The following is a 47,755-nucleotide window of genomic DNA, read 5'->3' as shown; positions in this document are numbered from 1 at the left end:
GGCCGGACACATGACTTGCACCCGACCGCAAGCCGAACGCCAGATTCTTCTTGCAACGCGGGCGTCGTCCACACATGGCCCATAAGAGACATGCGGCGAACCGCCCTCTGGATCACCTAATCCGCGTGGGCAACCGCCTTGATCACTCCGGCAGCCCGGTTTTTCGGAGGCTATCGTCGAATTTCTTACTGAATAAGAGAAGACGCGCAAGGGGAAGCGGACTATAGGACGGAAATTGCTTTCCCACGACCCGAGCATACCATTGAGAAATGGTCCGGATAGGGGCTTTGTCGTTCGCCAAATAGCGCTGCATTGTTGCGCGCGCCTCGTCCTCTCGGCCCGCCAGGGCAAGCAGCGCAGATCGCGTAAATCCCATGAGTGGAATATCTGGAGCAGCAGTTTCAGCCCGCTCAATCCATAAAAGCGCCTCCTCATAGTCCTGCAACATGCCGAATGCGAGGGCCTTAGCGAGATAAAATGTTGGCCATATGGAAGCGGGACCATGCGGACTGAGCCGCAGCGCCCTGTCGGCATAGGCGATGGCTTGATCCGGCTCACCGACAAAAACGTAGGCCAAAGCCAATCCAGGCTGAATGGCGACGGGGACTGACATCTGGGCGCGCCGATAAGAATCAATCGCGTCCCGATAGCGTCCGGTTGACAGTAGAACATCGCCTTTGGCCGAGAGAGCCATGGAGAAGTCAGGGTCGATCTTTATGGCTAACGAGGCAAGTTCGTCCGCGCGGCGAAGATCAGCCTCACGATCGTGACCCGCAAAAAAGGCAGAGCGTTGGCTGAACTTGAATGACAGCAACGACAGTGCCCGAATGTTCTCAGGGTCGATCTGCAGCGCTTGCTCGCACAGGCGGTAGGCGGAATCGCGTTCGGGCGTCCAAGACACGCGCATTAAGGTTGCGTAGCAGCGCCAAGCAAGGTCCTCCGCATTGGGATTGGCAGCGCGGGTTTGTGCCCTCTGCGCTTTGTCAGTGAACATCTTCACACCGACCGCAAACGCGATGCGGTCAACAATGGCATCTTGCATCTGCAAGAGGTCGGACCGGTTCTCGTCAAACTGATCAGCCCAGAGATGCGCATTGCTCTCGGTATCGATGAGCTGGGCATTCACGCGCACCCGGTCGCCACTCGGCTGTACGCTGCCTTCCAGCGCATAGCGCACACCGAGATCCTTGCCGATCTGCTGCATGTTGATTGGCTTGCCCTTGTAAGTGAAGGCAGTTGACCGGGAGATCACGAAACTGTCCCGAAAACGCGAGAGCCCGGTGGTTAGCTCGTCGCTGATGACGTCAGCCAGATAGTCCTGATTCGCATCACCCGACAGGTTGGCAAAGGGCAGCACGACGATGGAGAAGCGCTCAGACGGCTTTGCCAGCTGGTCTGACAGCTGTACGGGGATACGGCCGAGGTGGAAGTATAATGCTGCGCCGACAGCGGCGGAAATCAGTACGGCTGCGCTCCCATCGCCGTGACGTGCGCGCTCCACCAAGCGCGATGCACAGCCGACGTCGCATTGTGCGGCTGCCAAATTGGCTTGGTGCGTCGCGCACCATCAAGAGCGACTTGGAAGACCCTCACTGGCCGTGCGATGTTCTTGAGTTGACGCTCGCCTACATCCTCGAAGGTGACATCGAATTTGCTCCGAACCTGCCGGTGCGCGTCATCGGAGATGCAAATGCCACCTGGCTTCGCCAATCCCTCCAGACGCGCCGCCACATTCACGCCGTCGCCAAAAATGTCGCCTCGATCGATGATGATGTCGCCGACATTGATGCCCATGCGAAACTCGATGCGCTTCTCATTTGGCACGCCGGCATTGCGCTCGGCCATCCCGTGCTGGACATCAAGGGCGCAGCGCACCGCGTCCACCACGCTACTAAACTCGGCCAACATCCCGTCGCCGGTGTTCTTGACGACCCGACCACGGTGTTCCGCAACCTTGGGATCGACAAGAGCGCGCAGATGGGCCTGAAGCTGGACATGCGTGCCCTCTTCGTCCACTCCGGTCAGCCGGCTGTAGCCAGCCACATCGGCTGCCAGTATGGCAGCAAGCCGGCGTTCGATGCGGTCCTGCCCCGACGCAGCCATGGCCCTAGTCTCCGCGGCTCGTTATACACCCTATTGCGGGCCTGTGGATCGCCTCGCCGATAGGGCCTCCCCGGGAGCTAGAACTGCAAGAGGCCCCAATCAGAGGAATTTCCGGTTCTGGCCCCTCGCGTCATTTGCCGCTTCTGCACAAATGCGGGCGCTATCGGGACCGAAGCGGACTTCGATTGGTAGCGAGCACTGCCCGGTTCAGTCGCGGATGACCCTGAGCCGACATTCGGATCGCGGGGTGCCGCCGCTAAATACAGTGCGGCTGATCGTCCCGACCAATGGCGACTACCTGTTCGCGCCAACTTTTTGTCCGGTTTAGCGAGGGATCGGCCAATGGGAAGCAAAGATCCTGCTAATGAAATTCAGCCTTCTTGAGACCCTCCAACATATGGTCGTGGGCTGTCTGCGTGCCGAATTGCGAGGCGAACTGCTCAGCATCTAGAAACGGCGCCATACGCATGACCGCGCTCCGCTCTCGTTCAGCGTCCGCTGCTCTATTCAACTCTGCGTAGGCGGCCGCCAAAACAGACCGTCCCGTAACCTGGGTGTTACGTCCGAGACTTCCGGCGAGGGCACGGTCCATGGCTTCGACGGACGCGCTGTAGCGGTCGAGGAAATAATAGGCCGTGGCAAGAAGAAAGGTCGCTCTGGCATTGACGTTATCAAGGCGAAGGGCGCCTTCAAGCCAGGGCAAAGCATCCGCGGCTCTGCCTGCCCACACCAAAATTGCACCCCGCATCGAAAAGCTCTCGGCATCGCTCGGATTGATCTCGAGGGCACGATCGATCTGTCCTAGGGCGAGGTCAAAACGTCGCCTCGCCAAATGTACCTCAGCGAGCAGGCGATAGGCAGTGGTCGATGCGGAATCCAGCGACAGGGCTTTCCGCGCCAGCGTTTCGGCACGAGCGAGGTCGTCGGCGATAAATTCTGTCCATCCCGACGCCACCGCCTCGATGAGCGTCAAACCTAGTTCCGCGTAAGCAGCGGCGTAGCTCGGGTCGAGATCGATGGCGCGCTGGAACATGTCCTGCGCATCGTCGTTGCTGTCACGGGTCGCGCGCGAGAAGTGCTCGCGCCCGCGCAGGACATATTCGTAAGCGGCGAGGTTTTCGGTAGGCTTGGCGAGAGCGCGGTCCCGCTCGAAGCGGGTGAGCTTCACTGCAGCCGCGCCGACCACGCGCCGTGCAATGTCCTGCTGCACATCAAAGATGTCCTTAACCTCGGCATCGTACGCTTCGGACCAGACGCTTCGCCCCGTCGCTGCCTCGGTCAATTCGACGTTGACGCGAAGACGATCGCCAGCACGGCGAACGGTGCCTTCAAGGAGGTAGCGAACGTTGAGCAGGCGCCCGATTTCGGCGGGCGCCAGGTTTCGGTCCTTCAACTGAAAACTCGCCGATTTGGCGACGACGAGTAGGTTCGAGAAGCGACCGAGCGCGGTGATGACGTCCTCGGTGATCCCGGCACAAAAGAAATCCTGGCCGGCGTCGGTCGACAGGTTCTTGAAGGGCAGGACTGCCACCGAGGGGCGTCCGGCGAGACGATGCGGCGCAGCAAGGTCAGCGACTTCGACCGGCTTGGGCGCTGGCAACCCCAGCAGATCTCGGCCCGCGCCCGTGTAAAGCGCCCATGCAACGAGGCCCGCCGCAGCGAGGCCGCATACCCCTGCTGCTGCAGCCAACGGCCTCCGCTGTTTTCCTGCCCGACCTGGGACGGCCGAGACGCCTACCAAGTAAGCGCGAACAGGCTCGGCGATATTCTTCACACGATGGCTGCCGAGCGGATAGTAATCGAGATCGAGCTTATTTCTAACCTGCTCGTAAACAGTGTGGGAGATGCAAACGGTGCCAGGCCGGGCGAGAGCCTGGAGACGGGCCGCGATGTTGACGCCATCGCCGAAGATGTCGCCGCCGTCGACGATCACGTCGCCAAGATTAACACCGATCCGGAGCTCGAGACGGCGGTCGGGCGGCATGGGGTCGTTGATGGCCCGAGACGCCAGCTGGATCTCGACGGCGCAGTTTAGCGCGTCGACGATACTCGAAAAGTCCGCAAGGAGGCTGTCCCCCGCTGTACCTACGATCCGCCCGCCGTGTGAGGTAATCAGCGGATCGACGGCGCGCCGAAGCTCACCGAGCACTCGATGTGTGCCCGCTTCGTCCAAGCCCATCAGGCGGCTGAAACCGACTACATCCGCGTGCAGAATGGCGGCGAGTTTCCGGTTCCGAGCGCCGAGGTCTAAAATCTGAGCCATCGGTCACCCGAAAATAAGGCAAGCCGTTGACCTAACCGCAAAGAAGGAACATTGTATCAGATGTACTATCGGGTAGCCACGGAAACGTGGAAGACGGTTGTCCGGAGGAAGACGTGCAGACGGCTTCTTTTCTTGGACTGAAGCGGAGCATAAAGCTGCTCGCGCTCCTGTTTTTGACCTTCCTCGCCCGCACGGCGTGGGGCGATGAACTGAGGCTCTCGATTAGCGGCTATGACCCGGTCGCTTATTTCACTGACGGAAAACCCGTTCAAGGCAAGCCCGAATTTGAGTATTCGTGGCACAGATTGCATTGGCGCTTTGTCAGCGGCGAGCACCGCGATCTCTTTGCGCGAGATCCGAAACATTACGAGCCGCAATACGATGGCTACTGTGCGATGGGAATGTCGGACGGCGAGGCGGCGCACAAGGATATAGTCGATCCTGAAGCTTGGGCCATCGTCGACGGTAAGCTCTATTTGGCGCGCAACCGCTATTGGATGCAGGTGTGGCGCGAAAGCGCGAAGGAGCGTATTCGGCACGCCGACCAAGATTGGGAAATCGTCAAAGATTTGCCAGCACCGGAGATCGTCGGGCCGCCGTGCGCCGCTTCTCCGCCCACGACCAAGGTCGCGTTGCGCGACGGCGGCCATTTGGTCCTCGTGGGGGGGCAGGTCGCGCGCAACGAGGACGGCAATATTGTGGGCAAAGGCGATCTGCAGGCGCAGATCGAACAAGTTGGCAAGAACGTCGGTGCCTGCCTCAATGGCGGCGGCGCGACGGTCAAGGACATTATTTTTACGGTCAGCCACGTTACAGAGCCCGTCGAATTCGATAAATACGCCGATTTGCGGCAGCGTTATTTCGGCCCGCCGTCGCCGAAGAGTGCGACAGTCCCCGTGCAGCAATTGGCTAGCCCGGATTTTCTTGTGCAGATCGAGGCCTTCGCCAAGGTTCGATAACGCGGGACGCGAGTATCTCTTCATCCCAGGGCAGCTAACGCACGGCGGCACAGGTTGGAACGGTGGGCGGGATAGTGCTGTGCCCTTTCGCTTGGAACGAGCTTTGAACGTGCGTCATTCGGACCGCTTGCCGAACTGTTGCACGCCTTTGTTGATGTCTGCACTTGGCCCTTCGCGTCATTTGCTGCTCCGGCACAAATGCGGGCGCTGTCGGGACCGAAGCGGACATCGATTGGAAGCGAGCATTGCCTAGCTTAGTCGCGAATGACCCTTTGCGGACATATCGAAATCAAAACAGACCGAAACGGCCGAGACGAGAAGCACTGCGCCTCTCGCGTCTTCTTCAACCAGAATAGACTTTGGGGCATCAGGGAGACCAGGTCGGGATCGAATACAAAATCGTGCCGTCATGCTCAATGGCAGTTGCCGGCCCCAAGCCGAACAGCGCTTAAGCCGTTGTGATGTCGGCTGTCGGCGGTAAACCGGACGACGGGGTGTGCTTGCCTCGACCGCCGCTTGTGACCCTTAGCGGCCCTCATTGATCTAGCTCAACATGGAAGCGTGACACTCTGTCTCCATCATGCCCGAGCACCATGATTTGATATCTTAAAGGTGCGGCATCTGCGGCCATGCTCTGCCTGCCGCTATCTCGATACTCTCGTTTTGGTGCTTTTAGGAGTTCTTTAGAGGCTTAGAGCGCGGGACGCTCGATTTTTCCTGAGAGTCCGCGCGCCAGGAATCGAAGACAGTTCGAGAAAACGAGGCTTGCATTGCCAAACGGATATTCTCGAACTGCGATTGCGGGAGCTGGCTATGAAGAACTCTCGGACGCGAAAAATCCTTGTCGCTGCTATCCTGGTGATTGCGTTGGCGGCGATGCTCGCCGTTGTCAACTCATTCGGGTTTACCCCAGATCCAAGTGACACCTCGACTTTCATGGCTCGAGCGCAGCAGAAGTCTGCCTCTGGAATCAAGGTGGATGCCAGCGCACTCGGCGAGAGCGAAAGTCGCCAGTTCTTTGGCGAAAATCTTGCCAGACGTAACATTCAACCCGTCTGGCTATCAATCGAGAACCAGACCGATGACCAACTCACCTTCATTCCCGTCGCGACGGACCCAGATTACTATTCACCATACGAGGTTGCTTATCGATTTCGCGGCCTGATGTCCTTTGCCGCCAATCGTGCGCGCAACGAGTTCTTTCTGAGCCACCAAATTGCAAACGTCCTCCCGGCCCACTCGAAAACGACCGGTTTTATGTATTGCATCCTGGACGCTGGCATCAAATATGCCCATATCGTCATAGCCGGGCCGAAACGTGTTGAGACCTTTGAGTTTGCGTTGCCCGTCCCGGGACCAAAGTTTGTCGGTACTGACATTGGCACTGATATCATCTATCCTGGCAAGAAGATCAACGATCTCGATCTTGAGTCATTGAGAACGACGTTTGCGAAGCAGGCCTGCTGCACAACCAACGCTGACGGCACGCGCAACGGCGATCCGCTCAATCTCGTCATTGTCGAAAACCGGCAAAGTCCGATTGTTCCTTTCATCTCCCGTGGCTGGCATCTCGCCAGGCAACTCGATTTCGCAAGTGACATGGAAACTGCGCGGGCCTTCATTTTCCGAGATCAGTTTCTGACTTCTCCAGTGAGTCCGCTGTACGTCTTCAATCGCAGGGAAGACTTCGTTCTGCAAAAGGCCCGATCGACAATAAATGAACGCGTTCATGCACGGTTTTGGCTTACGCCGTACACGTTTGAGGGACGAAGAGTATGGATCGGGCAGGTAAGCAGGGATATCGGAGTGCGCCTCACTACTCAGACATGGAATTTGACCACCCATAAAGTCGCGCCCGACGTCGATTTTGACCGCGCTTATATGCTGCAGGACATGTTGCTGTCCGGATTTGTCGAACGATACGGTTACGTCGATGGCGTTGGTGCAGCCCCGGCTTCCGCACCGCGCACGAACCTCACCGGCGATCCCTATTACACTGACGGATTGCGCGCTGTGATATTCCTCTCGAATCAAACTACACCGCTCGGAAATATCGAAAGACTTCCCTGGAACATTCCATTGGCGCCGCGTGAGGAAGCCGGTCGCGACGTTCAGTAGTCCGACCTGGGTCGTAGTTCGAACAATTTTCAATAGGCGACAGGATACATCGACCGCATCCTCCGGGGTGCCAATCTTGCCGATCTGCCGGTCCAACTGCCTGTCAAATTCAAAATGGCCAACGCGCTTGGCCTCCCGGTGGACACCGATGCTGCTCGCGCGCCCACGGGTGATCGAATGATGTCGCCTATTGGCCCTTCGCGTCATTTGCTGCGTCTGCTCAAAAGCGGTCGCTATCGAGACCGAAGCGGACATCGATTGGAAGCGAGCATTGCCTAGCTTAGTCGCGAATGACCCTTTGCGGACATATCGAAATCAAAACAGACCGAAACGGCCGGGACGAGAAGCACTGCGGCTCAACTACGGAAGTCCTTTTGTCAGCGTAAACGGATTGAACCCACGTTCCGCGAGGGCAGCCCACGAAGCTGCGCCAAGATGTGACAATCGGAAATAGAGTCGCGGCTTGGTCGGATCGGTGTCCAGCACGAACCCGGTCGGTAACTCGCGGACAGTTGTGGCATAGAACCCGCTATCCGGCGACCTCTGGGATTCGATGACAGCGATCAACGACTCTGCCCTCTCAGTCCTGCCGAGCAATTTCATCAAGAGGGCCACTTGGCTCGTCCCTTCGGTCCACACGCCGTCCCGGTCTTCACCGTAGGCAAAGCCCTCGCCGACACTCATTCGCCGTTCGGCGGTCGTCATTGCCGGTGCAAATTTCCCGGCCGCTCCGGGGAGCGCCGTTAAAGGCCAGACCTGGGCATCCAGAGCCAAAATCGGATTGTGCGTGACACCGTCTTCAGCGGTACCTGCGGCGAAACACGCGCATGCCGGATCCCACATCGTACTTACGAAGTACTCAGCAACCGTTGCCTTATCGCGCCAGCGCGAATCGCCTGTACGGATCGCAAGAAGGCCAAACGCGGCGGCGAGGTCAGTATTATGTTCAGTCGATTTCCACGTCCGCACTTCCGGCGTCGGTTCGTGCCCAAACGTACCACCCGTGAAACCGCCAGTACCGCGCGTATCGGCCCATTGCGCGACCCAGGCGCCAAGCCGTGCTGCACCATCGCGGAACCGAGAGCCGGTGTTCACATCATCAATCGACAGCAACGCCAACATGGCCCATGCCATGTTACCAACATCGCTGCCTACCTGATATCGATCCTCTAACCATTTGTTCTGAGTATTGTCCCACCACCCTGGAAGTTTGACGGGGCCATTCGCCACCACACCCGTGGCGTAAGCGTTCCTGAGCCGTCCATCGTGCCAGGTGCGGTCGTTGTCGATGGCCCAGAGAATCGCCGAGCCAATCCGATACGCTTTGTCTTGCTCACCGCAACCGACCAATGCGATGGCGGCTACCGCATTGTCGTAGAGGTAGGCGGCGCCATGCAGAGGTCCCGATTCGACGGTCGGATAGCTGGGCAGGAACAACGGCCCTGGCGGTGCCTTATCGATTAGATCAGCGAGATATCCGCACGCTGACACATTTGGTGTCGCTGAAGCCGGTAGTGGAGCGGCAACCATAGCGATTGTGAAAGTCGCGACGATCCAAGTGTGACGGAAGAGCCCGCGATAACGGTAGAAACAATAAGCAATTGGTTCCGATAGCATTTCGCTGCCTCACGCGTCTTCTTCAACCAGAATAGACTTTGGGGCATCAGGAAGAGACCAGGTCGGGATCGAATACAAAATCGTGCCGTCATGTTTCAATGGCAGTTGCTGGCCCCAAGCCGAACAGCGCTTAAGCCGTTGTGGTGTCGGCTGTCGGCGGTAAACCGGACGACGGGGTGTGCTTGCCTCGACCGCCGCTTGTGACCCAAAGCGGACCTCTCCCCCCGCCCCATGCCGGCTAGAACAGCAGAAATCTTGCAACGACGCTGTGCGGTGACGGCGATCCCGCCGCGGCGCTATGGAGTCAATCGACGACTGTTTTAGTGAACCACGAAAGCGTGCGAAGCGCCAAATCGTCTAGGGCGGTTGGGCCTTGAGACGCACCAAGGCCTTGATCGATATTGATGCTGAGCAATTCGTGCTTGCCGGAGTGATATCGAAGGAGGCTTTGCCCGAGTTCAAGTGGAGCATCCCTATAACGACTGCTCATCACCACGAGCATGGCACCTTTGTAGGGCACTATTTCCGCGGCCGGGCTCAGCGTCCAGACGTCTTTGTAGAAGGCCTGTTTCAAGGGCCTGATTGCGCCAGAATGCGTTTTGACCTCGACAAGTTCGCCGCCATGCCTTTCTAGCCCGGTTTCGAACTTTTCCGTGCCGGCGCGTGCTGTGTATTGGTAGATCGGATTGGCGATTGGTAGCCAAAGGACGATTGATTTTACCTGGCCTGTCGCGCTGAGGCGGCCGGCCGCAGCCGTGGCCATGATCGCTCCTTGATTGTAACCAACGATTCCGATGCGGTCGTGATCAATATCGGGTTGCTCCGCGAGCCATCGCAAGGCCGCGAGCGTTTCCGCGATGCGGCCCTCAAGCGTCATATCTTCAAGTTTTCCATCCGATCCACCTGCCCCACGCGTGCTGATCCGCAGGCTTGCGTATCCACGCTCCGCCCACAGGCGTGCCGGGCGAGAGAAAAAGCCTTCCTGAGTGCCGCTAACCGGGAGTCCATCGCGCAGAGGCGCAAAGCCGTGCAATATCAGGATCGTCGGCGGAGACTTGACGTCAGTCGGCAGTGTCAGCGTACCAACTACCTTCTGCCCGTCCACGTCGAAATGAACGCTTTGTTCCGAGACCTTGCTCAGGATCGGCGGAGCGCTTTCGGCGACGCTAATGGCTTCTGCGGCGTTGAGTGGATCGTGTAGGATGGCGCTGATCAAGAGCATCAATGTGACTGCGACCAAGACCCGGGCGAGGCTCACCAATGAGTTACTCAACATGATGTGTCGCATCTCCGATTTTGCTACCGAGCGGCTTGTCGGCTTAATGTGGATCTTGGGCGAAACGGCCTTCGACTTCAACGTATGGCTTAACAGGTTTCCCGCCTCAGTTGGCTGCCTCCCCATCAAGCCAAGCCTACGATTTCGCCTTTTGGCCCCTCGCGTCATTTGCTGCTTCTGCACAAATCCGGGCACTATCGGGACCGAAGCGGACATCGATTAGTAGCGAGCACCGCCCGGCTCAGTCGCGAATGCCCCTGAACGGACATGCGCAGAAGAAGCCTCTTGCATTCGAAACATCGGGGTGTGATTTTGGTTCGCCCACGCACACATCAGAGATGTGCTATGCTTGACGCTGTGCGAAGCTGCTGGCTATGAGACGGCGCGAGTTCATCGCTGCCTTCCTGGGTGTGGCATGCCCCTTAGCTGGGTACGCACAGCAGCCCAAAAAGATCCCGCGGCTGTGCTTCCTTACATTCGATCCTGACGCATCGCGGTCGACACGATTTGGTGCGTTTTTTCAGGGTCTGCGCGACTTGGGTTATGTTGACGGGCGGACAATCGCAATTGACTATCTCTCTGCCGATGACCGCGGCGATCGGTTCCCCATTCTCGCTGCAGAGTGTCTGCGCCTCAAGGCGGATATCATCGTCGCGAGCACCACCCCAGCCACTCAGGTCGCCATGAACGCGACCCACACGATCCCAATCGTCATGCTCGCACTCGCTGATCCGGTAGCGGCCGGTCTTGTAGACAGCGTCGCCCGCCCCGGGGCAAACGTCACCGGAAGTTCAATGATGGTTTCCGAGCTTTCGGCCAAGCGTCTTGCCTTGTTGAAGGAGGCCGCGCCCAAAATCTCGCGGGTACTCGTACTGACCTACTCCGCCGACCCGATTGCAGCCTTACAGGTGAAGGCACTGAAGGAAGCAGCCCCCTTGTTGGGCTTGACGCTGCACGTTCATGACATCCAGACCGCCGACGACCTTCCAGCCGCGTTCGACGCGGGAGCCAAAGAAAGTGCCGAAGGGCTCATCGTCGGTGCCGAGAGCATATTCCTTGTTCACCGTGCGCGAGTTAGTGAACTCGCGGCCCGCTACAGATTGCCCGCGATATATCCTTTTTCGATGCAAGTCACGAACGGCGGTGGACTAATGGCCTATGATCCAAACATTCCTAATCTCCAAAGGCACGCAGCCAATTACGTTGACCGCATCCTCAAAGGCGAAAAGCCGGCCGACCTGCCCATAGAGCAGCCGACTGAGTTCTCATTCGTGATCAATCTCAAGACCGCCAAGGGGCTCGGACTCACTATTCCAGAGTCGATTCTGCAGCGGGCCGACAGGGTGATCGAATGATCGCTTATGGCCCTTGGCGACATATTGCGCTGCCGCACGAACTTGGTGCTAACCGGGCAGTAGCCTTCGCCGCCGACGGTTATGGGTACACGGCCTAGGCTTTATTTGTTGAGTATGATCTCCGCGCAAACGCGTTCCGCGTTTGTCGCGAGGGAAAGCCGCTGCACACTTTTCCGGATCATGCTTTACGAAGCGTATTTCTGATACATCGTGCTGGTGAAGAGACCGGCCGGATCGTACTTGCGCTTGGCCGCGAAGAAGTCATCGATCTGCGGGTACGATTTCTCGAACTGGTCGCGCGAGTAATAGAGCTGGTACGGCAGGAAGAAGCGCCCCTGGTTGGCGATGGTGAGATCGATCAGCTCTTCCGTCACCTTCTTCATGCGGCGGTTGCCCTCATCGTCCGTCGGCTGGTTGATGTAGAGCACCAATGAGAACGCAGGCTCCGGCGAATAGGTCAGGAAATTCTCTTCCTTGTGCACGACGCGGACCGACGCATTCAGGAGATTGGTCTTGTTGTCGAGCATGATCCTGCGCATGCCATCGACGAAGGCGACGAAGTTTCTGCGCGGGATGAAGTATTCGTGGAGGATGTCGGTCTCGTCCTGCAAGGCGTTGCGCAAGTACGGCACGGAATCGTGCATGGGATTGTTGCGGCTGACGAGGCAGGCTTCGCCCGAGGCGATCGCTTTGGCGCGGGTGACCGTGCAGGTCTCCATCCGGTGCTCGATGTGCTTCTCCGACAGCCACTTCAGCTCCTGGAAGAATGGCCCCTGCTTGGAGAGGTTGATCGTGAGCCGCCTGAGCTTCGTGCTGCTGACCTCGCCGAGCTCCTCGATCGCGAAATCGGTGCCGTCGACCTTGGTGTAGGTGTAGAGCAGCATTTCCTGCAAGAAGCTGCTCGGCGCGGTCGAAAGATGGCCGTACATCAGGCCGATATTGGTGTCCTTCTCGATCTCGCCTGCGAACAGCGCCGGGAAGGCCTTGTAGTCGAGCACGCGCCGTCCGGTCTGGTAGACCGTGTTGTCGGCGATATCGAGCTCGGCCTCGACGATCACGCCGAACAGGCCGTAGCCGCCGACCACGAGGTTGAACAGCTCCTGGTTCTCGGTCGGCGAGACGCTTTGGAGCGAGCCGTCTGCCAGCATCACCTTCATCGTCTTGATCGAGCGGGCCAGCGCGCCGGCCTGGTGGTCCATGCCGTGGGCATTGACCGAGATCGAACCGCCGACGCTGAAGATATCGGTCGACTGCATGGCGCGCACCGCAAAGCGCGGATGCAGCGCGATCTGGATGTCATGCCATGTCGCACCCGGCTGTACGGTGACGCTGCGCGCCGCCTCGTTGAGCGTGATACGGTTGAAGTTGCGCATGTCCAGCACGATACCGCCCTTGCGGAAGGCCTGGCCGCCCATGGAGTGGCGCACGCCGGCCGTCGTCACCGGCAGCTTGTTGGCGCGGGCGAATGCCAGCGTCCTGGCGATATCATCGACGCTATGCACCTCGACCACGCCAAAAATCTCGGTGCGGTTGAGACAGCTCGCATCATTGATGCTGCCGCCGAGCTGTGACCACTTCACGCCCTGAAGCGGCGCAATCGCCCTCACCTTATCGAGATCGATCTTGCCCTGCTCGCCGATGTCGTCCGCAGCCCGGCAGTCCTTCGGACCGGTCGGATCGGCCGCCAGGGCCTGGAGCTTGCGGAAGCCATAAACACCGAACAGCGCAACGAGGACCGCGGCGGCCGAGACGCCTGCTTTGAATTTGCCAAAAGATTTTTGCATAAAGTGATTCCGGTGGGAGGGCGATGATCCGGGAGCGCGGATCATTAGTCAAACCGGCGGCCGGTCGGTTCAAGCCATCAGCCAGTTTCCAGGGACGACCATGAAAAGCTGCCGCATTCATCTGACGGGAGCATCAGGCTCCGGAGTGACGACGCTCGGCCGCGCACTGGCGGACCGGCTTGCGCTGCCGCATCACGACAGCGACGACTATTTCTGGCTGCCGACGGCACCGCCCTACCAGACGCTTCGTCCCATCCCCGAGCGCCTGCGCCTCATGCGCGAAATGTTCCTGCCGCGCCGCGATTGGGTGCTGAGCGGATCGGTCACCGGCTGGGGCGACGAGCTCGTCGCGCATTTCGATCTCGTCGTCTTCGTGATCACGCCGCGCGAGGTGCGGCTGACGCGTCTGCGCGCCCGCGAGGCCACGCATTTCGGCATGGATGCCGTCGCGCCGGGCGGCTGGCGCCATGAGGAGACCGAAGCCTTCATCGAATGGGCCGCGCATTACGAGGCCGGCGGCCGCGAAGGCCGCAATCTCGCAAAGCATGAGGCGTGGCTTGCGGGCCTGCCCTGCCCGGTCGTGCGCGTCGATGGCGCGCGGCCGGTTGCAGAACTCGTCGAACAGCTATGCGGCGACGTGCGGCGACTGCCAGACTGATGTGATATCGTCGTCCCAGCCGCCGGAGTCACCATGACCAGCAAAGCCCACGCTGGGGCGTCGCAGCCGTCGACGCCCGTCAATTTCGACGTCCCTGCCCAAGCCTGCGACTGCCACACCCACATCCACGGCGATCCCGAGAAATTCCCCTTCTTCGCGGGCCGCGTCTATACGCCGGAGCCGGCGTCGCCGGAAGAGATGGCGGCGCTGCACAAGGCGCTGCATATCGAGCGCGTGGTAATCGTGACGCCGAGCGTCTACGGCACCGACAACTCGTCCACCCTGTTCGGTATGAAGGCCCGCGGCGCGACCGCACGCGGGGTGGCCGTAATCGACGACAAGACGACGGAAGCCCAGCTCGATGCAATGGGAGAGGATGGCTTCCGCGGCATCCGCATTAATCTGGCAACCGGCGGCATCAGCGATCCCAATGTCGGGCGCGCACGCTTCACGGCCGCCGTCGAACGCATGAAGTCGCGCGGCTGGCATGTGCAGCTCTACACCACACTGCCGATGATCTCCGCGATCAAGGACCTCGTGCTGTCCGCGCCCATGCCGGCGGTGTTCGATCATTTCGGCGGCCTGGAAGCACCGCTTGGACTGGAGCAGCCGGGATTCTCCGACCTCCTCGAACTCGTGAAATCGGGCAAGGCCTATGTGAAAATCTCGGGCGCCTATCGCTCGTCAAAACTCGCGCCCGATTACCAGGACATGGTGCCGTTCGCCCGCGCGCTGATCGCGGCGAATGCCGACCGCATCGTCTGGGGCACCGACTGGCCGCATCCGGACTCAGGCCATGTCGAGGGACGAAAGGCCACCGACATCGCTCCGCTCCATCAGATCGAGGACGGGCGCCTGCTCAACCAGCTCCCGGTCTGGGCACCGGATGCAGCCATCCGCAAGAGGATCCTGGTCGACAATCCGGCACGGCTCTACGGTTTTTGACGAGCGCTCGCGTGCTCCTTCAGCCAGCGCGCGGATTTGCGAAGACCGCCGAACGGGAACAAATGGAAGCCGCTGATCGGCGAGCTCGCAGCCTTCGCTGCGGTCTCGAGCCCGCGCACCACCTCGTCCGGCCCGGTCTCGGTGAGTAGCCGGCCGTAACGGCCGATCTGGTTGCGCACTGCGCGGATCGAATTGCCGACGCCGCAGCGAAGCGCGAACTTCATCAGCGTGGCCGGACTTGCGGGACCCGCGAGGCCGATGACCACAGGAAGATCGATAGCCGCGATGCGAAGCTCGCCCAGCCAGTTCACGATCGGTACGGCCTCGAAGCAGAACTGCGTGACGATATCGAGCGCGAACTGCCGCTCCCTGCCCCAGTCGCGCCACGCCGCAAGCGACTTCATCGCCTGTACCGTGTCCAGGTAAGGATGCCCTTCGGGGTGGCCGGCGATGCTGACGTGCGAGAAGCCGTGCGTCTCGATCAGGCCGCTTGCGGCCACATCGCGGCTCGACTTGAACGGCCCTTTGGCGATGGCGAGGTCGCCGGCAATCAGGAGGATGCGGTGGACGTTCGCCTCGCCGCGCAGCCGGCGGAAGAAATCGTCCAGCGCTTCGCGCGAGGCGATCTCGCGCGCCGCGATGTGGGGAACCGGGTTGAAGCCGGCGCAGCGCAGCGCTGCCGCGGTTTCGACATTGTGCTGGTAGTGGTCCCCGGGGAGGAAGGTGATGCTGACATCGATATCAGTCGCAAAATGCTCGTGCAGCTCGTCGATCTGATGCCCGCGCGAGGAGATTTCCACCGACGCCTTCGGCAGCAATGCGGCGAGATCGCCGGAGAGGGACTGTTCGAGCGTCATCGTCATCGCGCGCTCCGATCGTTTACGCCGGCGCCCGGCGACGCGAGATCACATAGGTCTCGTCGTTGAACCAGAGCCCGCCATGCTTGCGCACCACGCGATCGGTCGCCTCGAGATAGCGGCCGTCGCGCACCACCTCGGACAGCCTGTCGTCCTCGATCTGCGCGACATAGATCGCCGCGTTCCAGGCCGCGAACAGCGTCGAGGTGCCGATCGGGCCGGACACCTCATCCGGCAGGGTGTGCATGCGGTAGCGGAAGATCGCGCGTGCATCCGACGACGCATTGAAATTGTAGTGCCGCGCCGCCGAGCCGAGCTCGCGCTTGACCTCGCGCAGGATTGCGTAACGATCGGTGCCAAAGGGATCATCGCCTGGCCAGACCTGGTCGATGATCTCCATGCCGGGATCGCGGCCGTGGGAATGGATGCCGATCAGCCGGCCGCCGGGACGCAACGACCGCACCAGCGGCGTCACCACCTTCGAGGCCTTGAATTCAACGCTGGCTTGCGCCCGGTAGGGCTGTGAGGCGATGACGAGATCATAGTCCGCCATCACGCGACCCGGACGCGGCATGATCGGATCGAGCAGGAAGGAATGGTCCTCGCGCCTGAGCGTCAGGATCACCGGCCGCATATACACCGGATTGCCGGTCTTCGTGCTGATGCCGGCGCGCCAGTTCTCGGCGAGGAACGGCTCGAGTTCGCCGATCTGCTCGGCAAAGCCGTGCGCGGTGTTGCCGGAGAGCGCGACGTCCTTCCAGAGCAAGCCTTGCGCCGCGGTCGCCGAGCGCGGGGTCAGCCAGGGCGCCTCGCCGTAATAGAGGTTGGTCACGACGAGCACGGTTGCGGGATGCTCGAACAGGCGGTCTGCCATCTTCTCCAGCATCATGCGGACGTCTTCGTAGGAGATCTCCTTGGCCACGACATAAAGCGGCATTGCCGGGAAGCGCGCATGCAGCGCGCGCATCACCCGCGACAGCACGGTGCCGTCGCCGGAGCCGGCGTCGAACAGCCTGAGTGCCGGCGGAGCCGGCTGGAGATTGGAGATCTCCAGCGAGATGCGGTTGGCGACCTCGGTCTTCTCGCTACAGGTCGAGACGAACAGGAGATATTTCTGCCGGTTGTCGAAGAAGCGGAAGCCGGCCGGCGCGGCCTCGACCACGGGAGCCACGCCATTGGCCGCTTTCACCGCGACGGTCGCGGAGCTGCCTGATGGCTCCGGCCGGTGCTCGCTGAGATAGGCGCGCACCTTGTCGAGCGTGCCCGTCGTGATTCTGGCGCCGTCGCGCAGGCGCGACACCAGCTTGCCGTCGTTGACGACGAGCCGGCCGAAGGTCGATTCCGCCGTCCGGGTCGCACGGCAGTAATCCCGGATTTCACCCAGGATCTGCTCCGCCGTGGCGACCCCCCTGCCCGCCTGTTCCTCCATCCGCATGGCTGGTCTCTCCCGCGGGTACCCTTGCCTCTAATCAAGGAACGCCGGGGGAGTTCGTCAACCACAAATCGAGTGGGCAGGATGTGTGGGCGTGTGCCCACAGGGGATCAGCGGGCGCGGCGCGAGAAGAAGGAGATCAGGACCGGCAGCGTTACAAGGATCACCACAGGCGCCAGCATCATGCCGGTGACGACGACGATCGCGAGCGGTTTTTGCACCTGCGAGCCGATGCCCTGCGACATCGCAGCCGGCAACAGACCGACGCCGGCGACCACGCAGGTCATCAGCACCGGGCGGAGCTGCAACTCGCCCGTACGCACCACGGCGGTCATCCGGTCGAGGCCTTCCTCGATGAGCTGGTTGAACTGCGAGATGATGATGATGCCGTCCATCACGGCGATGCCGAACAGTGCGATGAAACCGATCGCAGCGGAGACGCTGAAGGGAATGCCGGTGATGACGAGCCCGAGCACGCCGCCAAAGATCGCCATTGGGATCACGCTCATGGCGAGCATCGTGTCGGTCATCGAGCCGAAATTGAACCAGAGCAGGATGCCGATCAGCGCCAGCGAAATCGGCACCACGATCGACAAGCGCCGGATCGCGTCCTGGAGGTTGCCGTACTCGCCGACCCATTCCATGTGCGAGCCCGGCGGCAGCTGCACCTGCTCGGCGATCTTCTGCTGCGCCTCGCGGATCGCGCTGCCGAGGTCGCGCTCGCGCACCGAGAACTTGATCGGCAAATAGCGCTCCTGCTGCTCGCGATAGATATAGGCAGCACCCGAGACGAGGCTGATCGTGGCAACCTCGCTCAAGGGAATCTGCGTGATGTTGCCGTTCGGTCCGGTCGCGCCGATGCGCAGATTCTGGATCGCCTCGGCGCTCTTGCGGTATTCCGGCGCCAGGCGGACGATGATCGGGAAATGGCGGTCGGAGCCCGGCTCATAGAGATCGCCCGCAGTGTCGCCGCCGATCGCGACCTTGATGGTGGCATTGATATCGCCGGGCGCAAGGCCATAGCGCGCGGCCTTGGCGCGGTCGATATCGATCTGGATCGTCGGCTGTCCGAGCGAGGTGAACACCGCAAGGTCGGTGACGCCCTGCACCGTCGACAGCACCGACTTGATCTTGTTGGCCGTGTCGGTCAGCGCCTTGAGGTCGCTGCCGAACAGCTTGATCGAGTTCTCGCCCTTCACGCCCGAGACGGCTTCGGAGACGTTGTCCTGGAGATATTGCGAGAAGTTGAACTCGACGCCCGGGAAGTGGTCGTCGAGTTCCTTGAGGAGTTGCGCGGTCAGCTCTTCCTTGTCGTGAGTACCCGGCCACTCGCTCGCGGGCTTGAGCGGCGCGAAGAACTCGGCGTTGAAGAAGCCGGCGGCGTCGGTGCCGTCGTCGGGGCGGCCATGCTGCGACACGACGGACTCGACCTCCGGCCGGGCGCGGATCAGCTTGCGCATCTCGTTGACGTAGGTGTTGCCCTCCTGGAGGGAGATGGTCGGCGGCAGCGTCGCGCGGATCCAGAGATTGCCCTCTTCCAGCTTGGGCAGGAATTCGAGACCGAGCAGCCGGCCGAGCGCCAGCGTCATGACGACGAGGCCGATGGCGCCGCCCAGCACGATTTTGCGGTTGCTGACCGCCCAATGCAGCACCGGCGTATAGATCCGGTGCAGGAGCAGCATGACCCTGGTCTCGGTCTCCTCGACGTGCGCAGGCAGAATGATCGCCGACAACGCTGGCGTTACCGTAAAGGTCGCAAGCAGGCCGCCGGCGAGCGCATAGGCATAGGTACGTGCCATCGGGCCGAAAATGTTGCCTTCGACGCCAGACAGCGTGAACAGCGGCAGGAACGCCGCGATGATGATGGCGGCGGCAAAGAAGATCGAGCGCGACACGTCGGCCGCGGCCGACAGGATGGCATGGCTCTTCATGCCAAACAGCGTCTCGGGCGAAGCGTGCTCGAGCTCGGAGAGCGGCGTCGTCTGCGTCAGGCGGCGGAAGATCGCCTCCACCATGATGACGGTGGCGTCCACGATCAGGCCGAAATCGATGGCGCCGACCGACAGCAGATTGGCGGACTCCCCGCGCAGCACCAGGATGATCACGGCAAAGAACAGCGCAAACGGAATCGTGGCGCCGACGATCAATGCGCTGCGTAAATCCCCCAGGAATATCCACTGCAACAGCACGATCAGCAAAATGCCGACCACCATGTTGTGAAGCACGGTGTGGGTGGTGAGGTCGATCAGGTCCTTGCGGTCGTAGATGCGCTCGATCCGCACGCCGGGCGGCAGGATGGTCGAGTTGTTGATCTGGGCGACGAGCTGCTCGACGCGCTTGATGGTCGGCGTGCTCTGCTCGCCGCGGCGCATCAGCACGATGCCCTGCACGATGTCGTCGCTATCGTCGAGGCCGGCGATGCCGAGCCGCGGCTTCTCGCCGACGGTGACGGTCGCGACGTCCTTGACCAGCACCGGATTGCCGCCGGTCTGCGCCACCATGGTGTTGGCGAGGTCGTCGATCGAGCGGATCAGGCCGACGCCGCGCACCACGGCGGATTGCGAGCCGATATTGACGGTGTTGCCGCCGACATTGACGTTGGAATTGCTCACCGCCTGGAGCAATTGCGGCAGCGTCAGGCCATTGGCCATCAGCTTGTTGAAGTCGACCTGGAGCTCGTAGGTCTTGGTCTTGCCACCCCAGCCCGTGACGTCGATCACGCCGGGCACGGAGCGGAAGCGGCGCTGGAGGATCCAGTCCTGGATCGTCTTCAGGTCGAGCACGCTGTAGTTCGGCGGGCCGACCAGGCGGTAGCGGAAGATTTCGCCGATCGGGCTGAGCGGCGAAATCTGCGGCTGCACGTTGCCGGGGAGCGGCGCGAGCTGCGCCAGGCGGTTCAAGACCTGCTGGAGCGCCTCGTCATAGGTGTAGGCGAAGGAGAACTGGAGTTTGACGTCGGAGAGGCCGTAGAGCGAGATGGTGCGGATCGTCGTCAGGTTCTTCAGGCCTGCGACCTGGGTCTCGATCGGGATCGTGATGTAGCGCTCGATCTCCTCCGCCGACAGGCCCGGACTCTGTGTCACGATGTCGACCATCGGCGGGGTCGGGTCGGGATAGGCCTCGATGTTGAGCTGGTTGAATGCGATCAGGCCGCCGATCAGCACGGCGACGAACATGCCGACCATCAGGTAGCGGCGATTAACGGCAAGGGCGACGAGACGATCCATTACAGGTCAGTTTTTTTAACGGCAGTTTTGATGGCGCATGAGCATGCGCTAGCTGCCAGAGGCCGCGCGATCGATGAACAGGCTGCCCTTGGTTACAATCTGCTCGCCCGGTTTCAGATTGCTTGTGACTTCGACGAGATCGCCGTTGACGAGCCCGATCTTGATCTGGCGCAGCTCGACCGACTTGTCCTCGCGCGCGACCCAGATGCGGACCTGGTCGCCTTCATAGATCAGCGCCTGCTTCGGTACCCCCGGTGCAGCAGCGCGGTCGCCGGCCGAATAGATCGTCACGTTGGCGAACATCTCCGGCTTCAGCAGGCCTTCCTTGTTGTCGATGGTGGCGCGGACCAGGAGACGGCGGGTGTTGGGATCGATCGCGGCGGCGACGTAGTTGATCTTGGCGGTGAAGGGGCGGCCCGGCAGCGCCATCACGTTGACGGTGATGTCCTGCCCGACGGAGACGGACGCGGCATCGCTTTCGCGCACGAACGCCGTGAGCCACACGGTCGAGAGATCGCCGATCACGAACACCGGATCGCTGGCGCCGGCGCTGACATACTGCCCGGGGCCGATCTTGCGCTGCACGACCGTGCCGGCGATCGGCGCGTAGATCGTGATCTCCGGATTGATGCTGCCCTTATCCTGAAACGCCTTGATCGATTCGTCGGTGAAGCCGAGGATGTGCAGCTTGTTGCGCGCGGCTTCCAGCGCCGTCACCGATGAGCGCATGTCGTTCTGCGCCTGCACTTGCGTCGCTTCCGCCTGCTGATAGTCCTTCAGCGGAACGGCGTGGCCTTCATAGAGATCCTTGGCGCGCTTGAACTGGATGTCGGCGAGTTCGAGCGCCGACTTTGCCTTGTTCTGCGACGTGATCGCCGTGATGAAATCGTTCTGGGCCTGCACGGTGTCGGCGGCCTCGATCAGGAATAGCGGCTGGCCCTGCTTGACGCTCTCGCCGGGCTTCACGAGCAGCTTGGTGACCCGGCCCGCATAGGGCGAGAACACCGGCGTCGAACGGTCCTCGTCGACCGCGACCTTACCTTCAGTGACATATTCGGCGCGGAAGGTCTTCTGCTTCACCGGCTCGATCGACAGCGTCGCCCATTCGGACGGCGTCGGCGTGAAGTTCTGCGCGTTCTTGCGCGACTGGCTGGAGACCTCCGAATGGTTCTTTTCCTTGCCCCCGGCGTAGAGGTAAGCATAGGCGCCACCGCCGGCGAGCACCAGTAAAACTACGGATGCAATCAGCCGTTGCTTGGTAAATACCTGCGATTGCTTGGTATTTTTGACTAACATGGGGCCTGGTCATTCTCGCGATGATTTCAGCAAAATGACTGCCTCATCGATCGCGCTAATAGTGCCGAATTGAGATTTCAGACAACCTAAAAAACGCAGGTCGCCTTTCGGTTTGCGTTAAAATTTTGCGACGTCAGTTCTATGTCAGCTTCGTGTCAGGCACGGCTCGGCCATACCGGCGGGTGGCTGCCGAGCGGCATCGCCGGACGCAGCCAATCGGCCGGGGTTTTCGACAGCATCGCCGAATGGCTGACCGCTTTCAACGTTCCGAAACCCGATGGCATGGCCTTTATGAACCCAGGATGTACAGCCGCCCCCGGAATATCCGGGGTCTTCAGGCCGTCCGCGAGCCGGCCGAGATTCCACAACCAGCGCCCGGTTTGTGCCAGCGACACGCGCACGTGCCAGCTGCCGCCCTCGCGGGCCTGACGCGCCTTCGCCATCATCGCGCCGAAGGCCATGAGGTAGCCCGTGGCGTGGTCGAGCATCTGCGCCGGCAATTCCTTCGGTCCTTCGACGCCCGCGGCCTGCCCCTCCGCGTGGTTGAAGCCGGTCGCAGTCTGCACCAGCGAATCGAAGCCGCGCCGCTCCGCCCAGGGACCGGCATGGCCATAGGCCGACAGCGTGACGTAGACGATGCCGGGATTGATCTGTGCGGCATCTTCCGGTGCGAAGCCGAGCGCGGCGAGCGAGCGCGGACGATAGCCTTGCGAGAAGATGTCGGCTTCCTTGAGCAGAGCGCGAAGCTGCTTGCGGCCCGCATCGCTCTTCAGCTCGATAAAGGTCGTGAGCTTGCCGCGTCCGGTGTCGATGGTGAGCCAGGGAATGGCGGGAAGCTCGGGACCGGAGATGAGCAGCACATCGGCGCCGTGGACGGCGAGCGTACGGCCAGCAACGGGCCCTGCGATGACGCGAGACAGATCAAGCACGCGCAGGCCTGAGAGCGGACGACCGCCTTTTGGCCATGGCTTGGGCGGCGCCTCACCGATCTTCTCGATCGAAACGAGCGGCAGTTCGGCCAACGCACGCGCCTGCGATAGCGCCATCCATTCGTCATAAGAGCGCATCAAGGCAACGACGCCGCCCACCGCATAGGCCGCGGTCTCGAAGTCCTCACCTTTCCACTGCATCAATGCGGCCTGCACCTTTTCGCGCTCCGGCTCGCAGCTAAGCACCTTGCAGACGGCGTCGCGATGGTGAGGGAAATTGGTGTGGCAGCGGACGAAGCGGCCGTCGCCGGTCTTGTAGACACCTGCGATCGCGTCCCAGGCCGGTGGCGGCGGCTTGTCGTCGACACGCAAGTAACGTTCGGAGCGGCATTCGACGACCGCATGGCGCATGTCCACGGCGACATCCTGCGCTTCGCCCGTGCGCTGCCGCCAGATTTCGGCTGCCGCAAGGCCTGCCGCGGCGATGCTGACCTGGCCTGCCGCCGCGACGCGGAATGAAGACGGGATTTGCGGCTCCGCGCCGCTCAGCCGCACGCGCTCGAGCGCGGCGGCATCGCCGCCCGCTGAGGTCCAGATGTCCCTGAGAATGTCAGCGGGGCTTTGCATGGCCATTGCTCTCCCGATAATTTCAGCAGCATCGCATTAGCACGGAAAGGACTGCAATGGCTGCCATCGATCCCCTGACCGCGGGTGCCGTGTTGCTCGCGACCGCCGCTACCGACGCGGTCTACGTGATGTTCACCTCGGCGGTCGTGGCGCGCAAGCGCGTGCCGGCGGCGACCTGGAGCGCGATCTGGTACCTGCTCTCCTCCTACGCCGTGATCAGCTACACCGAGAACGCCACTTACGTCGCCTTCGCCGCGATCGGCTCCTGGATCGGCGCCTATGCGTCGCTGACCTTCCTGCACCGCCCGCCCGGCGGCCCGCCAGTGGGCGCGGCGCCGGAGTGAGGGCAGAAGCCGCAGCGCGTGAATGTGTTGGCCATCTCACGAGCTGTCATCATCCGCGAAAGCGGATGATCCAGTATTCCAGAGACAGTAGTGATAGAGCCGAGAGGCCGGGGCGTACTGGATACCCCGTTTTCGCGGGGTATGACTTCGAGTGTGTTGATGCCCCACGGCTACCTCAATGAAAATCCCGTGACGGTGGCAGAATCCTCACGTCGCGCGGGTGGCGGAGTTTTTGCGCCGGGCTGTCGACGTGATCGCGGCGGTCGTCGTTGAGGGGCTCGATCAGGGCAGCGCCTGCTGGCACCGGGTGCTTGCGGCTCAGCGCGTCATTGGCAAGCCCGACCAGATCGTGCGAGCGGTCGACCATGCGCTGGGCGATGAGGTGCGTCACCTTCTCGGGGCTGCTCTGGATATAGCCCTCGACCAGGATGAGGCGCGCGCCCATCACCTCCTTGCGGTATTGCTCCATGATCTTGGGCCACACCACGACATTGGCGATGCCGGTTTCGTCCTCCAGCGTCATGAACACCACGCCGCTGGCGCTGCCCGGCCGCTGCCGGACCAGCACCACGCCGGCACAACGGACGCGGCGCCGCTCGTTCTCATGACAGACGTCCTTGCAGGCGATGACGCGCTCGCGCGTGAACATCTCGCGCAGGAACTCCATCGGATGCCCCTTCAGCGACAGGCGGATGGTCTGATAGTCGGCGACGACCTGCTCGGGACGCGGCATCACCGGCAACGGCTTGGCGTCCTCGTCCGGCTGCTCGCGCGCGGTCGCCGCCTCGAACAGCGGCAGCGGCACGTCGTCGGGCAGGCGCCGCACCTGCCACAGCGCCTCGCGGCGATCGAGCCCGAGCGAGCGGAACGCGTCCGCATCGGCGAGCAGGATCAGCGCGCGCTTGGGCAGACCGGTGTCACGGGCGAAGTCCTCGAGCGAAGTGAAGGACCGGCGGTTGCGCGCGGCGACGATGCGGTCGGCCCAGTCTTGAACTCTCTCCACGTTGTCATTCCGGGGCACGCGAAGCGTGAACCCGGAATCTCGAGATTCCGGGTCTGGTACTAACGCACCATCCCGGAATGACGATGTTGTGGACGCGCCCCCATTGCGCACTTGCGCAATGTGGAATGACGACTGAATTCGTTTCAGCCTCTCCTCATCCTCATCCAGCCAATGAAATCCGTCGATCTGGCGGAAGCCCAAGCGCACGGCGCAATATTTGCCGTCGGTGTTCTCCAGCGTGTTCTGCGCGAAGCTGTAGGACACGTCGATCTCGCGCACCTCGACTCCGTTCTTGCGGGCATCGCCGACGATTTGCGCAGGGGCATAAAAGCCCATCGGCTGCGAATTCAATAGCGCGCAGCAGAACGCATCGGGGTGATAATGCTTCAGCCAGGACGAGATATAGACGAGCTGGGCGAAGCTCGCGGCATGGCTCTCCGGAAAGCCATAGGAGCCAAAACCCTTGATCTGGTCGAAGCAGCTCCGGGCGAAGTCGGGGTCATAGCCGCGCGCGACCATGTTGCCGATCAGCTTGTCCTCGTACTTGCCGATGGTGCCGACATTGCGGAAGGTTGCCATCGAGCGGCGCAGGCCGTTCGCTTCCTCGGAGGTGAATTTTGCCGCCTCGATCGCGATGCGCATCGCCTGTTCCTGGAACAGGGGCACGCCCATCGTCTTGTGCAGCACCTTGTAGAGCTCATCCTTGTCGCCATGTTCCGGTGATGGCGAGGGATAGCTCACTTTTTCCTGGCCGTTCCGCCGCCGCAAGTAAGGATGCACCATATCGCCCTGGATCGGCCCCGGACGCACGATCGCGACCTCGATGACGAGATCGTAGAAGGTCCGCGGCCTCAGGCGCGGCAGCATGTTCATCTGCGCACGGCTCTCGACCTGGAACACGCCGAGCGATTCTCCGAGGCACAGCATGTCGTAGACTTTGGGATCGTCCTGCGGGACGCTCGCCAGCACGAAGCGTTTTCCCTTGTGCTGGTCGATCAGATCGAAGCTCTTGCGGATACAGGTCAGCATGCCCAGCGCCAGCACGTCGACCTTCATCATGTTGAGCGCATCGACGTCGTCCTTGTCCCATTCGATGAAGGTGCGGTCGTCCATCGCGGCATTGCCGATCGGCACATAGGTGTCGAGCCGGTCCTGGGTCAGCACATAGCCGCCGACATGCTGCGAGAGATGACGCGGGAATTCGATCAGCTCGGTCGCAAGCTCGACCGCGAGGCTGATCATGGGGTTTTGGGGATCAAGCCCGGCCTGCTTGACCTGCATGTCGTTGAGGCCCTTGCCCCAGCTCCCCCATACGGTGTCGGCGAGCGCCGCGGTGACGTCCTCCGTCAGGCCCAGCGCCTTGCCGACATCGCGGATGGCGCTGCGTGGACGGTAGTGGATGACGGTCGCGATGATCGCGGCGCGATGACGGCCGTAGCGGCGGTAGACATATTGCATCACCTCCTCGCGCCGCGAATGTTCGAAATCGACGTCGATATCAGGCGGCTCCAGCCGCTCCTTGGAGATGAAGCGCTCGAACAACAGATCGACCTTGGTCGGATCGACCGAGGTGATGCCGAGCACGTAGCACACGGCCGAATTCGCCGCTGAGCCGCGGCCCTGGCACAGAATGTTCTGGCTGCGCGCATAGTGGACGATGTCGTGCACGGTGAGAAAATAATGCGCGTATTTCAGTTCGGCGATCAGCGTGAGCTCCTTGTGCAGGGTGGCGCGCAGCTTGTCGTCGATCTTGCCGCCGAAATAAGTCTGCACGCCGGCCCAGGTCAGATCCTCCAGGTGCCCTTGCGCGGTCTTGCCCGGCGGCACCGGCTCGTCCGGATATTGGTATTTGAGCTGGTCGAGCGAGAAGTCGATAGCGCCTGCAAAGCGCATGGTCTCCGCGATCGCCGCGGGGAAGTCGCGGAATAGCCGTGCCATTTCTCGGGGCGTCTTCAAAAAGCGTTCGGCATTGGCCTCGAGCTTCTTCCCGATTGCCTCGATCGTGGTCTTTTCCCGGATGCAGGTCAGCACGTCCTGCAAGGGGCGGCGCGCGGGATGGTGATAGAGCACCTCGTTGGTTGCAAGCAGCGGCACCTTTGCCTTTACCGCGAGATCATCGAGCCGCGCGAGGCGGCGCCGGTCGTCGCCGCGGTAGAGCAGGCTCGCCGCCAGCCACACGCCCTCGGCACGGCTTGCCTTCAGTTTTCCGAGAACATCCAGCGCTCGTCCCGGCTCGAAGCGATGCGGCAGTATCAGGACCAGAAGCTGGCCTTCGGCAAACTCCAGGAGATCAGCGAAGCTGAGATGGCATTCGCCCTTCTCGATCCGCGTGATGTCGTCGCCGCGCTTGCCCCGGGTGAGGAGCTGACAGAGCCGGCCATAGGCCGCGCGGTCACTCGGATAGACCAGGATGTCGGGCGTATCATCGATGAAGACGATGCGCGCGCCGATCAGGAGCTTTGGCTTGTGCAGCACCTCGGCATTATCGAGCTCCTTATAGGCGCGCACCACGCCGGCAAGCGTGTTGTGATCGGCAATGCCGATGGCGGGAACGCCCAAAATGCTGGCCTGATGCACATAGGCGCGCGGATCCGAGCCGCCGCGCAGGAAGGAGAAATTGGTGGTGATGCCGATCTCGGCATAGGCTGGCGTATTCATGCGAAGAGACCGTGCACATACCAGTTGGCAGGAACGGACGTGCCCTCCTCGTCCACGAGCTCGCCATCGTAGAGACCATCGCGAAAGATCCAGAACCGCAGGCCTTCGGCATCCTCGACACGAAAGTAGTCCCGCGTGAGCTGCTTGCCGTCCTGCCGCCACCATTCCATCGCGATGCGCTCGGGCCCTTCCACCCGCACCACCGCATGCAGCGCGCGCCGCCAGGTAAATTGATGGGGCGGCCCGTCCGGCACGGTCGCGAACGGCACCTTGATCGGTTCCGGCTTATCGAACAGCCGCAAGGGACGCAGCGGCGGCTCGCTTGCGACACGTGCGGGCCATTCAGCCTGCGCGGCAGCAGCGAGATGATGCTGCGCGGGCGCGGCCAGCACGGCGCATTCCGGGATATGCGTATCCTGCGGCAGGTGCACGACGATGCGCTTGCCGCCGATCCTCGCGGCGATGCGGTCGATCAGCGCGCCGAGCTCGTCATTATCATGGACGTGCGCATCGAGATCGCGCTGCTCCTGCACCACGATCTCGGTGCGGCTCGCCGAGAGACGGACCATGTCGAAGCCGAAACCGGGATCGAGTGGATCGGCGAGCGCATCCAGCCGCTCGCGAAAGAGACGATCGACGACTGCGCTTCGCGTCACCGGACGTCCCGTTTCGACCATGATCGCGCGCACTGCGCCGTCGGTGCGGAAGAAGGAAGCCTCCAGCCGCCGCGCGCCCTTGCCTTGCTTCTCCATTGAGGTAACAAGCGTATCCGCAAGCCGCGACAGCGTCATCGCGATCATGGTGTCGGTCGCGATCGGATCGGCGAAGCGTTTTTCCACGATGTAGTCAGGCAGCGGTTTTCGCGGGCTGATCGGCGCATCGCCCTGCCCCAACGCATGCGCAAGCAGCGTCGAGAAGCGCGCACCGAAGCGCGCAGTGATCTCGTGGGGGCTGCGCGAAGCAACATCGCCGATGGTTTTCAGGCCGGCGCGACGCAGACCCGTGGTGATGGCGTCATCCGCACCGAGCGCCGGGACCGGGAAGCGGTTGATCGCTTCCGCTTCCGCGCCATCGGCAACGATGGTGCCAGGTGCCTGCCGCGTCAGCGTACGCGCGCAGACCGAGGTCGAGGCGATCGCCGCGCTGACCGCAAAACCCTGCCGCACCAGCGCACGGACGAGCGTCTGCAACAGATTGGCCTCGCCGCCGAACAGATGCGCGCAGCCTGTGATGTCGAGGAAGAGGCCATGTGGGGGATCGAGCGCCACCAGCGGCGTGAAGCGGTCGCACCAGTCGGCGATGTCCTCGAGCGTCTTGGCATCCGCCACGAGATCGGCGTCGAACACCTTTAATTCCGGACAGATCGCGCGGGCATTCGCCAGCGGCTGGCCGATATGCAGGCCGAGGCGCCCGGCCGCTTCATCGAGCGCGTAGATCGAAAGCGCGTTGTTTTCCTTGGCGACGACGATACTCGGCTCGTCTTTACCCAGCGCGACGTTGCTCACCGAAAGCACCCGCTTGATGCGATCGATGGGCAGGCGCGGCAGCCACAGGCTGAGGATACGCCGACGATTCACTGAACAGGCACTCATCACATTTCCATTCCATGATCCACCGGCCGACCGGGCCATGACGATTGCGAACGAGCTCGGCATCGAAGCAAGGCGCGCCCCAGGCGCTCCACACAGGTCCAGGCGGCGAATGCGCCGCCCGCAACATCCATCTGGTTTCCGCGGTCGACGGCAGAGGGTTTGCAGCCATCCGCAGCAGCAGCCCGGTCACGCCGAAAGCCTGGGCTGCAAGCGTCAGCTTGCGGCTTGCCACGAGATCGAACTGTTTCGTCTCGCCCCAGAGCTCGAGCACGACGGCGCCCAGCGCGTCGCAGGCAAGCGCATCGGCTGACGTCCGCAACGCGCTCTCGACATCGGCAGCGCGCACCATCACCACACGGCGCGGATCGAGACCGAACTCGGCAAGCCCGCTCATCGACAGCGCACCAGCCTCGACCTCCGAAAAATCCTGCTGCACCCACAGCAGCGGCCGGCGCGCGGTCACGCGGCCGGCGAGACCAGTGACAAAGCCCGTCGCGGCCGTGCCCTGGCGTCCCTCGCAAAACACTTCGTGGATCGCGGCGCGTGCCAGCCCACCCTGCAAAGCCTGATCCGCCTGGGGGTGGCCAAGCGCCACGCGATCGCGATGATGCGCAACCTCCGACGTCTCGATGCGCTCGATCTGGCCGCGCAAGACCGCAAGCGCGCTTCTACGTGCGCCGCTCATTGCTCGCCGCTCCTTCTCGTGATGGTCGCCAGGATCGTCAGAAAGACAAACGATCGGCTGGCTCATTTGTTCATGATATGTTCTAATATAAAGCTAACAGCGCCGTCGGAGTCAATCGAATTGGCGCGCCCGCGGATTCATGAGCGGAATCAAGAGGATTCAAGTGCCATGTACCTCACTACCCTCAATCATGAGACTGATTTCGACGGCTGGCGCAAAGCCGCACGTGCGCTGGCACTCCACCATGTGCCGCCGGCGGACGTTGCATGGGCCGTGCAAGGCCGAACGACAGACCAGATGCCGCCCGGCCTGTCCGAGGCGCCGAGCCTTCCACCGATCGAAATCGACAGCACCTTCAGCGTGCCGGCCAATTTCATCGAGCTTGCGCGCGTCGCGATCCTCAATCGCGACGGCGAACGCTTTGCGCTGCTCTATCGTTTGCTGTGGCGATTGAAGGCCGATCACGACCTATTGGCAATGATGACCGATCCCGATGTGGCGCTCGCCATGGCGATGGCAAATAGCGTGCATCGCGACGTGCAGCGGATGCGCGATGTCATCCGTTTCCGCGAGATCGGACGCGAGCAGAAGGCGCACTATGCCGCCTGGTTCGTGCCGGAGCATCACATCGTCGAATTCGCCGCATCTTTCTTCGCGCGTCGTTATGCCGACATGCCCTGGTCGATCCTCACACCCGACATCTGCGCTCATTGGGACGGCCACGTCATCTCGTTCACGCCGGGGATCAGCAAGACGGAGATGCCTGCACCAAACCGATTGGAGGAAACCTGGCGCCGCCACTTCCACCTGGACCGGCCGATCGCACCGGAAGCGCCCAAACAGCGCGGCAGGAACCTCCCGGAAGCCTCGATACTTGAACCGCTGCTCACCGATGCCGAACGCTGGACCGGCGGACGGATCATCTCGCGCCCGGAGGCAGCCATGCCACGCAAACCCGCAGCCGATGATCTGGAAACGCTGCGCGAGGAAGCCGCCCATTGCCGCGCCTGCCCTCTCTACAAGGATGCAACCCAGACCGTATTCGGTGAAGGCCCGAAATCTGCAACCATCATGCTGGTCGGCGAGCAGCCCGGCGACAAGGAAGACATCGCTGGTCATCCCTTCGTGGGACCAGCCGGGCAGATGCTCGACCGCGCGCTGGAAGAGGCCGGCGTCGACCGCAGGAAGGTCTATGTCACCAACGCCGTGAAACACTTCAAATTCGTGCCGCGCGGAAAAATCCGCCTGCACCAGAAGCCGAACACACCGGAGATCCGAGCCTGCCGGCAATGGTACGAGCGGGAGCTGGCGGCCCTCCGGCCCAGCCTCGTCGTGGCGATGGGGGCGACCGCCGCGCAATGCGTGTTCGGCAAGATCACCCCGATCGGCAAGAACCGTGGCCGACTGATCGATCTGCCGGACGGTTGCAAGGCGCTGGTGACCGTGCATCCGTCCTATCTGCTGCGGCTGCCGGACCCCAAGGCAAAAGAGCTGGAATATCAGCGCTTTGTGGATGATCTGAAGATCGCAGCCGGATTCCGGGAAAAATCAGCACGGGCAGCGTGATATAAGACACGCTGCGCCGCAGCAGATACCGGTGGAGAACTGCCGCCATTTCAACTGCCTGTCATATGCCGCGCGCAAAATCAGAGCACAGGGACAGGAGAGTTTTTTATGAGTGATCTTGCTTTACCCGGCTCTATCGAGCCTGCGTTGCGGAAGGGGCCCGACCTCGACCGCGGTTTTCATCCGATGACCGGCATTATCTACATGGGGATCATCGCGGCCGCGCTGCTCTTCGTCGCCTACAGCATCTGGGTCGACGTCGATGCGACCGGCACGCAGGTCAAGAGCATTGCGCCCTTCCTCATGCTCTTCGTCGCGCTGCTGATCGCGCTCGGCTTCGAGTTCGTGAACGGCTTTCACGACACCGCCAATGCGGTCGCAACCGTCATCTACACCCGCTCGCTGCCCGCACACATCGCCGTGGTGTGGTCCGGCATGTTCAACCTGTTCGGCGTCCTGCTCTCGAGCGGAGCAGTCGCGTTCGGCATCGTCTCGCTGCTGCCGGTGGAATTGATCCTCCAGGTCGGCTCCAGCGCCGGCTTTGCCATGGTGTTCGCGCTTCTGATCGCAGCGATCATCTGGAACGTCGGCACCTGGTATTTCGGCCTGCCGGCGTCGAGCTCCCACACGCTGATCGGCTCGATCATGGGCGTCGGCATCATGAACGCGGTCCTGCATGGCCGCAGCGGCACCTCGGGCGTCGACTGGACCCAGGCCACCAATATCGGCAAGGCTCTGCTGCTGTCGCCGCTGTTTGGCTTCGTACTCGCCGCCGGCCTGCTGTTCATCCTGCGCTCCGTGCTGCTGCGCGCCACGCCCGCTTTGTTCGGCGAGCCGAAGGGCGATCAGCCGCCGCCGTGGTGGATCCGCGGCATCCTGATCCTCACCTGCACGCTGGTGAGCTTCTTCCATGGCTCCAATGACGGCCAGAAGGGGATGGGCCTCATCATGCTGATCCTGATCGGCACCGTGCCGACGGCCTATGCGCTCAACCGCGCGCTGCCGGCGAGCCAGATCGAGGCGTTCGTCGCGAACTCGGAAGCCGCGAGCAAGGTGATCGAGGCCAAGGCCGCCGGTTACAACGTGATCGGCAACCCGCGTCCCGCAGTGACCAACTACGTCGCTCAACACGAGGTCAACGGCGGCACGTTCCCGTCGCTCGCCGTGCTGGTGCGCGACATCGCAAAGCAGGTCACCACCTACGGGTCGCTGGCGAAGGTGCCGGCGGAAGTCGTCGGCAACACCCGCAACGACATGTACCTCGTCTCGGAAGCGATCCGCTTCCTGATGAAGGACAAGGAGGCCGAGCTCAGCGCCAACGACGTTGCCGTGCTCACCGCCTACAAGGGCTCGCTCGACAGCGCCACGAAGTTCATCCCCGGCTGGGTGAAGATCGCGGTCGCCATCGCGCTCGGGCTCGGCACCATGGTCGGCTGGAAGCGCATCGTCGTCACGGTCGGCGAGAAGATCGGCAAGACGCATCTTACCTACGCACAAGGTGCCTGCGCCGAGATCACCGCCGCAGCCACCATTGCCGCCGCCGACGTCTACGGCCTGCCGGTTTCGACCACCCACGTGCTGTCGTCAGGCATCGCCGGCACCATGGCGGCGAACGGCTCCGGCCTGCAATGGGCGACGATCCGCAACATCGCGATGGCCTGGGTGCTGACCCTGCCCGCCGCGATGATCATCTCCGGCGTGCTCTACTACGTGTTCTCGCACGTGTTCTGATCATCACGCCACTCAACGACAAAGGGCCCGCGCATCGCGCGGGCCCTTTTTCATTTGGATCGTCATTCCGGGGCGGCACGAAGGGCCGAACTATGGTGCGCAATTGCGCACCGGAGAATCTCGAGATTCCGGGCTCGATGCTTCGCATCGCCCCGGAATGACGTCGCGTTTAGGTCGCCAAAGAACTCTCCACCAGCTTGATCCAGTAGGATGTGCCGTAGACGATCGCCTCGTCATTGAAATTATACGCGGGGTGATGCAGACCCGCGCTGTCGCCGTTGCCGCAGAAGATGAAGGCGCCGGGGCGCGCTTCCAGCATGTAGGCAAAATCCTCGCCGCCCATCAGTGGCGGCATCTCGTGCACATTGGCATCGCCCGCGACCTGTTTGGCCACCGCCCGCGCAATCTCGGTCTGCGCGGCGTGATTGTTCACCACGGGATAGTTCCTCTTGTACTGCAGATCGATTTTCGCACCGGTGATCTGCGCTACCCCTGCCACCACCTCGCGCACGCGCTTCTCGACGAGCGCGCGAACCTCCGGCGTCAGCGTGCGGATCGTGCCCTTCAGCTCCGCCGTCTGCGGAATGACGTTGCGGGCGTTGCCGGCGTGGAATTCGCAGATCGAGATCACGGCCGAATCCAGGGGATCGATGCTGCGCGCGACGATCGACTGCAGCGCAGTGATCACCTGCGCACCGACCAGAACGGAATCGACGCATTTGTGGGGACGCGCAGCGTGGCCGCCAAGGCCCTCGATTTTGATGTCGACCTCGTCGGTCGCCGCCATGATCGGCCCCTGCCGGATCGCGAACGAGCCGATCGGAATGCCCGGACCGTTGTGCATGCCATAGACCTGGTCGATGGCAAAACGCTCCATCAGCCCGTCCTTGACCATGGCTGCGCCGCCGGCGCCGCCCTCCTCGGCCGGCTGGAAAATCACGACCGCGTCCCCGGCGAAGTTGCGGGTCTCGGCGAGGTACCTTGCCGCCCCTAGCAGCATCGCGGTGTGGCCGTCATGGCCGCAGGCGTGCATCTTGCCCGGATTCTTCGAGGCGTAAGGCAGGTTGGTCTGTTCCTCGATCGGCAGCGCATCCATGTCGGCGCGAAGACCGATGGTCTTGATGCGCTCGCGCGCCGGCTTCTTGCCCTTGATCAGCCCCACCACGCCGGTCTGGCCCATGCCGGTCACGACCTCATCGCAGCCGAATTCGCGCAGGCGGTCCGCTACGAATGCTGCGGTGCGGTGGACGTCATACAGCAGCTCGGGGTGCTGATGGATGTCCCGCCGCCAGGCCTGGATGTCAGGTTGAAGGTCGGCGACGCGGTTCACGATGGGCATGGAGGATCTCGAGCTTTCAGTTGGGAATACAGGACTGTCTACCATGCAAGCGGCGGTCCACCTAACTCCTTGAGGCCGACGATCTCGATCCAAACGTCATGGCTGGGCCTGCCGCTGACTTGTCTTGGCCATCCACGTCTGACAATTAGCAGGCAAGTGCGTGAATGCTCCGGGACGAGCCAAAGACGGATTCCCGGGCATGACGATCATCCGGGTGGAAGCAGAATGCCAAGGCGGCTCGAGGGTGAGTTTGACTACATCGTCGTCGGCGCCGGCACGGCGGGCTGCATCGTCGCCAACCGGCTCTCGGCTGATCCGAAGAACCGCGTCCTCATTCTGGAGGCCGGCGGCGACGACAACTGGATCTGGTTCCACATCCCCGTCGGCTATCTCTTTGCGATCGGCAACCCGCGCTCGGACTGGATGTTCAAGACTGAGGCCGAGCCCGGGCTGAACGGCCGCGCGCTCGCCTATCCCCGCGGCAAGGTGATCGGCGGCTGCTCGGCGATCAACGCCATGATCTCGATGCGGGGACAAGCCGCCGACTACGACCATTGGCGCCAGCTCGGGCTCACCGGCTGGGGCTATGATGACGTGCGGCCGATGTTCAAGCACCTGGAGGACCACTTTCTTGGGCCGAGCGAGCATCACGGTGTCGGCGGCGGCTGGCGCATCGAGGCGCCGCGGCTGTCCTGGACGATTCTGGATGCCGTCGGCGATGCCGCAGAGGAGATGGGCATCCAGCGCATCCCGGATTTCAACACCGGCGACAACGAGGGCACGAGCTATTTCCACGTCAACCAGAAGCGCGGCCGGCGCTGGTCCTCGGCGCGCGGCTTCCTCAAGCCCGCGCTGAGGCGGCCCAATCTGCGGCTCGAGAAGCACGTGTTGGTCGACCGTCTGATCATCGAGCAGGGCCGCGCCGTGGGCGTGCGCTTCACCCAGAACGGCGAGACCATCGAGGCACGCGCCAGGCGCGAGGTGGTCCTCTCGGCCGGCGCGATCGGCTCGATCCAGGTCCTGCATCGCACCGGCATCGGGCCGGCCGACTGGCTCTCGCCGCTCGGCATCGACATCGTGATGGACCGGCCCGGCGTGGGACGCAATCTGCAGGACCATCTGCAACAGCGCGCGATCTACAAGGTCGAGGGCGTGCGCACGCTGAACGAGACCTACTACAATCTGTTCCGCCGCGGCCTGATGGGGCTCGACTATGCCTTCCGTCGCCGCGGTCCCCTCACCATGGCGCCGTCGCAACTCGGCATCTTCACCCGCTCGGATGCGACGCGCTCGCGCGCCAACATCCAATTCCACGTACAGCCGCTCTCGCTCGACAAGTTCGGCGATCCCCTACACCGCTTCCCCGCGATCACGGTCAGCGCCTGCAATCTCCAACCGACCTCGCGCGGCACCGTTCGCTTACGCGCCGCGGCGCCGGACGAGAAACCGATCATCGCGCCGAATTACCTGTCGACCGCCGACGACCGCCAGGTCGCCGCAGACGCCATCCGCGCCACGCGCCGCCTGATGCAGCAGAATGCGCTGGCAAAATATCGTCCGAGCGAATATCTGCCCGGCCCTTCCGTCGGTGACGACGATGCCTCGCTGGCCAAAGCTGCCGGCGATATCGGCACCACCATCTTCCATCCCGTCGGCACGGCGAAGATGGGCACGGCCAACGATCCGATGGCGGTCGTCGACGAACGCCTGCGCTTCTATGGCCTCGGCGGCTTGCGCATCGTCGATGCCTCCATCATGCCGACGATCACGTCGGGCAATACCAACACGCCGACTGCGATGATTGCCGAGAAAGGCGCGACGATGATTTTGGAGGATGCGAAGTAACGAAGACGCAGCCCGGATGCAGCGCAGCGCAATCCGGGAAGCAGCCGCACACCTCACCCCGGATTTCGCTGCGCTCCATCCGGGCTACACCGCGTCGTCCGCGGCGCGAAACGACCTCACGAAATCGTCATCCCATCCGGGAATAAACCGGCCCCTTCCCCGATCACATCCTCCGAAGCCCAATTCCGGGCGCAAGGAGAGGCGTGATGAGCGGACACGACCACGGGAACGACGGCGTCAACCGCCGCAAGGTGCTTGAATGCATGACCTGGGCCGGCACCGGGGTGCTCTGGACCATCACGGGCGGCGTGCCGCGCTCGCTCGGCATCGTCGATTCCGTCCAGGCCGCGGAAGCGCCCGGCATGACTTTCCTCCAGATCAGTGACAGCCATGTCGGCTTCGACAAGCCGGCCAATCCCAACGCGCTCGGCACGCTGGAGGAGGCGGTCAACAAGATCAACGCGATGCCGGCAAAGCCGTCCTTCATGATCCACACCGGCGACATCACGCACCTGTCGAAGGCCGCCGAGTTCGACAATGCCGAGCGCATCATCTCGCAGACCAAGCTGGACGTGCACTACGTGCCGGGCGAGCACGATTTCCTCGACGAGGAGGTGAAGTTCTATCGCGACCGCTATGGCCGCGGCACAAAGGGCCAGGGCTGGTATTCGTTCGATGCCGGTGGCGTGCACTTCGTCGGCCTCGTCAACGTGGTCGACCTCAAGGCCGGCGGGCTCGGCAATCTCGGCGCCGAGCAGCTTGCGTGGCTGGAGGACGATCTGCGCGGCAAATCGAAATCCACGCCTGTCGTGCTGTTCGCCCACATCCCGCTCTGGACCGTCTATCCGCAATGGGGCTGGGGCACCGAGGACGGCGCACGCGCGCTCGAATTCGTCAAAGGCTTCGGCTCGGTCACCGTACTGAACGGCCACATCCACCAGGTGATGCAGAAGGTCGAGGGCAACGTCACCTTCCACACCGCGCGCTCTACCGCCTTCCCGCAGCCCGCGCCCGGAGCTGCCCCCTCACCCGGCCCGATGAAAGTCGAGGACGCAAGGCTCCGCTCGATGCTCGGGGTCGCGAGCATCAACTTCAAGCAAGGCGATCAGCCGCTCGCCATCATCGACACGCCGCTCCAGGGCTGAACGGAAGCTGACCATGAAGACTCTCAATCGCCGCGACTTCGGTGTCGCCGTGGCCGCGGCCGTGCTGCTGCCCATCACCAACGCCCGTGCCGACGACATGGAGGTGCATATCGACAATTTCACCTTCCAGCCGCCTGAGCTCACGGTGAAGACCGGCACCACCATCACCTGGACCAACCGGGACGATATCCCCCACACCATCGTCTCGGCCGGCAAGTTCAGGTCCAAGACGCTCGACACCGACGACAAGTTCTCGTTCACCTTCACGGCGGCCGGCGATTACAAGTATTTTTGTTCGCTGCACCCGCACATGACGGGGTTGATCAAGGTTGAGTAACGGCTCAAACCAAGGCATCACCATTCTGCCCGGCCAGTGGGTTGACGCTGGCCGGGCACGCGCGTCGAAAGCCGACACCGGCGACAAGGCAAAGCGAACGGCGATGTCCTCCATCAGCGATGATCCCGACAAGGCGCGGCGCTTCCGTGAAGCGGCGCTGCCGTATCTGGACGACGTCTATACGCTCGCGCGCTATCTGTTGCGTGACGCCTCGGATGCGGAGGACGCGGTGCAGGAGTGTTACCTGCGCGCCCTCAAGCATTTCGACAGCTATCGCGGCCCGGCGATGAAGCCGTGGCTGTTCGCGATCCTGCGCAACGTCTGCAACGCCGAATATGCGCGTCGGGCGCATTCGCCCGCGGCGATCGAGGATATTCCCGAGGCGTCCGAGCAGCCGCCGATCTGGCGCGAGACCGAAGCGAATCCCGAAACTGATATGTTGCGCACGCGTGACGCGACGGCGATCAGAAAACTCATCGAGGCTTTGGCCGAGCCATTCAAGGAAACCTTTGTGCTGCGGGAGATCAACAACCTGTCCTATCGCGAAATCGCCGAAGCGGTCGGGGCGCCGATCGGTACCGTGATGTCCCGCCTTGCCCGGGCCCGCGCCATGCTGCGCGCAGCCTGGATGGCGGAAGAGGAGCAACCGAAATGACCTGCGACGAGGCAAAGCTTCTGCTTCACGCACTGATCGACGGCGAGCTGGATGCCGGTCATACCAGCGAGGTCGAGGCGCATATCGCGACCTGCCCGGCTTGCGCAGCCGAACTCGCCGCACAGCGCGAGATGAAGCGCGTGCTCGCCGATGCGAGCCTGCGTTACACCGCGCCGGCTGCTTTGCGTGCGCGCATCGAGGCCTCGCTGCCGCGGCCGCGCCTGCAGAGCCGCCGCGCGGTGCTGCGCGGCTTTGCGATGGGCTCAGCGGTCTCGGCGCTCGCCGCCACCGGTCTCGTCGCCATCGTGCTGCGCCAGGACGACCAGCAACGTATCCTGTCCGAAGTTGTCTCGGCGCATCTGCGCTCGCTTCAGGCCGGCCATTTGACCGACGTCGTCTCCACTGACCAGCACACGGTAAAACCGTGGTTCAACGGCAAGCTCGATGTCGCCCCGCCCGTAATCGACCTGACCGCGCAGGGCTTCACGCTACTCGGCGGCCGGCTCGATTACATAGACGCCCGCGCGATCGGCGCGGTGGTCTATCGGCGCCGGCAGCACATCATCAACCTGTTCGTGTCGCAGACCGCAAGCACCGAACACCGCGCGCCGAAGACCCAGACCATGCAGGGCTTCAACTGCCGCCGCTGGGGCGACCGCGGCCTGAACTTCTGGGCCGTCAGCGATATCGGCGCCGACGAGCTCGCCGAGTTCGTCGACAAGTTCGAGACGGCGATGAAGGCGAATGTGGAGGGGTAGTTTGTAACCAAGCCGTCATCGCGCGAGCCTGCGCACGCCGTTACTCCTGCGGAGGAAAGCGCTCGAAGATGGGCAGTTCGTGGGCGCGCTCCATCCAGCGAATCCGCTCGGCGACCTGGATATGCATCATGGCTGGAACGGCATCGGGGTCATCATAGGTGCCGCTCTGGATGTCGATGATGCCGGGCATCATGTTTTCATTGATGTAGAAGAGCCCGGTGCCGCAATCGGCGCAGAAGTACCGTCGTCCATGCTCGGACGATTGATAGATCTTCGGCTGGCCGCGCACCACTTTGACCGCTTCGAGCGGATACATCGCCCAACCCACCATCGGTGCCCCGGAATGGCGACGGCAATCCGCGCAATGGCAGAGCGCGTGCACCATCATGTCGCCGTTCACCTCATAGCGGATCGCACCGCAATGACAGCCGCCAGTGACACGCATCGCCTACTCCTCTCCCGGTCAGGTCAACGCGGGGAAAGTAGATGCTACTTTGAAGGTTAGGTAGGTGGACTGCTTCAGCAGGTCGCACGCCGCGACACCACGCCGCGGTCGGGACCTAGGCGGACCGCCTCACCGCGTTGTCCACCAGCGTCTTGCCGAGCGACCAGATAGCACCGGGAACCTTGTGACTGCCGGCGATGACGTCGTCGAACGCCTTCTCGATCCAGTTGCAGTCTTCTTCGGTGATGGTGAGCGGCGGCAGCAGCTTGATGGTGTGGCTGCCGTGGCCGGCGACTTGCGTCAGGATCTTGTGGTCCTTGAACAGCGGCACGGTGATGAGCTGGCAGAACAAACCCTTGTTCGCTGTCTCCAGCACGTTCCAGGACGCCCTCAAGCGCAGCGATTTCGGCGGGCCGAACTCGACGCCGATCATGAGGCCCTTGCCGCGCACTTCCTTCATCAGCTCGTAGCCGGGCACCATGCGCGTCAACGCAAGGCGGAGCTCTGCACCGCGCTTGGCGGCGGCCTCGATCAGCTTCTCGGATTCCAGCACGTCCAGCGTGGCGATGCCGGCGGCCATCGCAAGGTCGTTCTTGGAGAAGGTCGAGCCGTGCACCACCGCACGGTCCATCTGGTTGAAGATCTTGTCGAAGATGCTTTTCCGCGTCAGCACCGCGCCGACCGGAACGTGACCGCCCGAGAGCGACTTCGACAGCAGCACCATGTCGGGCTCGACGTTCCAGTGCTCGACCGCGAGGAAACGGCCGGTGCGTCCCATGCCGGTCTGGATCTCGTCGGCGATGAACAGCGTGCCGTATTTCTTGCAGAGCGCAGCCGCGCCCGGCAGGAACTCGTCGGTGGGCATGTTGACGCCCTTGCCCTGGATCGGCTCGACGATGAAGCCTGCGACCTCGCGCGAGGACAGCGCCTTTTCCAGCGCCGCGAGATCGTTGAACGGGATCGAGGTGCAGCCGGGCAGCAGCGGCTCGAAGCCGCTGCGGAAATTCGAGTCCCCCGTCAGCGACAGCGCGCCGTAGGTCAGGCCGTGATAGGCGTGGGCGCAATAAACGATACCCGGACGTCCCGTGGCACCGCGCGCGAACTTGATCGCCGCTTCGACGCACTCCGCGCCCGAATTGGCGAAGAACGCCTTGTCGAGATAGGGCACGTATTTGAGCAGCCGCTCGGCGAGCACACCGGCGAGCGTCGAGACATCGAACTGAACGAGATTGGGCAGATCGGCGTCGAGCACGCTCTTCAGCGCCTCGCGCATCACCGGATGGTTGCGGCCGATCGCGAACACACCAAATCCGGACAGCAGGTCGAGATAGCGCGCGCCATCGCGGTCGTAGAGGTACTGCCCCTGCCCCTTCTGGAAACCTACATCGTAGCCGATGGTTTTGAGCACCCGAACGAACTGCTCATTCAGGTGACGCGTATGCAGGGAGCTGCGTTGCGCCTCGCGGTCAGCAAAGAGCTGAGCCATGTTTGGATTTGGAGTGTGCATCCGCTACATACTTCGGTTGATGGCTGTGTCGTCAACAGAAAACGGTCGTTGCGGCCTTTTGCCCTTTTTCGGACCATCTTCGCAAGCACAGCTTTAAATCATGTTGCGCTGCCAAGGAACCATCATGCGTTTGGCCCTTTACTCCGGAATAATACTGGTTAGCGGTTTCAGCTGTTTGAACCCGGCCTTCGCGGCCGATCCGACCGGCGACTGGCGGGTCGCCGACGGCGTCGCCAACATCCGCGTGGCTCAATGCAATGGCAGCATGTGGGGCGCGGTATCCTGGGAGAAGACCCCCGGCGGCCGCGACGAGAACAACCCGGATGTCTCAAAAAAGAGCAGGCCGACCCTGGGCATGGCGATCCTGATCGACATGAAGAAGAAAGCCGGCGCCGACCAGTGGGAGGGCCAAGTCTACAATGCCAAGGACGGCCAGCTTTACGCGTCGACCATCACGCCCGCCGGCGCCGACGAGCTCGAAATCAAGGGCTGTGTGCTTGGCTTCCTCTGCGGCGGCGAGACCTGGACCCGGGTCGGGCCACCGATCCCGTCGAGCCCCGCCAACAGCATGGCCAAGAGCGCGCCGAAGACCACCGGCGCGTCGCCCAAGACGGCGGCGACCGCAGCGCCCGCCACTCCCAAGAGCGGCGCGAGCGCAAAATCCGGTCAGAAGGGTGTCGCCGATCCCGTCGGCGACATCTGCCTACTCCCTGAGATTGCGGGGTTTGCCCATTAGGGCCGGCTGAAACAGCAGCACGGCTGCGAGCGTCGTCACCAGCGACAGCGCGAGCAGCTTGCCCATGCTGGACGTGCCGGGATGGCTCGACAGCCACAGGCTGCCGAACGCGGTGGCGGTCGTCAGCGCGCTGAAAAAGATCGCCCGCGTCAGGCTGGTCTGCAGCAGATTCGTCCTGCCGGACCGCCATGCCACGACATAGTAGATCTTGAAGGCAACGCCGACGCCGAGCAGCAACGGGAACGCGACGATATTGGCGAAGTTGAGCGGCAACCCGATCAACACACAAATCTCGAGCGTTACCGCGCCCGCAACCAGGAGCGGCACCAGCGTCATCAGCACGTCGGTGAATCGCCGCAAGGTGATCCACAACAGCAGGCTGATGACGACCAGCGCATAGATGCCGGCCATGATGAAGGCGCGCACGACGGTATCGCCCGATTTCAGGATCGACACCGGACCGCCGATCGCAGTCGGCTCCGCCGTGAGCACGGCCGCGGCGAACCTGCGCAAGGTGTCGTTGTCGTTGGGGTCGCCGCGCGGCAGCGCCTCGACTCGGATCACGCCGTCCTTGCTCTTCCAGGCATTGACCAAATCAGGTGGCAGCGACTTCAGCGTGACTGGCTCGGCCTGCATCGCGTTCCTGAGCTGGTCGAACACGATCTTCATCGGCGTAATGAAGACGTCCTGTGCCTTGTTGCGGGTCGCCTCGTCCGCGTTGGCGAGCTTATCGAGCGCGTCCGCAAGCCGCCGCGAGGCGGCCGCGCCGGGCCCCTTGTCGTTGCCTGCGATCCTGCGCAAGGCGTCGACCGAGGATTTCAGCGAGTCGACATTTTCCTGGTCCGAGGGCGCAGCGTCGACCTGGTCCGGGTTGAGCGCGGGGGTGATCACCTTGGCGCCCTGCGCGATCAGCTTCAGCTTCGGCGCCTGGTCCTCCGGCACGAAGCTGTCGAGGGACATCACCCGCAGCACTTCCGGCAGCTTCTCGAGCCTTGCCTCGATCTGCTTCGCCTGCTCTTCCGAATTGGTCAACACGTTGATGGCGTTGGCGCCGGTGTTCGGATCCTTGCGCAGATCGAGAAAGGTCGCGATCGACTCCGCCCTGGGGTTGCGCAGGTTCATCGGGTTGAAGTCGAACTTCATGTAGTAGAGCAGCGGCAGGCCGCCGAGCGCGAGCAGCAGTGTGCCGCCGACGATCACGACGCGGTGCGTCTCCAGGAAGCGATCGACCGGTGCCAGGAAGGCGTAGCCCACGGGCTCCTTCTCACCGGGCGGGTTCAAGAGCTTCAACAGCGCCGGCAGCACGGTGATCGAGGAAATGAACGCCACCAGCATGCCGACGCCGGCGATCTGGCCGAGCTCGGCGATGCCCTTGTAGTCAGTCGGGATGAAACAGAGGAAGCCGGCCGCCGTCGCCATCGCTGCCAGCGAGAGCGGGATCGCCGAGCGCTTGGCGCCCAGCACGAGCGCAGACGTGAGATCATCGACCTTGTAGCGCTCCGAGCGATAGCGGACGCTGTACTGGATGCCGAAATCGACACCGAGACCGACGAACAGCACGGCAAAGGCGATCGACAGCAGGTTGAGCGAGCCGACCATCATCAGGCCTGCGGCCGTCGTGATTGCGAGCCCGACGAACAGATTGACGAACACGGCGAAGATGATCTTCGCCGAATGCAGTGCAAGCCACAGGATGAACAGCACCACGATGACAGTGCCGATGCCGTTGACCACGGCGCCTTCCTGAACCGTCGCATATTCTTCGTTGGCGATCGGGACGGGGCCGGTCAGGCGCACCCGCGCCTGGTACTTGGTTGGAAAATCCAGTTCGGCCGCGGCCTTCCGGATGGCGTCGGTCGCGTCCTTGCCGGGCTCGAGCGCATTGTAGTCGAGAACCGGTTTGAACTCGATGAAGGCGCGCTTGTCCGAGTCGGTCAGCGGCTGATCGCTGACGAGCTCGCGCCAGGAGAAGATCGCGTTGCCCTTGTTCAGGACGGTCTCGACCGTCTGTGCGATCAGGTTGAAGGGACGCTCGGTGTTGTCGAGCTTCACCTGGCCCCGCTTGACACCGGCAAGCCCGGTCTCCAGCGCGCCGGTGAGGCCGCGGATCGAGGGATCACCCGCCATGATCTCGATCAGGGGGGCTGCAGATTCGAACTGGCCGGTGATCTTGCCGACCTCTTCGGTCGACAGAAACAGCAGCCCGTTCTTCTCGAAGAATTCGCCGGTGCCGAGCTGCTGCATCGACACGAAATTGGTCTTGTCGTCCTTCAGCTTCGCGTAGAGCGCATCTGCTGCGGCAGTGGTCATCTCGGGCGTCGCAGCCTCGACGACAGCCAGGATCGTCGCATCGCGATCGAAGGCGCGGTCGAACTGCTGGTCGCGCTGCCGCCAGTCGAGGTTCTGCGAAATCAGCGAGTTGATGTCGGTGTTGATGGCGAAATGGCGTGCCGCGTAGTAGCCCGCGCCAACCGCCAGCAGGAGCCCGCCGACAACGACGAGTGTGGCAAATCGGGTGCAGGCTCGGACGATCGCAACGACTATACTTTGCAGCACAACTTTTCTTTCTGGCTTTTAAACAGCTTGCCGGAAACGCCCGCTCTTTATCGGAGTTCCCCGGCGAAACCTATCGCTGTTTTGGGCGGTCTGACCCATCGGGAGGTTCGATGAATTGACGAAGGTCAACGACCGCGCGGGCGGGTATAGACGGCCAGTTGAGGCGGTAAAGTGACGAAGGGGTGAGGGACCGCCTTAACCTTGCCGCATCATAATACCGTTAATGGAACCGAGAACGCGATCCGCCTTTCCTCGCGGCCGTTTTTTTGACACAAGGCCCTGTGCCTCCATGCGCTTGGGGCCAAACGGACGGGTGGGCTGCTACCGCTGATGCGTAACCAATGGTGCGGATATTGCACTATTGGTGAGTATCGGGGTGCGGCCGGGGACAACTGAACGGATTTGGTGCAACTTGCGTGATGGGCGACCTATGGAAGTTTATCTAGCGCAGCCGCGCGGCTTTTGTGCCGGCGTGGTGCGTGCCATCGAGATCGTGGAGCGGGCGCTCGAGAAGTATGGCCCGCCCGTCTATGTGCGCCACGAGATCGTGCACAACAAATACGTCGTCGAAAGCCTGAAGAAGAAAGGCGCGATCTTCGTCGAGGAGCTGTCCGAGGTTCCCGCGAAATCGATGACCGTTTTCAGCGCCCATGGCGTGGCCCGCAGCGTCGAGGAAGAGGCTGCTGCGCGCGACCTTCCCGTGCTGAATGCGACCTGTCCCCTGGTCACGAAAGTTCACAATCAGGGGAAGCGCTACATCTCCAAGGGCCGTACCCTGATACTGATCGGCCATGCCGGCCATCCCGAGGTCGAGGGCACCATGGGCCAGGTTCCAGGCCCCGTGCTGCTCGTCCAGAGCGTCGAAGAGGTGGAGGCCCTGACGCTGCCGGTGGATAGGCCAGTGGCCTACATCACCCAAACCACGCTGTCGGTGGACGACACCAGAGACATTATCGCGGCCCTCCAGGCCCGATTTACAGATATTCAAGGCCCCGACATCCGGGATATCTGCTATGCGACACAGAACCGCCAATCTGCGGTAAGGGACTTAAGTAAGCTGGTCGACGTGATCTTGGTGGTGGGCGCTGCCAATAGTTCCAATTCGAATCGGCTCCGCGAAATCGGCACTGAGGCCGGCGTGGCGAGTTATCTGGTCGCCGATGGCCGCGAGCTCAATCCGGCATGGTTGAAAGACGCCAAGACCGTCGGCATCACAGCCGGCGCCTCGGCACCTGAGGTTCTCGTGGATGACGTGATCGAAGCCCTGCGACGGATCGGACCGGTCTCGGTCTCGGTTCTGCCCGGGCGCGAGGAAAACATCGAATTCCGGCTTCCGGCGGAACTCGCCGCAAGCTGACCTACCTGAATTTCAAGCCCAGAAAGAAACGTGTGATGGCAATACCCTTCTTCAAGGAAATGCGTATCGGCGGCTATTTGCTCAAGCAGAAACTGCTTGGCCGCAAACGCTATCCGCTCGTGTTGATGCTGGAGCCGCTGTTTCGCTGCAATCTCGCTTGCGTCGGCTGCGGCAAGATCGACTATCCGGACGCAATCCTCAACCGCCGCATGACAGCGCAGGAGTGCTGGGACGCCGCCGACGAATGCGGCGCGCCGATGGTGGCAATCCCCGGCGGCGAGCCGCTGATCCACAAGGAGATCGGCGAGATCGTGCGCGGCCTCGTGGCGCGCAAGAAGTTCGTCTCGCTCTGCACCAACGCGCTTCTGCTCGAGAAGAAGCTCGACCTGTTCGAGCCCTCCCCGTACCTGTTCTTCTCGGTGCATCTCGACGGCTTGAAGGATCACCACGACAAGGCCGTCTCGCAGAAGGGCGTGTTCGACCGCGCTGTGTCCGCGATCAAGGCAGCGAAGGCGCGTGGCTTCACGGTCAACGTCAACGCCACCATCTTCGACGGCCATCCGGCGGAAGAAATCGCGAAGTTCCTGGACTTCACCACCGAGCTCGGCGTCGGCGTTTCGATGTCACCGGGCTACGCCTATGAGCGTGCACCGGACCAGGAGCACTTCCTCAACCGCACCAAGACCAAGAAGCTGTTCCGCGACGTCTTCGCGATGGGCAAGGGCAAGAAGTGGAACTTCATGCATTCCGGCCTGTTCCTGGACTTCCTCGCCGGCAACCAGGAATACGAGTGCACGCCCTGGGGCATGCCCGCGCGCAACATCTTCGGCTGGCAGAAGCCCTGCTATCTGCTCGGCGAAGGCTATGCCAAGACCTTCAAGGAGCTGATGGAGACCACCGACTGGGATACCTACGGCACCGGCAAGTATGAAAAGTGCGCCGACTGCATGGCGCATTGCGGCTACGAGCCGACGGCGGCGACGGCGGCGCTGACGAACCCGATCAAGGCCGCCTGGGTCGCGATGCGCGGCGTCAGGACGTCGGGCCCGATGGCGCCGGAGATCGACCTCTCCAAGCAGCGTCCGGCGCAGTACATCTTCTCGGAGCAGGTCCAGAAGAAGCTCTCCGAGATCCGTCGTGACGAGGCGCTTGCTGCCGAGCAGAAGGCCTCGACCGCCGCGTAGGCACACTCTCGACCTGTAGCCCGGATGGAGCGGAAGCGAAATCCGGGATCAGGCGTTCAACCGGCCCCGGATTGCGCTTCGCTCCATCCGGGCGACGCTGGATCAAAAGACAAAGGCCCGATCGCGCTGCGATCGGGCCTTTTTGTCTCGTTTATGCGGATTCGAAACCGCTCAGATCGCCTCGGAGACGAGCCCCTCGCTGCCGATCAGGAAGTCGCGGCTGACGCGCAGGGAGCGCAGTGCGCGATTGAAGTCGATGCCGGTCGAGACCAGCGCGCGCAGCGTGCCCGGATTGCGCACGACGCCGCGCAAGATCGTCGCCACATCGATCTGGCCGTTCGGCTTGATCGCCTCCCGCGCCAGCGCCGGCAACGCGCGGTGGGCGGGATCGCTGATGACCCGGAGTGCGGCGAACGGAAGGCCTGCCTCGGCGGCGTAGGCAGCCGCGATATGGCTCTCCATGTCGACGGCGGCCGCACCGGTCTCGGAGTGGAGCGCCGCCTTGCAGGAGCTGCCCGTGACCACTTCCTCGGCACCGGCAAGGCTGCCACGCACGACGCGGCGGCGTCCGGAGGTCAGCTTGTCGATGAGGTCTTCGCTGAGCGACAGGCCGGCGGCCCACCGGGCATCGCCCGCCAGCACTTCGGTTGCGACCACGACGTCGCCCGAGCGAAGCGTGGGATCGAGCCCGCCAGCGACGCCGAAGGAGATCACGCCCCGGATGCTCTCGGAATCCACCACCGTCAGAAGCGCCCGCAGCTGCGTCGGGCTACTCGAAGAGCAAATAACGGCCATTCCAGGCCCCGCCGCGATGCGGGCCTCCTGAACCAGACCGGTCACAATAAGTATCGGCCGCAGGTCTATTG

General features: G+C 62.5%; 35 protein-coding genes. 16 read left to right on the top strand and 19 right to left on the bottom strand.

Annotated elements, in window-relative coordinates; translation table 11 throughout:
- Positions 1-142: 142 nt before the first annotated feature.
- The 3 genes from SO156_RS35200 to SO156_RS35190 form a co-directional block, all read right to left on the bottom strand.
- The gene (locus SO156_RS35200) at positions 143-1,501 is read right to left on the bottom strand and encodes a tetratricopeptide repeat protein (protein WP_498537977.1); all 1,359 of its coding nucleotides are present in this window, start codon (positions 1,499-1,501) and stop codon (positions 143-145) included.
- A complete protein-coding gene (locus tag SO156_RS35195) occupies positions 1,459-2,103 on the bottom strand; it encodes an adenylate/guanylate cyclase domain-containing protein (protein WP_498537976.1) in 645 nt (214 codons plus the stop codon). Before SO156_RS35195 ends, SO156_RS35200 begins: the two co-directional genes overlap by 43 nt.
- Positions 2,104-2,464: 361 nt before the next feature.
- Positions 2,465-4,366 carry an adenylate/guanylate cyclase domain-containing protein gene (locus SO156_RS35190; RefSeq protein WP_498537975.1) on the bottom strand — a complete coding sequence of 634 codons (1,902 nt, stop codon included), beginning with the start codon at positions 4,364-4,366 and terminating at the stop codon, positions 2,465-2,467.
- A gap of 113 nt (positions 4,367-4,479) precedes the next feature.
- Between SO156_RS35190 and SO156_RS35185 the strand changes: the two genes are divergently transcribed.
- Both SO156_RS35185 and SO156_RS35180 read left to right on the top strand, forming a co-directional pair.
- Positions 4,480-5,325 (top strand): YHS domain-containing (seleno)protein, encoded by an 846-nt coding sequence (locus tag SO156_RS35185; protein ID WP_498537974.1) that lies wholly within the window; start codon positions 4,480-4,482, stop codon positions 5,323-5,325.
- A gap of 813 nt (positions 5,326-6,138) precedes the next feature.
- Positions 6,139-7,443 carry an LssY C-terminal domain-containing protein gene (locus tag SO156_RS35180; RefSeq protein WP_498537973.1) on the top strand — a complete coding sequence of 435 codons (1,305 nt, stop codon included), beginning with the start codon at positions 6,139-6,141 and terminating at the stop codon, positions 7,441-7,443.
- A 360-nt stretch (positions 7,444-7,803) separates the two neighbouring features.
- Here SO156_RS35180 and SO156_RS35175 read toward each other — a convergent pair whose 3' ends face one another.
- Together SO156_RS35175 and SO156_RS35170 are read right to left on the bottom strand one after the other, a co-directional pair.
- Positions 7,804-8,880, bottom strand: coding sequence for a hypothetical protein (locus SO156_RS35175; protein WP_498537972.1), 1,077 nt, complete (start codon positions 8,878-8,880; stop codon positions 7,804-7,806).
- A gap of 484 nt (positions 8,881-9,364) precedes the next feature.
- Entirely contained in the window at positions 9,365-10,417 is a 1,053-nt protein-coding gene (locus tag SO156_RS35170) for an alpha/beta hydrolase family protein (protein WP_498537971.1), read from the bottom strand.
- Between the two features lie 293 nt (positions 10,418-10,710).
- On the opposite strand from SO156_RS35170, the gene SO156_RS35165 reads away from it, so the two are divergent.
- The gene (locus SO156_RS35165) at positions 10,711-11,691 is read left to right on the top strand and encodes an ABC transporter substrate-binding protein (RefSeq protein ID WP_458147537.1); all 981 of its coding nucleotides are present in this window, start codon (positions 10,711-10,713) and stop codon (positions 11,689-11,691) included.
- A gap of 185 nt (positions 11,692-11,876) precedes the next feature.
- Here SO156_RS35165 and SO156_RS35160 read toward each other — a convergent pair whose 3' ends face one another.
- Positions 11,877-13,475: an FAD-binding oxidoreductase gene (locus SO156_RS35160; protein WP_498537970.1), complete on the bottom strand. Its 1,599-nt coding sequence runs from the start codon at positions 13,473-13,475 to the stop codon at positions 11,877-11,879.
- Positions 13,476-13,575: 100 nt separating this feature from the next.
- Between SO156_RS35160 and SO156_RS35155 the strand changes: the two genes are divergently transcribed.
- Positions 13,576-14,133 carry an ATP-binding protein gene (locus tag SO156_RS35155; RefSeq protein WP_458147539.1) on the top strand — a complete coding sequence of 186 codons (558 nt, stop codon included), beginning with the start codon at positions 13,576-13,578 and terminating at the stop codon, positions 14,131-14,133.
- 33 nt (positions 14,134-14,166) lie between these two features.
- Complete coding sequence (locus SO156_RS35150; protein WP_498537969.1) at positions 14,167-15,078, top strand: amidohydrolase family protein; 912 nt, start codon at positions 14,167-14,169, stop codon at positions 15,076-15,078.
- On the opposite strand, the gene SO156_RS35145 is transcribed toward SO156_RS35150, so the two are convergent.
- The 5 genes from SO156_RS35145 to SO156_RS35125 all read right to left on the bottom strand — a co-directional run bounded on the left by SO156_RS35145 (position 15,066) and on the right by SO156_RS35125 (position 23,446).
- Complete coding sequence (locus SO156_RS35145) at positions 15,066-15,941, bottom strand: methylenetetrahydrofolate reductase (protein WP_498537968.1); 876 nt, start codon at positions 15,939-15,941, stop codon at positions 15,066-15,068. The genes SO156_RS35150 and SO156_RS35145 overlap by 13 nt on opposite strands.
- A 16-nt stretch (positions 15,942-15,957) precedes the next feature.
- The gene (locus tag SO156_RS35140) at positions 15,958-17,370 is read right to left on the bottom strand and encodes a hypothetical protein (RefSeq protein WP_498537967.1); all 1,413 of its coding nucleotides are present in this window, start codon (positions 17,368-17,370) and stop codon (positions 15,958-15,960) included.
- Positions 17,371-17,477: 107 nt separating this feature from the next.
- Positions 17,478-20,594 carry an efflux RND transporter permease subunit gene (locus SO156_RS35135; RefSeq protein WP_458147543.1) on the bottom strand — a complete coding sequence of 1,039 codons (3,117 nt, stop codon included), beginning with the start codon at positions 20,592-20,594 and terminating at the stop codon, positions 17,478-17,480.
- 48 nt (positions 20,595-20,642) lie between these two features.
- Positions 20,643-21,890, bottom strand: coding sequence for an efflux RND transporter periplasmic adaptor subunit (locus SO156_RS35130; RefSeq protein WP_458147544.1), 1,248 nt, complete (start codon positions 21,888-21,890; stop codon positions 20,643-20,645).
- 155 nt (positions 21,891-22,045) lie between these two features.
- Positions 22,046-23,446 carry a CoA transferase gene (locus SO156_RS35125; protein ID WP_498537966.1) on the bottom strand — a complete coding sequence of 467 codons (1,401 nt, stop codon included), beginning with the start codon at positions 23,444-23,446 and terminating at the stop codon, positions 22,046-22,048.
- Positions 23,447-23,502: 56 nt separating this feature from the next.
- Between SO156_RS35125 and SO156_RS35120 the strand changes: the two genes are divergently transcribed.
- Complete coding sequence (locus SO156_RS35120) at positions 23,503-23,790, top strand: hypothetical protein (protein ID WP_254096314.1); 288 nt, start codon at positions 23,503-23,505, stop codon at positions 23,788-23,790.
- Between the two features lie 175 nt (positions 23,791-23,965).
- On the opposite strand, the gene SO156_RS35115 is transcribed toward SO156_RS35120, so the two are convergent.
- Genes SO156_RS35115 through SO156_RS35105 form a run of 3 tightly spaced genes read right to left on the bottom strand, consistent with a single transcriptional unit; the run spans position 23,966 to position 29,728 of the window.
- Positions 23,966-27,451 carry an error-prone DNA polymerase gene (locus tag SO156_RS35115; RefSeq protein ID WP_498537965.1) on the bottom strand — a complete coding sequence of 1,162 codons (3,486 nt, stop codon included), beginning with the start codon at positions 27,449-27,451 and terminating at the stop codon, positions 23,966-23,968.
- Positions 27,448-29,043 (bottom strand): Y-family DNA polymerase, encoded by a 1,596-nt coding sequence (locus SO156_RS35110; protein ID WP_498537964.1) that lies wholly within the window; start codon positions 29,041-29,043, stop codon positions 27,448-27,450. The genes SO156_RS35115 and SO156_RS35110 overlap by 4 nt, the downstream gene beginning before the upstream one ends.
- Positions 28,934-29,728: an ImuA family protein gene (locus SO156_RS35105; protein WP_498537963.1), complete on the bottom strand. Its 795-nt coding sequence runs from the start codon at positions 29,726-29,728 to the stop codon at positions 28,934-28,936. The genes SO156_RS35110 and SO156_RS35105 overlap by 110 nt, the downstream gene beginning before the upstream one ends.
- Positions 29,729-29,896: 168 nt before the next feature.
- Here SO156_RS35105 and SO156_RS35100 point away from each other — a divergent pair, with 168 nt between their 5' ends.
- Complete coding sequence (locus SO156_RS35100; protein ID WP_498537962.1) at positions 29,897-31,294, top strand: UdgX family uracil-DNA binding protein; 1,398 nt, start codon at positions 29,897-29,899, stop codon at positions 31,292-31,294.
- Positions 31,295-31,402: 108 nt separating this feature from the next.
- Positions 31,403-33,025, top strand: a complete 1,623-nt coding sequence (locus SO156_RS35095; RefSeq protein ID WP_458147549.1) for an inorganic phosphate transporter — start codon at positions 31,403-31,405, stop codon at positions 33,023-33,025.
- A 169-nt stretch (positions 33,026-33,194) separates the two neighbouring features.
- On the opposite strand, the gene SO156_RS35090 is transcribed toward SO156_RS35095, so the two are convergent.
- Positions 33,195-34,364: a M20 aminoacylase family protein gene (locus SO156_RS35090; RefSeq protein WP_498537961.1), complete on the bottom strand. Its 1,170-nt coding sequence runs from the start codon at positions 34,362-34,364 to the stop codon at positions 33,195-33,197.
- A gap of 225 nt (positions 34,365-34,589) precedes the next feature.
- Here SO156_RS35090 and SO156_RS35085 point away from each other — a divergent pair, with 225 nt between their 5' ends.
- The 5 genes from SO156_RS35085 (at position 34,590) to SO156_RS35065 (ending at position 39,104) form a co-directional block, all read left to right on the top strand.
- Entirely contained in the window at positions 34,590-36,209 is a 1,620-nt protein-coding gene (locus SO156_RS35085; protein ID WP_498537960.1) for a GMC family oxidoreductase, read from the top strand.
- Positions 36,210-36,415: 206 nt separating this feature from the next.
- Complete coding sequence (locus SO156_RS35080; RefSeq protein WP_458147552.1) at positions 36,416-37,354, top strand: metallophosphoesterase family protein; 939 nt, start codon at positions 36,416-36,418, stop codon at positions 37,352-37,354.
- A gap of 13 nt (positions 37,355-37,367) precedes the next feature.
- Positions 37,368-37,691, top strand: coding sequence for a cupredoxin domain-containing protein (locus SO156_RS35075; protein WP_498537959.1), 324 nt, complete (start codon positions 37,368-37,370; stop codon positions 37,689-37,691).
- Positions 37,692-37,794: 103 nt separating this feature from the next.
- On the top strand, positions 37,795-38,346 hold the full coding sequence (locus SO156_RS35070; RefSeq protein ID WP_458147609.1) for a sigma-70 family RNA polymerase sigma factor: 552 nt from the start codon (positions 37,795-37,797) through the stop codon (positions 38,344-38,346).
- The gene (locus SO156_RS35065) at positions 38,343-39,104 is read left to right on the top strand and encodes an anti-sigma factor family protein (RefSeq protein ID WP_498537958.1); all 762 of its coding nucleotides are present in this window, start codon (positions 38,343-38,345) and stop codon (positions 39,102-39,104) included. The genes SO156_RS35070 and SO156_RS35065 overlap by 4 nt, the downstream gene beginning before the upstream one ends.
- A 40-nt stretch (positions 39,105-39,144) precedes the next feature.
- On the opposite strand, the gene SO156_RS35060 is transcribed toward SO156_RS35065, so the two are convergent.
- Entirely contained in the window at positions 39,145-39,549 is a 405-nt protein-coding gene (locus SO156_RS35060) for a GFA family protein (RefSeq protein WP_498537957.1), read from the bottom strand.
- A 115-nt stretch (positions 39,550-39,664) separates the two neighbouring features.
- Positions 39,665-41,056: an aminobacteriohopanetriol synthase HpnO gene (hpnO, locus tag SO156_RS35055; RefSeq protein ID WP_498537956.1), complete on the bottom strand. Its 1,392-nt coding sequence runs from the start codon at positions 41,054-41,056 to the stop codon at positions 39,665-39,667.
- A gap of 124 nt (positions 41,057-41,180) precedes the next feature.
- On the opposite strand from hpnO, the gene SO156_RS35050 reads away from it, so the two are divergent.
- Entirely contained in the window at positions 41,181-41,792 is a 612-nt protein-coding gene (locus tag SO156_RS35050) for a DUF2147 domain-containing protein (RefSeq protein ID WP_498537955.1), read from the top strand.
- Here the strand turns inward: SO156_RS35050 and hpnN are convergent.
- A complete protein-coding gene (hpnN, locus tag SO156_RS35045) occupies positions 41,760-44,348 on the bottom strand; it encodes a hopanoid transporter HpnN (RefSeq protein ID WP_498537954.1) in 2,589 nt (862 codons plus the stop codon). The two genes, SO156_RS35050 and hpnN, sit on opposite strands and share 33 nt — an antisense overlap.
- A gap of 430 nt (positions 44,349-44,778) precedes the next feature.
- Between hpnN and ispH the strand changes: the two genes are divergently transcribed.
- Both ispH and hpnH read left to right on the top strand, forming a co-directional pair.
- Positions 44,779-45,705, top strand: a complete 927-nt coding sequence (ispH, locus tag SO156_RS35040) for a 4-hydroxy-3-methylbut-2-enyl diphosphate reductase (RefSeq protein WP_458147559.1) — start codon at positions 44,779-44,781, stop codon at positions 45,703-45,705.
- A 35-nt stretch (positions 45,706-45,740) separates the two neighbouring features.
- On the top strand, positions 45,741-46,889 hold the full coding sequence (hpnH, locus tag SO156_RS35035; RefSeq protein WP_458147560.1) for an adenosyl-hopene transferase HpnH: 1,149 nt from the start codon (positions 45,741-45,743) through the stop codon (positions 46,887-46,889).
- Between the two features lie 171 nt (positions 46,890-47,060).
- Here the strand turns inward: hpnH and SO156_RS35030 are convergent, their stop codons facing one another.
- Positions 47,061-47,753 (bottom strand): phosphorylase, encoded by a 693-nt coding sequence (locus SO156_RS35030; RefSeq protein WP_498537953.1) that lies wholly within the window; start codon positions 47,751-47,753, stop codon positions 47,061-47,063.
- Positions 47,754-47,755: the final 2 nt, after the last annotated feature.

The sequence above is a fragment of the Bradyrhizobium sp. UFLA05-125 genome (genome assembly GCF_059803515.1).
The sequence above is the reverse complement of the archived record's forward strand: the minus strand, read 5'-3'. Positions and strand labels throughout refer to the sequence as shown.

What these genes read in the sequence shown, in the direction of transcription:
- SO156_RS35145 (WP_498537968.1), bottom strand. Translation starts at nt 15,941, where the DNA reads ATGACGATGACGCTCGAACAGTCCCTCTCCGGCGATCTCGCCGCATTG.
- SO156_RS35180 (WP_498537973.1), top strand. Translation starts at nt 6,139, where the DNA reads ATGAAGAACTCTCGGACGCGAAAAATCCTTGTCGCTGCTATCCTGGTG.
- hpnH (WP_458147560.1), top strand. Translation starts at nt 45,741, where the DNA reads ATGGCAATACCCTTCTTCAAGGAAATGCGTATCGGCGGCTATTTGCTC.
- SO156_RS35050 (WP_498537955.1), top strand. Translation starts at nt 41,181, where the DNA reads ATGCGTTTGGCCCTTTACTCCGGAATAATACTGGTTAGCGGTTTCAGC.
- SO156_RS35060 (WP_498537957.1), bottom strand. Translation starts at nt 39,549, where the DNA reads ATGCGTGTCACTGGCGGCTGTCATTGCGGTGCGATCCGCTATGAGGTG.
- SO156_RS35090 (WP_498537961.1), bottom strand. Translation starts at nt 34,364, where the DNA reads ATGCCCATCGTGAACCGCGTCGCCGACCTTCAACCTGACATCCAGGCC.
- hpnO (WP_498537956.1), bottom strand. Translation starts at nt 41,056, where the DNA reads ATGCACACTCCAAATCCAAACATGGCTCAGCTCTTTGCTGACCGCGAG.
- SO156_RS35075 (WP_498537959.1), top strand. Translation starts at nt 37,368, where the DNA reads ATGAAGACTCTCAATCGCCGCGACTTCGGTGTCGCCGTGGCCGCGGCC.
- SO156_RS35085 (WP_498537960.1), top strand. Translation starts at nt 34,590, where the DNA reads ATGCCAAGGCGGCTCGAGGGTGAGTTTGACTACATCGTCGTCGGCGCC.
- SO156_RS35140 (WP_498537967.1), bottom strand. Translation starts at nt 17,370, where the DNA reads ATGCGGATGGAGGAACAGGCGGGCAGGGGGGTCGCCACGGCGGAGCAG.
- SO156_RS35155 (WP_458147539.1), top strand. Translation starts at nt 13,576, where the DNA reads ATGAAAAGCTGCCGCATTCATCTGACGGGAGCATCAGGCTCCGGAGTG.
- SO156_RS35125 (WP_498537966.1), bottom strand. Translation starts at nt 23,446, where the DNA reads ATGCAAAGCCCCGCTGACATTCTCAGGGACATCTGGACCTCAGCGGGC.
- SO156_RS35150 (WP_498537969.1), top strand. Translation starts at nt 14,167, where the DNA reads ATGACCAGCAAAGCCCACGCTGGGGCGTCGCAGCCGTCGACGCCCGTC.
- SO156_RS35135 (WP_458147543.1), bottom strand. Translation starts at nt 20,594, where the DNA reads ATGGATCGTCTCGTCGCCCTTGCCGTTAATCGCCGCTACCTGATGGTC.
- SO156_RS35165 (WP_458147537.1), top strand. Translation starts at nt 10,711, where the DNA reads ATGAGACGGCGCGAGTTCATCGCTGCCTTCCTGGGTGTGGCATGCCCC.
- SO156_RS35070 (WP_458147609.1), top strand. Translation starts at nt 37,795, where the DNA reads ATGTCCTCCATCAGCGATGATCCCGACAAGGCGCGGCGCTTCCGTGAA.
- SO156_RS35100 (WP_498537962.1), top strand. Translation starts at nt 29,897, where the DNA reads ATGTACCTCACTACCCTCAATCATGAGACTGATTTCGACGGCTGGCGC.
- SO156_RS35095 (WP_458147549.1), top strand. Translation starts at nt 31,403, where the DNA reads ATGAGTGATCTTGCTTTACCCGGCTCTATCGAGCCTGCGTTGCGGAAG.
- SO156_RS35120 (WP_254096314.1), top strand. Translation starts at nt 23,503, where the DNA reads ATGGCTGCCATCGATCCCCTGACCGCGGGTGCCGTGTTGCTCGCGACC.
- ispH (WP_458147559.1), top strand. Translation starts at nt 44,779, where the DNA reads ATGGAAGTTTATCTAGCGCAGCCGCGCGGCTTTTGTGCCGGCGTGGTG.
- SO156_RS35190 (WP_498537975.1), bottom strand. Translation starts at nt 4,366, where the DNA reads ATGGCTCAGATTTTAGACCTCGGCGCTCGGAACCGGAAACTCGCCGCC.
- SO156_RS35195 (WP_498537976.1), bottom strand. Translation starts at nt 2,103, where the DNA reads ATGGCTGCGTCGGGGCAGGACCGCATCGAACGCCGGCTTGCTGCCATA.
- SO156_RS35105 (WP_498537963.1), bottom strand. Translation starts at nt 29,728, where the DNA reads ATGAGCGGCGCACGTAGAAGCGCGCTTGCGGTCTTGCGCGGCCAGATC.
- SO156_RS35080 (WP_458147552.1), top strand. Translation starts at nt 36,416, where the DNA reads ATGAGCGGACACGACCACGGGAACGACGGCGTCAACCGCCGCAAGGTG.
- SO156_RS35065 (WP_498537958.1), top strand. Translation starts at nt 38,343, where the DNA reads ATGACCTGCGACGAGGCAAAGCTTCTGCTTCACGCACTGATCGACGGC.
- SO156_RS35110 (WP_498537964.1), bottom strand. Translation starts at nt 29,043, where the DNA reads ATGAGTGCCTGTTCAGTGAATCGTCGGCGTATCCTCAGCCTGTGGCTG.
- SO156_RS35115 (WP_498537965.1), bottom strand. Translation starts at nt 27,451, where the DNA reads ATGAATACGCCAGCCTATGCCGAGATCGGCATCACCACCAATTTCTCC.
- SO156_RS35160 (WP_498537970.1), bottom strand. Translation starts at nt 13,475, where the DNA reads ATGCAAAAATCTTTTGGCAAATTCAAAGCAGGCGTCTCGGCCGCCGCG.
- SO156_RS35130 (WP_458147544.1), bottom strand. Translation starts at nt 21,890, where the DNA reads ATGTTAGTCAAAAATACCAAGCAATCGCAGGTATTTACCAAGCAACGG.